Source organism: Pseudovibrio sp. Ad5 (assembly GCF_001623095.1).
Taxonomy (GTDB): Bacteria; Pseudomonadota; Alphaproteobacteria; order Rhizobiales; family Stappiaceae; genus Pseudovibrio.
In genome coordinates, this window is the sequence record NZ_LMCH01000023.1 from 1 (window position 1) to 57671 (window position 57671).

Below are 57671 nucleotides of genomic sequence, written 5' to 3' on the forward strand. Positions count from 1 at the left end.
GAAATCTCATTGGCGCGATTGTCGAGAATGGCGAACAGAGAGTTTCTCAAACTGCTACTACCTGTGCGCACCGCAATTCCTTGCTCTAACAGGAAGGCCCGGATCTGGTTGATGGTGGCGGTACGACGCGAGACCAATCGGGATCGAACTCGATGCAGGGCTTGCAGATCGAGCTGATCCTGGCTCTTTTCCTGCACGTAATTCAAATTGGGCCGCAGCACGGCCTCGGCCACAGCTTCAGCATCGTTGTAATCGTTCTTCTGGCCTTTGACGAAAGGCTTGGTGTATTTGGCGGCGATGATACGGGGATCGAACCCCAGTTTGCGCAATGTTCGGCTAACAAAATGCGCACTCATGCACGCTTCCATGCCCACAATACAGCGCGGCAACTTCTCGAACGTCGCCACGAGGGACAAACGCCTGATCTTTTTCCGAAAAGCGTAGCTACCATCGTCATTGAACCCAACGATGTGCAATGTATCTTTGCCAATGTCGATGCCGACGGAAAGAAGTTCTGTGATCATGGGACTGCTCCGGTTTCATGAGAACAGGATCACTATAGAGCCTGCCCCTTAGGGGAGCAGGCGGTCCATCCCATTACCGGACCTTCGGACGTTTCCATCAAGGGTTGAGTACAGCTTAGGTAAAGTGTTACGCAATCTCTGAAACAAGATTTCTTTAAAGTGAGTCCTCAATATGAGGCAACAACATCTTTACTTTTAAACTCGATCAGTTGGCGGGGGATTGCCACCTGCCTGCCTCACCCAGCAGCATCCTAGAGTGTCATACCTTGAACTACTCAGAAGTTCCTGAGCTATATTGGTATTTATCGGAATCTGAGGTGCCCCCAAGTGCGTTGTACCCCGGCTTCGATGGTTGTGCCACTGAAGCAAGAAGATTTGAAGAAACCAACGCTGTTAGTTCTTGCAACATTTGTGTCTTGCATAGTGTCAAGTTCGGTTATTGGGCAAAATGCTGCGCAGTATGATTATCTATCTGCGCTAGACTTTGCAACAGAGCGGTTATTTACGTGTCAGAAGCATTGCTACAGAGATATTCCGGAATGAATAATCTTCCGGAGTGGCCTTCAAAAGGGTTTCTGCTGTCTTGTAGATCTGGTCTAACAGATTTGCTTTTGATGGTGTATCGGGGAGATTTCCACGCAACACTGCTTGAGTGAATGCGCGGAAAAAGTTGACATAATTGGTAGCATAGCGATCCAGATCTTTGTCTTGCTTGTAAGCTTCAACAAAGGGGACTGGCACTTCATAGCTTTCTGTTCGATCCAGCGTGTAAAGACCGGCCAGATTATACGCTGAGTTCGTTAAAGGGGATGTCAGCTCTTCCAGACTGCGGAAATAGACTGGCTGATAGTATCTCTCATATACTTGCGAGGAAATATTGCCGAGTTTGACATGCGCTAGAAGAGCGTCGTTGAGAAGGTCGAACAGGCCGTCGCAGGTGCGGAGTTCATTTGTACAGCCGAAGACCTGAACCATAAGCTTGCCGCCTGATACAAGTTCGTTCGCCCGGGCGGTTAAAAAGGCTGCCATGTCATCTTCGGCTTGCTTAGCAAATATCTTGCTCTCAGCCTCTGTGACGTGACCGTTTGCCCGCCTTTTGCTGGGACCATTTGGTAATACGTATCCGGGCAATTTATTAAGCGGGCGTTCGGACAAGTAGCCTATTGAGTTGAAAGTAGTGGCGATATGGACGCTGTCTGGTGGCAGTAACTGATCATACATCGAACCGCCAACGGCTGCTGATGAGACCCGTTGTGAGCCGAATGTTGATTGTCCGTCAGGTCTTAAACCAAGAAATAACTTAGAATAATCATTTGTTGGCAAATCAGAATGGATCGTCAAAAACGGACGGTCTGTCTGCTGCATTGTCTTGCCGATGAGGTGACGCATAACCGAAATAGAATTGCGCCCTTCGGAACACCCGAAGTCTGCAAAGGTAACTGGTCCTGAACCTTTCTCAAAGGGTAGACTTGAGAGAGTATCTTCTAACCAAGGCAGGACGGCTGCGATTTGCTCCCATTGAGGAGCTGAGTTGGCATCATAAAAACCGCCGCCAGCCATGCCGGTCATGCCTGTTGGGCGACGTTGAGTACCTACTGTCTCTTGATCAAGATTTGTCATAATTTTCCCCTGAAAACCAATAATATTGCGTCGGATCTATAAATTCGTTTCTAAATGCATCAATCGTTTTTAACTGGCATATGCTTAGAGCATGTCGCGTTCATAAGCTGATGTATTCACCGAGGGTGAGCGAGAGTACGTTTCTTTTATGTCAGCGGAACGCATGTGAGCTGCGAACAGCGGCAGGCCGGTGAGGGCGAGACCTCCGACCAGATTGCCGATCACAACCGGGATCTCGTTCCAGATCAGATAATCGAGAATGGAGAAGTCTCCACCCAGTATCAGTGCCGTTGGAAACAGGTACATGTTGACCACCGAATGCTCGAAGGTCATTGCAAAGAACAGCATGATCGGCATCCACATTGCGATGACTTTTCCGCTGACTGAGGTGGACACCATTGCGCCAACCACACCAAGGGATACCATCCAGTTGCACAGCACACCGCGGATGAAGATAGTCATCATGCCACCCATGCCGTGTTCTTTGTAGCCTATCGTGCGGTTCTTACCGATGCTCGCGATGACCTCACCAACATGATTGACCGGCGCTGAGAAACCGTAGGTGAAAATGACAGAGGTCAGAAAAGCGACCAGCAGGGCACCTAAAAAGTTGCCGATGAAAGTGATCGTGATCGCCTTTGCCACCCCGCTAAGAGTGACGTGGGGCCGCCTGTCAATCCAGGCCAACGGGGCAAGAACGAATATGCCCGTAACAAGGTCGAACCCCATAAGATACAGCATGCAAAAACCAACGGGAAACAGGACAGCCCCTACGATGGGGAAGCCGGTTTGCACGCCGACGGTGATTGCAAAGACCGCAGCAATTGCCAGAATTGCGCCAGCCATGAAGGCCCGGATCATCAGAATTCTCGGGTTTATGAAGATTTTTTCCTCACCCACGTCAATGATCTTTTCGACAAAGATGCGCGGTTCGTTATAAGACATTCCAAATCTCCATGTTCTATAAACCAACTGCTCCCAAACAATGGTGTGGTCAGCACTCTTCCACCTGCTGGATGTTTGGGTGACACGGACGTTGAGCAGGTTTCATCCGCTTCGTGCCATGCTTTCTTCCGGGGTTTGGGTTTCAACCACCTTTGGTGTTTTGTGCCTGGTGACAATCAATATACCCACCACGATCAGGCTGAGATTGAACATGAAATAAGATCCGAAACCTTCATCGAAGAATATCCATGCCAGCAGTACAGTCGTGGGTGGACCTAAGAAAAAATAGCTCTGTGACCGTGAGACATCGCCGCTGCGTATGAGAATGTAAAAGAGAACCCAGCTTCCCAGAGATATGACAATGCCCAGCCAAAGTAATGATCCAAGCAGAGGGACGGACCAGTTGATGACCATTGGCTCGAAGGCAAGCATTAGTCCAAACACGGGGATGAGCGCACTTAAATGCTGGATCAGTGACCCTGTCATCAGGTTCATGTGCGCTATAAATCGCTTTTGGTAGAGCACACCTGCGACCATGCTGAAAAGACACAGGACTGTAAGCAACACCCCGCTATAGGTGTTATTATCTAAATTGGCTTTTTGATTGACGACGAGCAGGACACCTATTGTCCCGAGCAACAAGCCTAGTATCAGTTTGAAGCTGAATCTTTCGCCCAGAAAAGCGATTGCCCCCACAGAGGCGAGTGCTGGATGCAGTGCCATAATCAAACCGACTGTGCCTACATCCATCCCCCATTCATATGCGATCAGCATACCTGTGAAGCAAAATCCGTGTATGAGAATTCCAGTCACGCAGACATGGAATACTTCTATCGGTTTATTGTGCCACTCAGCCTTGATTAAAAAAATAATGCCTAAGAAAAGCGGAACTGGAGCGGCTAATCGCAGGGTTTGAAACGTAAACGGATCTGTAAATGCGATGCCGATTTTCGATGCCACATACCCCGAACTGTAAAGAATGACGAACAACAGCGGTAAAACCTGATTAGCAATTACCGCCGGGTTCGGTCTCTGGCGTTGAGGCATATATTCGTTTCCAGTTCGCTTTCCGTGATTGAATAAGAGGTTAACCAACTGTTATTTCGCCACAATCTGCCGTTGCCAGATATTCACGGAGGTAGTTTTTGAAATCAGGTGGAATTTCGGCAGTTGCAATTTTGCCATGTTCGCCCGACGCTTTGGCGTGAATGACTGTCAGCTGGCCTCTGGAAACATCTTCTTCGCGGCCATCGCTCAGTTTTTTACAGATGAAAAAATTGAGCACCAGTGACTTTGTGCCAATCCGGCCAACATTTATGGCGATGAGTATCTCATCGCCAAAGGTCATTGGTCGCAGAAAATCGCAGTTCACTGAGAGGATCGGCCATTTTTGATCTTTGGCCGGATCACAGATACTCATTCCGCCTTGCTGGAAAAACCTCGTCTCCGCATATTCTACATATCGAAAGATATTTGAAAAATGCGCGATGCCTGCCATGTCCGTTTCGCAAAACTCTACATTTTTAGAAACAGAAAACAGCTTCGCATTTGATGACACTTCAATGTCTTTAAGCATTATGCAATCCAATCAAGCTGTTTCGCGGATGACGCGCTTTAGTTTTTTCCCTGTGACCCCTTCGTTAGACCCGGGAGAAACCTGTTTGATTTCAGTGATATCCGGAAGGTTATTCTGGTTGGAATATACGAATATTCTCTGCGCGATATCTGCGAAAGGCAGGCCTTCTTTGATTTCTGCTTCAACCTTTAAAGTTCCTTCAAGTTCGCCTTGGACCACTGTACAATCGAAGATCTCAGGAATATTTTTCAAAAAGGCCTCTTCGAGCTGGCAGCTATAGTAGGTTTTGCCGCCCAGCAGCATCGAATCGCTTGTTCTATCAACGTGGTAGTAAAGGTCATTCTCGCCTTTGTAGATTAGGTCTCCAGTAAGCCAGTAGCCGTCAAGAATGGCGTCTGCAGTCGCCTCTTGATTCTCCCAATACCCTGAAGTCACACTCGGTGATTTAACTCCAAGCCTGCCGACTACGTCATAATCGGTGATTTTTTTGTCCTGTTCATCAAAGAGCGCGACTTCGATCCAGGAAAATGGTTTACCCACACAGCGGTTGTAGTTGTTGGTCTTAAGCGTGTGGATGTTTCGAAAGATCCCAAAAGCGAATTCCGAAGAGCCCAAGTTATCAATAAACAGAGCACCATTTACGCGTTTTCCATCCTCATAACGATGACCGTATTGAAGCATTTTTCTGACATGAGGCTCATGACATGCATCCGCAGTACTCATCCATATATTGATGGAGGCGAGGCGGTCTGGATCAATGTCAATCCGACACAAATCAACATAAACACTAGGGAATGCGAACATTATTGACGGCTCAAAAGTCTCAATTGCCGCCGCTATCCCTTCAGGAGATTTATCTGAAGTGACAATCAGATGGTTCATACGCATTATGTTGCTCATCAGCATTGTGATGGCAGCCGCATGTGAGATCGGTGCAGCCGATAACATAGCATTGCCGAGCTTCTTACCAAGCTGCTTCTTGACCCCGTAAATTATCGACTTTTGACTAAAAGAAACCGCCTTGGGAAGACCCGTCGTACCGGAAGTATGACTAATGAGAACAGTATCATCATCCAAGTGATCATAGGTTTCACAGGGAAGCGAGAAAGGTTGTTTTTCCACCTCAATGATATCTGTTGTTGGACATTCGAAATTGGCGTTGTAGGTGAGGATCTCACCCAGCCTTTCCCCTTCAGAAACAAGCAACTCAGGCTTGATCTTTGATAGATACTTACTCGCAATTTCCGGCAAAACTCCGCCATTTAAAAATGCAGGGATAGCTCCGATCTTCGTTAAAGCGAGGTAGTGAAGATAATAGGAAATGCTATCATCTAAATATAATGCGACAATGGATTTCGCCCGTATACCCAAATGCCAGTAGCAAGATGCTATATGGTTTGCTTTCGCTACCAGGTCATTTAAGGAAAATGCCCAAGCTTGTCCCTCAATATCAATGTGAGTGACTGCTGTACGTTCATTATCTACTGCTAACTCGTGGACGCGAAAAAGAAAATTTCCAGCCCCTATCGTCGGGTCATTAGCTATTTCACTTATCAGAGAATCCTTGTCCTCAGCGCTGTCGTCGTTTGTATTTTCCGCCTTGCGCAACATGTGCCGTTTTAATTTGCCCGTTTCGGTTTTGGGCAAACTGTCAACAAAGATAATCGATCTTGGATATTTGTATGGTGATATAGTGTTCTTCACATGCTCTTGTAACGCCTCAACTAAGCTCGGTGCTTTGCTATTCTTATCGGCCAGTACGACATGCGCGCGGACGATACTTCCTCTATCTGGATCTGGTATACCTACAACTGCACATTCTCGAACGGATGGATGTGAAAGCAGTGCTTCTTCAACTTCAGCAGCAGCTATATTGTAGCCAGACGAAATAATCATATCGTCTGCTCTAGAAACGAAGTGTAGTTTTCCATCCCGATCTTTGCGGAAGAAGTCGCCGGTAATGTTCCAACCATCTTTGACATATTCGGCCTGTCGGTCATCATCCATATAGCGACAACCTGTTGGTCCACGGAAACCCAACCAGCCCGGCTTCCCAATCCCGACAGGTTTCATACCATCATCAAATACTTCAACCTCGTACCCCTCAATTGGCCAGAGGCCAGCAGAGCCTGACTGAAAGTCTTCCAGGCGGGTTGAGATGAATGTGTGTAGTGCCTCGGTTGACCCCATCGCATTTATGATTGGAACGCCTATACGATCTTGCCAGTGTTCTAACACTGGTTGCGGTAAGTTCTCACCAGCGGATACAGCGCAACGTAAAGTCTTGAGAAGTTTGCAGTTAACTTCTTCAGAAAGCATAACTTTGTATGCTGTTGGTGCGGAGAAGCAGACAGTTGCATCATACTGGCCGATAAATTCTGCCAGATTGAATGGTGACGTCTGCTCCAACAAAACGGCTGCTGCGCCAAAGCGTAACGGGAACACCGCCAAACCGCCCAAACCGAAAGTGAATGCCAACGGAGGTGTACCTATACAGACATCGCCTGGCACAATTTTTAGGACTTGCCTTGCAAATCCATCAGCAATTGCAAGGATATCGCGATGGCGATGCATGGTGATTTTAGGCTTCCCGGTCGTGCCGGATGTACTAGCTAGCAGTGCAATGTCGTTCTGAGAGGTTTTAGCTGCCTCATACTTAGTCGATTTGAAGATTGCCTTAGCATTTACAGTCGCTTTGTCGTCAATGATTGCCGAAAATTCCGCAATTTTAAGATCAGGGCGTGTGTTTCTATCCAACAGGCTTAGCTCTTCATCTAAACCTTTTTGGCAAAGAACCAAATCTACCTTAGCCCTATCGATCAAGATGCTCAGTTCGCCCGCACGCATGAGCGCAATGGTATTGAAAGCAACTGCACCAACCTTCAAGATTGCCAAAAAACACGCCACCATCATTGGGCAGTTTCTCGACCTAATCATGACCCGGTTCCCAGGCATGACGCCGAAATCTTCACTGAGAACTCTAGCAATCTGATTTGAAAGATCTCTAAGCTGCTGATACGTCAATGTACCATTTGAGCCGATTAAAGCCGGATGTTCGCCGAAACCCCGCTCCACTAAGGCATCAACTAGTTCAACTCCTACGTTTAACTTCTTTTGATATGGGTAAAGATCAATTTTAAATTCTGGCTGTAGTTCAGTTACTGGAAGATTATTGTTGACAAATTCGTCAATATGCCCGGTTTCAAGCAACATTTTCATCAGCCTCCTAAATAATAATATTTATAATATTACTCTTATGTAAAATATATATTTTAGATTTGATAAGATCAATTCAATACTATCTATATCGATATAATACTTGTTTTTTTACGATCAAATTTCAAGAACCAAATAAATGAAATGTTTTCATTTTTAAATTCTAATATTCTAATTTAGAAACTCTACGGTAATATGTGGATATAAACCCCGAGGGTGACTGATGAGCCATGCACGAAAAACGACCAATCTAGCGGAAATGAACACCTCAAGTCGGGCTCAACGAATTGTTGTAATTGGTGCAGAAGGACATGTTGGAACGACGATATGTGCTGCGTTACCGGACCATCACGATGTGATTAAAGTTGGACGTAACAGTGGTGACGTAAATGCAGATATCTCAGAGAGATCCTCTATTGATGCCATGTACAAAGAGATCGGAAAAGTAGACGCTGTTGTTCTGGCTGCTGGTGCGGTTCATTTCTGCCCTCTCGAGCAATTTCCTGAAGATAAATTTTTATTTAACCTCACGCACAAGGCAATGGGCCAGATCAACTGCGTACTCGCAGGCCTAAACTATCTCAATGACGGCGGGTCGTTTACCCTATCAAGCGGTATTCTGGATAGAGACCCGATCCGAATGGCAAGCGGTGCAGCTGCTGCCAATGGTGCTATCGGCGGATTTGTGAAGAGTGCGGCGATTGAAATGCCACGTGACACTCGGATTAACGTTGTTAGCACGGGGCTCCAGGACATTTCCGTCGAACGATATGGAAGCGTTTTTCCTGGTCATACTCCAGTCTCATCGGAAAGGGTCGCAAATGCCTATCTTAAGTGCGTTGAGGGAGGCATTAACGGACAACTGGTGACCGTAGACTAAGGTGTTTGTAAGCAATGCTGCATGGGGGGGCAAAGTTTGAAATTTAAACTCGTAAGCTATAATTTATGTCCTTTTGTGCAGCAGGTATTTATAGCCCTGTCGTTGAAAGGCCTCGATTTTGACATCGAATATATCGACCTGTCGAACCCTCCAACATGGTTCACAAAAGTTTCCCCGCTAAAAAAAGTGCCAGTTCTTTTCGCTGGTACAAATCAGGTGCTGTTTGAATCTATAGCAATAATCGAGTTTATTGAGGATTACGCTGAGCAAAAGACATATCCGTCGGACTTGTTTGAACGATCCCGTGACCGTGCGTGGATTCAGTTCATTAACCAGCTGATGTGGAGTCTGTATGATCTTTCCGTAATGGGGAGTGAGGAAGAATACGGTTCAACTGTAGGAACGCTTCATAAAAAGCTCGATGAACTGGAAGCTGCCTCGCACGGTGGGAAGTACCTTTTTGGCGATTCATTCTCGCTCGTAGAAGCCGCAGTAGCGCCATTACTTCTTCGCTTGAGTTATATTGACGAAATAGCCCCCGGTCTTCTTGACGAAGTACGTCATAGCAATATTTGCAGAGTCAACAACCAGTTAATGGCTGACGCAAACGTTCAACGCTCAGCTCACAGTGACCTAAAACAGGTTTATTACAAATTGCTCGGGAAGCGGCAGGCGTACTTGTCCACTTTCCTGCCTGAGAAATTCAAATCAGCTGAAAGCACGCCTTTAAGATATTGATCGGCACCAAATTAAAATTTGCCAGGACAACACATTTTCATCTCAAAACCGCAGTTTTTTCTGAGTCATGCGAGCCATAGAAAATTGGAAAAAGTAATATGACGTCCACTAGAGTATTTGAAAAAACCAAAAGGTCTACAATTAAACGAGCCCCTGAATACGCAGATTACAGCGAGCAAGCAGTCTATGATATATTGGATAGCGGGTATATGTGTACGATTGCGTTTGTACTCGACGGCAAGCCCTTCTTAAATCCCACACTTTACTGGCGCAAAGGTAATTACGTCTATTGGCATGGTCTAGCTGGCAGCAAGATGTTGCTTGAACAGGCCAAAAAAATTGATGTTTGCTTCAATGTAAGTCACCTGGACGGGCTGCTTTTAGGACGCTCAGCTTTTCACCATTCTGTAAATTATCGCTCGGTCACGATCCATGGCAAATCAGAGCTGGTTGAAGACAGTAATGAGAAGATGGATGTCGCATTTGAATTCGTCGAAACATTATTTCCTGGTCGCCGCTCAGAGTTGCGTGAACATAAAGAAGAAGAAATCCAAAAGGTTAAGTTCATGCGTTTGCCAATTGAGGAAGTATCCGTAAAGCATCGCTACGACAACTCTGTCATGGATATTTTGAGAAGGCAGCAGAGCAACGCACTTAAGGAGTATGGTCCTGAAGGTGTAAACCCCCACTGTTGGACAGGAACAATTCCAATTCGCACAATACTTGAAACACCGATTCCAGATACCGCTACTGATCCAAACATTCATTCGCCTGATTATTTGTCTCAATCTAAATTCAAACGCGAGTTCTGAGGCAAGTTGAAGTCTAGATCACTACCAAGGAGGGAATGAGGTGAAAATAGTTGTTATTGGTGCAAGTGGAGATATTGGTCGAACGGTTTGTAAAGAGCTCAGCAAGAGACACGAAGTTATTAGAGTTTGCCGCAGTTCTGGTGACTATCAGACTGATATGACTGACATGACATCTCTTGAAAAGCTATTTAATGCGATTGGAGAAGTGGACGCTATCGTAGTGACAGCAGGCTCTGTTAAATTTGCAAAATTGCAGGAAATTTCTCAAGCTGAATTTATGTATGCACTCTCCGATAAAGTCATGGGCCAAGTGAACGTTGTTCTCGCAGGTATGAGTTATGTCAGAGATGGTGGATCCTTCACCCTAACAAACGGGCTATTGGATCAACATCCTGTTCCAAATGGTGTTGGCGCTGCGACAGCAAATGCTGCACTCTCTGGTTTTGCAACAGCTGCAGCGATTGAAATGCCTCGCAACATTAGACTGAACGTCGTGAGTCCAGGCCTCATGGACATTTCCTATGAGCGCTATGGAAAAACCCTCAAGGGGCACGAACCAGTTTCTTCAAAAATTGTCGCCGCAGCTTATGCGAAAAGTGTTGAGGGATCCGCTTCTGGGCAACGTATTATAGGAGAATAAAATCAAGGAAAGAGATCTCTACTTGCCTCACATTCTTACTTGCAAACCCAATTCTAAAATGTCCTTTTGGAGGCCTTACAACGATGCGGTGTTTATTTGTCCAGATAAAATGCAAACCAGGATCGTGGCGTAGTATCGCAAATGAGATTGCCATCAAAGAACTACATTCCGAGATTTATTCGATCAACGGTGAATATGACATCATGACAAAAACATATTTGGAAGATTTCAACGAAGCACCAAACCTTGTTTCCAAAATGGTGAGCGATATCGAAGGCATTGAAAAGACTTCAACTATGTTCGCATTCGATCCATTCTGAGCGTTAGTTTTATCGCCAGTTGGCAGTCCAGATATAGAGATGATCAACACTGGAGAAATGGAATTGGGATTAAATTATTTTGAGATAAACGCAGATGCCGTAAATTCACTCCTCTCCATCAAAAAGCAGGTCCCTGCAATTGAGGAAACCCTGAAAACTTTGGTGGAGTTGCGTGTTTCACAAATCAATGGCTGCGCATACTGTGTAGATTTGCATTCAAACGAAGCTAGAAAAGCTCATGTTCATCAACAGAAACTGGATTGCTTACCGGTGTGGAAGGAGAGCAACCTTTTCTCACAAAGAGAGTGCGCTGCCCTCAGTTGGGCAGAAAGCGTCACGAGAATCTCTGAGGAACGTGAATCTGAGGGCAATTTGAACCTTCTATTGGAGACCTTCACGGAAAAAGAAGCCGTAGATTTGACATTCATCGTATGCGCAATGAATGGTTTGAACCGCCTTGCTATAAGTTTTGGCGACAAACCCAAAAGTTCAGTTTCTAAATAGATTTCTCATAGGAGCATGATCGTGCTGTCGGTGTCTCGTAAATCAAATTTCAGTTTGCCCAACGTATTGAACTCGGGCGCTATGTCGCCTTAGAACGCAGGATATGCGAGGGACATTCTACTTAAGATATGTAACGTCAACATTTGCCCATCACTTCTGAATTGCAAACTTGCGGGATCTGAGCATTGCCGCGATTACGTGTGTAAAGCATCCGGCTCTGTTGCAAACGTGTCTTAGAGCGCAATTTGTGTGACTTCAGGGCTATCTTATTAGATTTTATCGCTCTGAAGATGGTTTTCGAGCATGGTCATAGCTTCAGATAGAGCACTTGGGCCAATTCCGAAGGCCCGCTCAACGAGGCGGGCTTCACCCAGAACATCCTTCGAGAAGTTGAAGGCACCAGCCTGACCTTTGCGCAGTGCCCGCATTACTTCAAAGCCTTTGATCGTCGCATAGGCGGTCTTCATGGTTTTGAACCCGCGTACAGGTTTGATGAGCTGTTTCAGCTGCCGTGATCAGCTTCGATGATATTGTTCAGATACTCCACTTGGCGATGTTCAGTGTCCGCGGGGCATTTTCCTTCTGCTTTCAACTCGGATATAGCAAGGCCATATGTTGGGGTAATCCCCCCGTTATTTGATCAAGTTAAAAGTAGAGATATTGTTGCCTCATATTGAGGACTGATTTTATGAAGAAATCTCGTTTCAGCGACAGGCAGATCATTGCAATCTTGAAGCAGGGCGACAGCGGCATTCCGGTTGCTCAGCTGTGCCGGGAACACGGTTTGAGCGCGGTGAGTTACTATAAATGGTGCGCCAATGATCTCAACGATGAAGTCTACCGAAGAAGAGCCACGCAGTATCTGTGAAGCTGCGCAGCAAGTGGTCTCCAGAACAGATTGCCGGCTGGCTCAAACGTAGCTTTCCAGGAGACGTAAACAAGCAGGTGTCCCACGAGACGATATATCGAAGCCTTTACATACAGGCCCGCGGCGTATTGAAGAAAGAACTGCTGGACCATCTGCGTGCTAAACGCACGATACGCCGGTCCAGACACGCAAGCCTCAAACGAAATAGTCTAGGCCAAATTAAGGATGCCGTTTCGATCAGCAAAAGGCCCGCTTGCGTCGAAGACCGTGCAATACCGGGGCATTGGGAAGGTGATCTGATCGGAGGATCCAAGAATAGCTATATCGCCACTCTTGTTGAGCGGCAAACACGCTATGTCATGTTGATTAAGGTTGCCAACAAAGACACGAGCAGTGTTATCTCCGGGTTGATCAAACACACCCACAAATTACCGAAAGAGCTTTACAAATCATTGACTTGGGATCGAGGCAAGGAGATGGCAGATCATCTAAGCCTGACATTAGTAACGGATGTTGCTGTATACTTCTGCGACCCACATTCACCGTGGCAACGCGGATCAAACGAAAACACGAACCGCTTGCTGCGGCAGTATTTGCCCCGAGGCACTGAGTTATCTGTACACACGCAGCCTGAACTTGATGCAATCGCAAGACAACTCAACCAACGACCCCGCAAGACCTTGCAATATCAAACCCCAGCTGAGAAGTTCTCACAGTGTGTTGCATCCACCAGTTGAATCCACCTCACTCAGCAACCAGATGACCAAAATCGACCTATGGTTGAAGGCCACACGCTGGCTGGAAACACCTAGATTTGGTCGAATGGCCGCTATTGGTCAGACAGTGACATATCGAGAGTAGTGTAGAAAAGATGATCGAAGCCTCTGCACAGACTGCTCGATTGTGAACTAGAAACGTCAAGTTCATTACTCAAGCAGATAGAACTATATCACGCCTGCATTTCCAATGGCGATCAGACTAAACCGCCATTGGCGCGCACGGTTTGCCCGTTGATCCACGCACCGTCGGAGCATACGAGGAACGCCACAACGGCGGCTATATCTTTCGGTTCGCCGAGACGCTCCAGCGGTGTCATCTGTGACATACGATTGATGACCTCCTGAGGCTTCCCATCTAGGAAAAGCTGGGTTGCGGTCGGACCGGGGGCCACGGCGTTGACGGTGATAGATCGCCCGCGCAGTTCTTTAGCCATGATGGCCGTCATCGTCTCAACTGCGGCCTTGATCGCAGCATAGACGCCGTAAGTTTCGAGTTTCAATCCGACAACACTGGTTGAGAAGTTCACAATGGCACCACCATTTCGGAGACGTTTGGCTGCCTGACGTAGGGGGTTGAACGTGCCCTTGAAGTTGATCGCGACCTGACTATCGAAAAGAGCGTCATCACTTTCTGCAATGGTGGCTAGCTTCATAATGCCTGCATTGTTGACGAGGACGTCCACACCGCCGAAGGTTTTCTCGGCCATCTCGAACATTCGCTTTACTGCTGCCGCATCGGATACATCCGCTTGGACCGCAATAGCATTATTGCCTGTCGCCTTGATCTTTTCGACAACTTGACGCGCAGCATTTTCATTGTCTGCATAGTTTATAACTACATTGAACCCGCCTGCCGCGAGGTGTTCTGCAATCGTAGCGCCGATCCCGCGTGAAGATCCAGTTATGATTGCAGTTCTGTTTTCAGTAGTGCTCATGTCTTTTTCCTTTCCTGGATCAACCAATGCTGGTTGTGATTATGAAATAGGCTTTCTCGTTATGTGGATAATCGCGTACAAATTGTCATCACTATTCTGCTAAGTCGGATAATAAATGGATCGCATTAATGCTATGAACGTCTTCACACGGATCGTGGAAGTTCGAAATTTTACCAAAGTCGCAGCCGATCTTGGCTTGCCTCGATCAACGGTCACGGATGCAGTCAAGGGACTTGAGGCCAGATTAGGTGTCAGCCTGTTACATCGTACTACCCGCGTTGTGCGTCCAACGTTGGATGGTGAAGCTTATTATCGGCGTTGCCTATCTATCCTGTCGGAAATTGAAGACGCCGAAGATGCCTTTGCTGGGACAAAGCCCAAGGGGATGCTACGCGTTGACGTGCACGGGGTCCTCGCACGGCATTTTTTGTTGCCGACATTGCCTGATTTCCTGGAACGCTATCCCGACATTCAGATCCATATCGGTGAAGGCGACCGGCTGGTCGATTTGGTGCGTGAAGGTGTGGATTGCGCTCTGCGGGTCGGTAATCCAATTGATAGTGATATGATCGGACGCAAGCTTGCTGATCTGGACGAGGTGACCTGCGCGTCACCGGATTATCTTGAGCGGTTCGGCACACCCTCAACGATTGACGCACTTGAAGGGCACCAGATGGTCGGTTTTTGGTCCACCGCGACAGGGGCAATATTGCCGCTTGAGTTTGTCCAAAATGGCAAGGTTCAGATCTTTAAGCTTCCTACACCAGTGACGGTCAGCGGAGCAGAAGCCTATGCACAGTGTGCATGTCTCGGCCTTGGTATTATTCAAAAGCCGCGCTACTCTGCGGCTGAAGACCTCAAAGCAGGGCGACTGGTTGAATTACTCAAAGATACACCGCCAACGTCGTCTCGGGTATCGATTTTCTATCCGCGCGACCGATACTTATCGCCAAGGGTGAGAGTGTTTGTAGATTGGGCGGTGAAAGTTTTTATGAAAACTTCCCCAATCTGACCAAAACATCTGCCCCTTGGAGGTTTGCTTTAGCTCGACACAACTATTTACATCCACTTACAATGTAGAGCTGCCTTCTGCTGCAAGAGATATGAGATCGACCTGAAGTTGAAGTCTCGCCTTGGCCAATCATGCCTAGAATTAGGTTGAATGACCGCTTCTCTAATCGGGCGTTGAGGTCAAGCTCTTTTTCCTTTTCATTCGGATCTAATCCATCTCCGGGTCACGCTTCTCTTCGCAGTCTGGGTCGCTCTTTACAGTGAGCGGCTGCATGCATGTGCCGGAATGGTTGTAGAGAGCCACGCTAATGGACGCGCTTTCATGGCGCAGCAGACATTTTCGGCTTCATCTACAAACCTCGTCCAGAGAGGACGACCCTGCCGTGATATTGAGGTCAGGCTATATTATGCAGCAACCTCCAAGCCATCACGACAGAACGATGTATCATTGACCCACATGCGATGCATGACAACCGCGAGCTTTCTGGCCACGGCCACAACAGCACGGCGGCGCCCTTTGGTCCGCATCAGGCGCATCCCCCAAGCTCTTGATGCTGGATCCGCCAGTACAGCGGGTTAGCATTGCATTAGCAGCCGTATAAAGGGCAGAGCGGACCTCCATGTCTCCTGCTTTAGAGATCCGGCCAGGATTATCAGTTTCTCCGGACTGAAAACGCCTCGGCGTTAAGCCGAAGTGGGCAGCAACCGTTCGCGAATTCCTGAACCGCGCCGGGTCATCCACGGCGGCGACAAATGAGAGCGCTGTTATTGGGCCAACGCCGGGGATTTCCATCAGTAGCAAGCAAACTGAGTTAGTGCTTGCAGCGTGTTTAACGCGCTTATCTAGTTCCTGATACGTTTGCAGTAAAGCAAGCCGCGCATCCAGCTGCGGAACCAGTGCCAAGCTCAAATCTGGGTGGACTTCGATAAACGGTCGCACTGTTGCATCAAAGCGTGTGTGTTTAATCCGTTCCGGCAGACGCAGGCCGTAAACCTTCAAGAGCCCGCGTACCTCGTTTGTCAAGTCTATGCATTTACGCAAGCATGCCTTGCGACTGCTCAGGAGCGTACGCATTGCATGCGAGCGACGGCTTTTCATATGCACTGGGCTATACCAGCCGGAACGCAGGACTTGCGCTATGCCGCGTGCATCATTCTTATCGGTCTTGTTACGCATGGCCGACAGAGCCGCATGCACTTGCCTTGCCTCCATGCAGACAACGTCAAAGCCATGTTGTTCTTTCAAACCGTAAAACAGAGGCTGGCTCATTGTTCCAGCTTCAAAGCCAAGACGGGTGATAGGCAACGACGTCTGAGCTAAGGTATTGGCGATAACATCAACTTCGCAGGCAACCAAGCGTTCAAATATAATCTTGCCTTCGCCGTCAATCACACAGATCGAAACAGACCGTAAAGAAACATCCAAACCAGCATAGTATTCCATGGTGCTCTCCCATCCTCGCAGCAATATGCTGCGATCTTAACAGGAGCTGACCTCTCGTGAAGGACGAGCCCGATTACGCATGCTATTGGTCATGAGTAATTGCAGATCGCCAATAAGAGCTATTGTAGAAGCCTACAGGTGAGCGCGATTCAGCTCATAATGGGAACGTCCGATGGTCGAATTTTAGCTCATTCTGAATTGCAGGGCTCATAACTTCTTTACTTCATGAAGCTGTTAGGCCTTTTCAGTAAAAACAGGCATTGACTTTAGCTATCCTAAAGAGCGGCAAATGCTCGTTAGGCTGGATATGATCCAATCTCTTCTTCTTCAAGATTTCACGGGTCCTTCCCAGGCCTTTGCTTGCCTGCGGGTAGTTCGGGACCACGGCGCAAGCGGCTATGTGGTTTTCGCAAGGGCTTGATGTTTATGTTCATGTTGTTGTTCTCAGTTTTTAGCCCCGCTAATCCTATAGGTTTGTGGAGGAATTCAGTTTCCTTGCATTGACACCTTGCGCCAATCATCGCATGGTCAACTTGAGGCGTCGAAACCTCGGTAACGCGGCACCGCAGCCGCTTTCTGCGGTCTTTTTGTGTCTGGAGTTAGCTCTCCAAACGCAACTCTTGCTTATGGGCGGGAGGGCGGTGAATACAATACCCTTCACGGGGGAATAAACCCGCCTGTCGTTACCAGGTTTCGAACCTCCCGCTCGCCAGTGGGTTGTCGAAAGCTCTCTGTTGAGTGGTTTGTTCAACAAGCCTGTAACGAGGGTATTTTGATGACTGATACTGGTAAAGAGAAATGCGCCCATACGTCCCTTCGCAATGAAGTGGACCAGCTTCACCTCACAGCCAACCACCTCAAAAATCTAGTCTATTCCATGAGCGTGGTTTTGAGTGAACGCATGGAGCACACACAGGAATATGAAGCGTTGCTGACGCTGTTTGATACTGTGCGCAATCACATTGAAGATGTGCAGGGAAGTAGCGAGAAGATTTCCGAGCTGCTCGAACCTTGCGCGCTAAGACGAATAATACGGAATGAAGAGGGGCATTGCCCCTCACGGAATATTCTGGCTTGGGAAGCGTGAAGCTTCTCAGGCCCTTTTTGTTGGTCGCTTGAAGCGGGCATGCCCTTTATCAAGAAGCATTAAAGTTGCCCCCTGACGGACGTTGACGACCCTCCGACAACTCTCAAGAGTTAAAACCTCAATGAAAGCCTGTGTCCTGACGACTAATGACGACATTAACAGCTTTTTCAGAATTAATTTGAAAGGGTATTTGCAGGAACTAAGAGAGGTAAAATCGCGCTTTCAAACGCTCTCATTTGCTTGCATAGTGCTGACACAGGGCACAAAAGCAAAAAGCTCCCGGGAGGGAGCTTTGCTAAGCCTCTTTATATACCATGAGGTTAAATGGTGAGCCCGCACGGGTTCGAACCGTGGACCTACTGATTAAAAGTCAGTTGCTCTACCAGCTGAGCTACGGGCTCTCGACAGGACCGTTAGGTCGCTGCCTGTGAGGGGGCTTCTAAGGATTGCAGGGGCTTAGCGCAAGCGCTTTTTTTTATTTTCCACACAGTGCATTGAATTTGAATCAAGTATGCATCTTACGCCTCTCACAATCATGAGGAGAAGGCGGCTACACTTAAGTGCCTTCAGCAAAGAATGCGCCTCACGCGTACGAGCGCTCAAAGTTAAGAGTGGGAGTTATCATCAGACTTTCCCTCATAGGGCAAATTGTCTCGCTTTCTCCGTAAAACTACAACCTAAAGCTCATTAGACTACGTATTTCCACGCCAATTCATGAGTTTCAAGTGTCCACCACCGATGCTGACTATTCAATTAAATGCAAACAAAAGCAATAAGTTACGATAATAAAAAACCCCACAGCCCAGAGCGTCATCGTGCAAAATCAATCAAAAGTTGTGAAATATCTAAATACTGTGGAGATGCGTGTTTTGATCGATTAGCGGAGTTTGCTTTTTGATCTGCCGCAAAGAACTCACCTCCGAATAAGCGCACCTACTTAATGTATATTTTTCATGCGAGATAAGGTTTCTCGGAAATGCGAGCTCTCAGGTTGCGCACTGTCTTCCTTCTAATATTTACGTTCTTTCTCAGTGCGTCGAACTACGCGATAGCTGCGTCGGACTCTTCAAACCGTGTTCTCGACTTTGCCAAAAAAGTTGAGGTCACAAAGTTCTTTCCTAAGGCCGACAGGTATGGCGCGCTGCACGAGGACATCGCAGTGTTACCAGCAATGGCCGGAGATGACGTTTTAGGTTGGGTCTTCCTAACCACCGATCTCGTTTCCACAACAGGATATTCTGGCAAGCCTATTGATACGTTGGTTGGTATCAATCCTGAAGGCATGCTCACGAGCGTTCAGCTGGTAAAGCACGCAGAACCAATCGTTCTGATCGGTATCCCTGATAGCGAGATCAAAAAGATCACCGAGAATTATGCTGGTCTCGATATCAAGAAAGAAGCAGAGCAGGGCGGGTCTGCTCACGAGCTGGATATCATCTCCGGCGCGACCGTCACCATTATGGTGATTGATGATTCCGTCGTGAGAGCAAGCCTGAAAGTGGCGCGCACCCTCGGACTTGGTGGCCTGAAAGGCGCTGCTGCTGACACTGGTCCAAAATTTGTCATAGATCCAGACAAAGCAGAGGTTTCTGACTGGATGTCAATGACTGGTGATGGTTCTATCCGTCGTCTGACGCTCGATGTGGGCCAGGTCAACGCCGCATTTGTAGAGCAAGGCAATCCCAAAGCCATCAAACGTCCAGAGAAGGGGCCAGAAACCGACTCTTACGTTGATATGTTTATGGCGCTTGCTGACGTCCCAACTGTAGGTCGTACGATCCTGGGAGACGCAGAGTATGCCAATCTGAAAAATCGTCTGAAAGAAGGTGAGCACGCAATCGTGGTCCTCGGTCGTGGTCGTTATTCTTTCAAAGGCACAGGCTACGTACGTGGTGGCATCTTTGATCGTATTCAGCTGATCCAGGATGACATTTCAGTCCGCTTCAGAGACCGTCAACACAAACGTCTCGGCGTTGTGGCTGCAGATGATGCGCCAACGTTTAAAGAACTGGACATGTTCACCATTCCTGCAGACTCCGGTTTCGATCCAAGTAAACCATTCCGGCTGCAGCTTCTCGTACACCGTACAATTGGTGCGATTGAGAAAACCTTCCTGACATTTGATCTGGGCTATCAGTTGCCGCAGCAATACCTGAAGAAGGTAGAGGATGCACCAGTTGCCGCAGCAGATGCAGGAAAGGGAGAAGGCGCAGTTGCCGCTCCTGCAGAAGAAGGCCGCGTAGAGCTTTGGCAGCGCATTTGGAATGATCGTCAGGTTGATATCGCAATACTAGGCATTGCTCTTACAATCCTGACAGGCGTTTTCTTCTTCCAGATGCAGGTTGCCAAATCAGAGAAGTTTACCTTCTGGTTCCGTATTGGCTTCCTAACCTTCGTCTTGGTCTGGTTGGGCTGGATGGAAAACGCGCAGCTCTCTGTTGTAAACGTTCTGGCGCTCTTCTCAGCGCTGACGACAGAATTCAGCTGGACCGCGTTCCTGATGGATCCACTAGTGTTCCTGCTGTGGTTTGCTGTTGCAGCAGCACTCATCTTCTGGGGTCGTGGCGCATATTGCGGCTGGCTCTGCCCGTTTGGTGCACTTCAGGAGCTAACCAATCGGATCGCGAAGTTCTTCAAAGTTCCTCAAATCTCATTGCCTTGGGGTTTGCATGAACGCCTCTGGGCCGTGAAGTACATGATCTTCCTCGCTCTGTTTGGCTTGTCACTCTACTCCTTGGCAGTTGCTGAGCATTATGCAGAGGTTGAACCATTCAAGACCGCAATCATTTTGAAGTTCCAGCGCGGATGGCCGTTTGTCCTGTTCGCCGTGGCACTCTTGACCGCAGGTTTGTTTATCGAGCGGTTCTACTGCCGTTACCTCTGTCCACTTGGTGCAGCGCTCGCCATTCCAGCACGCCTACGCATGTTCGACTGGCTGAAGCGCTACAAAGAGTGCGGCAATCCATGCGCACGTTGCGAGAAGGACTGCATGGTTGGAGCGATCCACCCAGAGGGCAACATCAATCCAAACGAATGCCTGAACTGCCTGCACTGTCAGGTTCTGTATCAGAGCGACGACAAATGTCCGGTCTGCATTAAGAAGCTTGCCAAGCGCAAGAAATTCGAAGCGCAGACGGGTATTTCAAAGACGGAAAAGGGCACTTCCGTCAAACAACCGGCTTAGGCCAAATCTACTAGAAAGTATCAAGGGAGACTTTCATGACTGATAGAAAAGAGACAGGTCTGTCACGCCGCGCATTGCTCGGTGGTACTGCTAAAACAGCCGCTGTTGCGGGTCTGGGCGCAGTGGCAGTTGCTGGCGCTACTGGTGGCATCACTGCTGCACAGGCAGCTGAAGGTAACGACTTCCACGTTGCTCCGGGCGACCTGGACGAATACTACGGCTTCTGGTCTTCTGGACAGGCAGGCGAGCTGCGCATTCTGGGCATCCCATCCATGCGTGAACTGATGCGCGTTCCTGTGTTTAACCGTTGTTCCGCAACCGGTTGGGGCCAGACCAACGAATCCAAAAAAATTCTGACAGAAAACCTGCTGCCAGAAACCAAAGAGTTCCTTGCAGCTCATAATATGGACACATATGACAACGGTGACCTTCACCACCCACATATGTCCTTCACTGACGGCAAATATGACGGCCGCTACCTGTTCATGAACGATAAAGCAAATACTCGTGTTGCACGTATTCGTCTTGACGTGATGAAAGCAGACAAGATCATCGAAGTGCCAAACGCGCACGACATCCATGGTCTACGCCCTCAAAAATGGCCTCGTACAGGTTATGTTTTCGCAAACGGTGAGCACGAAGCTCCACTCGTAAACGATGGTAAAATCCTTGATAAGCCGGAAGAATATACCTGCATCTTTACCGCGATTGACGGCGATACCATGGAAGTGGCATGGCAGGTGATTGTATCCGGTAACCTTGATAACTGCGATGCGGACTATCAGGGTAAATATGCATTCTCAACCAGCTACAACTCAGAAATGGGTACCAATCTGGCCGAGATGACTGCGTCCGAAATGGACCACTGCGTTGTCTTCAACATCAAGCGCATTGAAGAAGGCGTCAAAAACGGCGACTACGAAATGCTGAATGGTGTGCCTGTTCTTGATGGCCGTAAAGGCTCCAAGTACACCGCATACGTTCCAGTGCCGAACAGCCCACACGGCTGTAACACTTGCCCAGACAAAAAACACGTTATGATCGCTGGTAAACTGTCTCCAACAGTTTCCGTTATCGACGTGGACAAGCTGGATGCAGTGTTTGACGGTGCAGATCCACGTTCCGCAGTTGTTGCAGAACCTGAGCTGGGTCTTGGCCCTCTCCACACAGCATTCGATAACCGCGGTTTCGCATACACCACACTGTTCCTCGACAGCCAGATGGTGAAGTGGGACATCGACAAAGCGATCCGTCAGTACGCTGGTGAAGATATCGACCCAATCCATTCCAAGATTGATGTCGCTTATCAACCAGGCCACAACCACACTTCCATGGGTGAAACTCTGGACGCGGACGGTAAGTGGCTTGTTTCCCTGAACAAGTTCTCCAAAGACCGCTTCTTGAACGTTGGTCCTTTGAAGCCTGAAAACGAGCAGCTGATCGATATTTCTGGCGACGAAATGAAGATCGTTCATGACGGCCCAACATTCGCTGAACCACATGACGTCATCATCGTTCACCGTTCTCTCGTGAATCCAGCTTCTGTTTGGGATCGTAACGACCCAACATTCGCTGATGCAGTTGCACAGGCAAAAGCAGACGGTGTTGATCTGGAAGAAGCAGAACACGTAATTCGCGATGGCAACAAAGTTCGCGTTTACATGCACTCTGCAGCTCCAACCTTCTCTCTTGAGAAGTTTACCGTGAAGCAGGGCGATGAAGTCACTGTTTACGTCACCAACATTGATGACATTGACGATCTGACACATGGCTTCTGTATTTCCAACTACGGTGTAGCAATGGAAGTTGCTCCTCAGGCAACAGCTTCTGTGACCTTCATTGCTGAGCGTCCAGGTGTTCACTGGTTCTACTGCCAGTGGTTCTGTCATGCACTGCACATGGAAATGCGCGGCCGTATGTTCGTTGAGCCTCGCGACGCATAAGGGAGCAGCGGGCATGACAAGGTTGTTCTGGCAAACATTGCTGGGAGCGACGGCTTTGGTTGGCGTGAGCGTTTCTGCTCACGCCGCTGAAATCCCTGTTCCTGCACAGCCTGATGCCTTAGCCCGCGCCTTAGAAAAGGCGCAGGACGGAGACGTTTTGCGCCTTTCTGCTGGAATTCATCAGGGACCGATCATCATCGATCGGTCTTTGGTGCTTAAAGGAGAGCCAGGCGCAGAGCTTAAAGGCAATGGCAAAGGCTCAGTAATAACTGTCGAAGCACCAGATGTGGTCGTCGATGGACTGGTCATTACCGGTTCAGGTCTTTCCAATCAAACAATCGATTCAGGCGTGAAGCTGACAAAAAAAGCAGATCGTGCCCGAATTACAGGCAATAAGTTCCTCAACAATCTGGTGGGTGTGGATGCGCACGGCCCAGATGATGCTTACGTTGCCGATAACCTGATTGAAGGACGTCGCGATCTGCGCCCCAACGAGCGCGGAAACGGCATATATGTCTGGAACTCACCACGACTTGTCGTGGAGTTCAACACCATCAAATATGGCCGTGACGGTATTTTCGTAAACACCAGTCCAAACGATACTCTGAGAAATAATTATTTCGAAAACACACGCTTTGCTGTGCATTATATGTATGGCAACAAAGGGACTATCTCCAACAACGTCTCAGTAGACAATCACATTGGCTACGCTCTTATGTTTTCCGACAAGCTCACCATCACAAACAACATCTCTGATGGGGACCGCGACCACGGCTTGATGCTGAACTATGCAAACAATGCCGTAATCACCGGAAATCATGTGAAAGCATCGCCTGAGAAATGTTTGTTTATGTACAACGCCAATAAAAACAAAGTCGACGGCAACACGTTCGAGCGTTGTGAGATTGGAGTTCATTTCACGGCAGGTTCCGCTAAAAACAAGTTTTCCAACAATGCTTTCATCGGAAATAAAACTCAGGTCAAATATGTGGGCACACGTCATCTTGAGTGGACCTATGAAGGTCGTGGAAACTTCTGGAGCGATCATTCAGCCTTTGACATGAACGGAGACGGAGTAGCCGACACCGCCTACCGGCCAAACGACATGGTCGATCAAATTCTCTGGACGCAACCCGCGGCAAAACTGCTTACCGGAAGTCCTGCGGTTCAACTCCTCAGTTGGACGCAGTCTCAGTTCCCGGCGCTTTTGCCAGGTGGAATCGTGGACACAAAACCATTGATGCATGCACCAGAGTTAGCAAAGCCGAAGGTAGGAGCAAGAAGATGAATAATACAGTTCTTCGAGCTGAAAACGTCCGCATGACCTTCGATGGACGGGATGCTGTAAAAGATCTTTCCTTTGAACTGGGAAGCGCAGAGAGGGTTGCGCTCCTCGGACACAATGGGGCAGGAAAAACGACATTCTTTAAGATGTCACTTGGTTTTCTAACCCCAACGGATGGACGGATTGAAGTTTTGGGTGCAGAGCCCGGCAGTGACAAAGCACGCGCATCCACTGCGTTCCTGCCTGAATCTGTTGCCTTTCAAAGAACATTGACAGGTGTCGAAGTTCTCAAATACTACGCACGACTAAAAGGCGAAGATGCAAAGAAAGCCATTGGTTTGCTCGAACGGGTCGGCCTTGCAGAAGCAGGACGCCGCCGCGTTGGGACATACTCAAAAGGCATGCGTCAACGTCTGGGTCTGGCACAAGCATTGATCGGAACACCGAAGCTTGTCCTACTGGATGAGCCAACAAGTGGCCTTGACCCCATTTCTCGGCAGAACTTCTACGATCTGGTGACTGAGATTTCAGGAAACGGAGCAACAGTATTGCTGTCGTCTCATGCCTTGACGGAAATGGAAGCACGTACTGATCGCATCTTGATCATGTCCAAAGGTAAATTGGTGGCAAACGATACGCTCGACCATTTGCGGACTGCAGCAAGATTACCGATCCGACTCAAGGTGAAGTCGAAAGAAGAGCCGGCAGAGCAACTGGCAAACCGCTTGGGTGGTACTCCGGTCAATTGTCGCTCGGTAGAAATCATGTGTGCGCACGAAGACAAAATCGCAAGAATTGCTGCGGTCACCAGCCTTGGCGCGATGATTGAAGACATCGATGTCCATCTGCCAACTCTGGATGATGTGTATAAGCACTTCTCTGAAAAAGCAGATCTCGAAGATAGTGCAGGGGAGGCATAAAGGTATGTTCCAACGTATCCTCACTGTAGCTCACCAAGAATTCCGGATCGGCTTACGAAATCGCTGGATCCTACTTTCTGTTGTGATCCTGAGCGCGTTCTCCATGGCACTGGCCTTGCTCGGTTCAGCTCCTGCGGGCACGCTTGATGTAAGCCGCATGACAATCACTGTAGCTTCTCTATCCAGCCTGTCAGTCTATCTGGTTCCGCTGATCGCACTGCTGCTCGCTTTTGATGCTGTTGCAGGTGAAATCGAACGCGGGACCTTGCTGCTGATCTTCTCTTCACCAATGACGCGAAGCGAGTTCCTCATTGGCAAGGCTGTCGGACATATCTGCGTTCTAATGCTGGCTCTCACACTCGGCTACGGATCAACCGCATTGATGCTGGCAGCAACCGGCGGCGGCGACACCAGTGGTTTCATCGACTTTGCACGGCTGATCGCAACCTCAGCCATCCTCGGCTTTGCATTCTTGTCCCTTGGATACATCGTTAGTGCACTCGTGCGCCAGGTGACGACAGCAGCAGCAATGGCGATCGGAATTTGGTTGGTACTGATTGTGCTTTACGATTTGGCACTGTTAGGAGCATTGGTCGCTGATAGCGAAGGCTTCTTTGCTTCCAGTGTGTTCCCATTTGCTCTGCTGGCAAATCCAGCGGATGCCTTCCGCTTGTTCAACCTTTCAGCACTTGATGCCAACGCCATGGTCGGCGGTATGGCAGGTGTCGCTGAAAGCCTTCCATTCCCGCCAGTCGTTGCTCTTGCATCCATCTTTATGTTTGCAGGTGCTGCAATGTCTGGTGCAATCCTTCTGCTTAAGAGGGTTTCCCCATGATGAAGAAACTATTCGCAGTCGTTGGTGTCACGTTGCTTCTGGCAGCGTGTCAGGAGAAAGAAGAAGTCGTCAAGCCGGTCGCCATGGAACTTAGTGTCGAAGCTGCTGGTTTCTACTGCCAGATGACTGTTTTGGATCACGAAGGACCAAAAGCTCAGATTCACTTGGCAGGTAGCCCGTTTCCACTGTGGTTCTCGCAGGTACGTGATGCAGTCGCCTTCACACGATTACCTGAAGAATCAAAAGATTACGTCGCGATCTATGTGAACGATATGGACAACGCAGTTAGCTGGGAGCAACCAGGCAACAACAACTGGGTTGATGCCGATGCAGCATATTTCGTTATCGAAAGCACACAGAACGGCGGCATGGGAGCACCAGAAGCAATTCCATTCGGCACACAAGCGGGTGCTGAGAAGTTTTCCTCTGAAAACGGTGGTAAGGTTGTGAAACTGACAGAAATTCCTGATGAGTACGTGCTCAAACCAGTTGAATTCGAACTCAGTGATGCGTCAAGCAACTAGCCCAGACTATAAAATCTGAAAAATACAAAACGCTCCAGAAATGGAGCGTTTTTTGCGTCTAAACCAGTTTCACAGAATGGCAAGTTGTTTCAGTACTTGCAACGCTGCGGATAGCCAACCCTCAGATCCGGATCTCCAACCACAATCAGCTCATCAGGATCACACGTCACACTTTCCGTTGGGGAGCTGTCAAAAGGTCTGAATTTGAGTGCACGATGCCCGCAAATGAGTGTGGTTTCACCGCAAATAAACCCAACTTCTTCAGTGCTTCTATGCTTAACGATTGAACCAAGTTCAGGTTCACCAAAAGACATATCCGCAGTCAGCAAGTTCAAAAAATCAACTTCAGGAGTCGCATCCGCAGCATGCATACTCGCCGTTTTCAAGAGATCCTCAAAAATATCATGCCGCGCAGTCGAATGTTGACTATCTACTTCGTTTGAATGTTCAGCGCGATTTAAGTCGATGGGCATAAGAGTTCTTTCAACTAGAGAACTAAAAGCAAATGTAAAAATACCAATTCAGACGAACAATCTGATTATGTCCAATCCTTATGCGCCTTTCACATAATCAGGAAAGGAGCACAAATTAGAGTTGAATTGGATAATAAATCCATATCGTAGATTTCAACAGCTGGAAAGGTAAATAAACTCAAGTTTTAAATAACCTGAGCAATGCACATTAAAAGTCGAAAAACAGAGGCACGACAAAAAAGCAATTTAACCTTTAAGATACAACACCTTAATTAAATAATATATGGGATCGAAAAGACACATTCATGACGTATGCACAATTATTAAGTCAAATTCACTAGGTCAAAAATTGGAGAGAATAACTTCATATCGGCAGATGGAAATTAGGTAATTTCCCCCAACAATAACTGTGAAGCACTCACATTCACTGAGAAGATTAAACTGAAGGAAGTGAATTCGAAACGACATTGTCGAAAAAAGATTGACACGATATTCAAATTAGAGCGTGATATAACAAGTTGTTTGGAAAAAGACTTTGAATTTCTAACAACAGCGCCAAAGTGTCGGCAAGGCCGCAAGTAAATGCGTCTTATTGCTCATTTCGTTTCAGCATCTCGTGATAAATACGAGCAAACATCATGGAAACGAAATTCATAGGTCCTTTGCTACCCGAGCCATACACCTGTGCTTCGATTTCTAATGCCTGGGTCCACGCCTGATCGATTAAATCCAGATCAGTCTGTTTCACATGCCCTTCCATCTCACTTAGAATCTCAGTGTCTTCTATAAAGTCGATATCATTAACACCGTGAATTCCGAAACGAAGAAACTGTTCGTTGACACCGAGTGCTAGTGCCAACTTTCCCAGAGTATCACCACGCGGATTATCTATTAAACCTTTTTCGATCTTATAAAGATTGTCATAACCAACGTTTGCACGTCGAGCTAAATCTTTGACCGTCAGATCATTCTGTTTTCTTAGTTTTTGAAGCCGCTGTTGCCAAGTCATGGTTGCTCTGCAGTCGCTAAAAACATAGTCCCGTGAAGAAGTATTACAGTTAGTGCAATTAATCTATGACTAGATTGGTCGCAAATAAATAAGCAAATGAGATATCCGCAAGAAATAGGGGAGCTGCCTACTGCATTGTCTTTACCCAATCTCCCTCCTCTTTAAAATTGCTGAAACAGCACTCCCACCAAAATTTTAGATTGTAGTTTTAGTTTCAGCAAAAAGTGACTTGTGCACCTGTTCTCCCACCTCTGATGTTTAGAACACCAATATTGGGCTTGTCAGATGGGTAGACCATGAGTAAATGGGGCGAAATTAATTCTGGAAGGGGATAAATGGTTGCCAAATAATCAAGGTACTGCCCATGCCGTCTATGGTATGGGACGCTGGGGTAAAGATCTTCTCTCTGTGCTGCCAAACGGCGATATAGCACTTAGTAATCCTTTGATGCCGGACGCTCCCAAGGTGAGTCTGCCGGAGATCGTTCACGACCTTGAACAACGTGGTATCCATTCTCCACTTTTGCTGCGCGTCAGTTCGTTCCTGCAAAACGAAATCGCTCACATCAACAACTCCATGGCAGATGCGATCAATCGCGTCGGCTATAAAGGCAAATATCGCGGTGTTTTCCCGATCAAGGTAAACCAGCAGGCGCAGGTTATCGATCGTATCGTTGAGTTTGGCCGTCCATACTCCTACGGTCTTGAAGCTGGCTCAAAGCCTGAGCTTGTTATTGCCCTTGCGCACCGCTTGCCCAAAGAAGCTCTCATTGTCTGTAACGGTGTAAAAGACGAAGAGTTCATTCGTCTTGCAATTCTTTCGCGCAAACTGGGTTTTAACACCATCATCGTGCTGGAAAGCCCGAAAGAACTCGACACCGTTATTAATGTGGTTGAGGAGCTGGGCGAGGAGCCTTTGCTCGGTGTGCGCGTTAAACTGACGAACCAGATTGGCGGCAAGTGGGAAGAAAGCTCTGGTGATCGCTCCACATTTGGCATGAACACTGATCAGCTGGTCTCAGTGATTGACAAACTGCACGATGCGAAACTCTTGCACTGCCTGAAGTTGCAGCACTCTCATCTTGGTTCGCAGGTTCCTGATGTCAATGACGTGCGCCGTGCCGTTGGTGAAGCCTGTCGTTACTTTGTCGAGCTGACAAGGGAAGGGGCGGAGCTAACCCATCTTGATCTTGGTGGTGGCCTTGGGGTTGATTACACCGGTGAGAAGAAGGCGATTGAAAACTCCACCAACTATTCGGTTGAGGAATACTGCGCCAACGTGGTGGAGACCGTTGCTTATGCAATGGATGAGGCAGAACTTACGCATCCCACATTGATCACTGAAAGTGGCCGTGCCGTTGTGGCAACCTCTTCAATGCTGCTCTTCAATGTCCTTGAAGCAACGCTGTTTGATGCGCCAACCGCCCCTGAGCCTGAAAAAGACGATCACCACATGGTTGCAGATCTTGCCGCCGTTGAGGGGTACCTTAGCGCAGAACGGCTTCAGGAATGTTTGAACGACGCCTCATTCTACCGCAATGAGCTGCGTGCGCTCTTCCGCCGTGGGTATATCGACCTGCGCCAGATGGGTCGTTCTGAGCGCATTTATCTGCATTTGATGTCCAAAATTAAAGAGCTGGCGCCGCCGACAGGTGTTGCTCCCGAGATTGACGAGCAGCTGGAGAAGGTGGCAGATATCTACCACTGTAACTTCTCTTTATTCCAGTCCCTGCCAGATGTCTGGGCCATCGATCAGCTTCATCCGATTGTGCCGTTACAACGCCTGAATGAAGCACCGGATCGCCGCGCCGTTCTTTCTGACATCACCTGTGACAGTGATGGTAAAGTAGACAAATTCATTTTGGCGGACGGCATCTCACCATCTTTGCCGGTCCATACGCTCGAAGAAGGCAAGCCATATTATCTTGGCGTTTTCTTTGTTGGTGCCTATCAGGAAACGCTGGGTGATCTGCACAACCTGTTTGGCGATACCAATGTGGCAACCATTGACCTGCGCGCTGATGGCGGATTTGATCTGCTTCAGGAAGTTGAAGGTGATACAATCTCGCAGGTTCTTTCCTATGTGGAGTATGATCCACGCGATTGCGTAGACGCTTTCCGCAAGCTTATCGATGAGGCGGTCTCCGCTGGCACACTGAAGAACGCTGATCGACGCACGTTGGTTGCCGCTTACCGCGACAGCATCAACGGCTACACTTACTACGAATAATCCAAGGACCGGGGAATAGGCATGAGTAAGACTCTGGTAATCGGCGCAGGTGGTGTTTCCTCCGCAGCCGTACACAAAATGGCAATGAATTCGGATATCTTTTCTGAGGTCACGCTGGCATCTCGCCGCAAGTTTAAATGCGATGATATTGCAACAAGCGTGAAGGCAAAGACCGACGTTACCATCAAGACAGCTGAAGTTGACGCGATGGACGTTGCCGCAGTTGTTGCCCTCATCAAAGAGAGCGGCGCAGAGCTGCTGGTAAATCTGGCACTGCCGTATCAGGACCTGAAGCTGATGGATGCCTGTCTGGAAGCTGGCATCAACTATCTGGACACCGCAAACTACGAGCCGGAAGACGAAGCCAAGTTCGAATACCACTGGCAGTGGGCCTATCAGGAGCGCTTCAAAGAGGCTGGCCTTACCGCGATCCTCGGCTCTGGTTTCGATCCGGGGGTTACTTCCGTCTTCGCAACATGGCTGAAAAAGCACAAGCTCGACACCATCCGCCAGATTGACGTTCTTGATTGTAACGGCGGCGACAATGGCAAGGCGTTTGCAACCAACTTCAACCCGGAAATCAACATCCGTGAAGTAACAGCAGATGCACGCCATTGGGAAAAAGGCGACTGGGTCAGCTCACCTGCGATGACCCACAAGGTTGCTTTCGACTTCCCGGGCGTTGGCGAGAAAAACATGTACCTCATGTATCATGAGGAACTGGAAAGCATGAAAACGCATTTTCCCGAGATTGAACGTGCGCGTTTCTGGATGACGTTCGGCGATGCTTACATCAACCACGTCCGCGTGCTTGAAGGCATTGGCATGACCTCAATTGAGCCTGTCATGCATGAAGGCAAGGAAATCATCCCGCTGCAATTCCTGAAGTCCGTTCTGCCGGACCCAAGTGATCTGGGCGAGCTGACAAAAGGCAAGACCTGCATTGGCGACATTGCAACCGGTCAGGCCAAAGACGGCTCCGGCGAGAAAACCTATTACATCTACAACATCTGTGACCACGAAGAGTGTTATGCAGAGGTTGGCTCGCAGGCTGTTTCCTACACCACTGGTGTTCCGGCAATGATTGGTGCAGCACAGATCCTGAAAGGGAACTGGAACGAGCCGGGTGTTTGGAACATGGAGCAGCTGGACCCGGATAACTTCATGGACATGCTGAACGAGCACGGCCTGCCCTGGCAGGTGCATGAGCTCGACGGCCCGGTTCAGTTCTAAGCTGATGGCTGACATGATGCAGACGCAGGCTGGCGATGCGGGAGCGTTCAGGACATTTGATCTCTCCCGGGTCCCAAGTCCTTGTTTCGTCGTTGATGAGGTTGCGGTCCGCCGCAACCTTTCTTTGCTTAAGGACGTGGCTGATCGCTCTGGCGCGCACGTCCTTTCCGCGCTGAAAGCCTTTTCCATGTTTGCACTGGCCCCTGTGGTGCGCGAATATCTGGAAGGCACCTGCGCCTCAGGTCTTTATGAGGCACGCCTTGCGCGACAGGAATACGGCGGAGAAGTCGCAACTTTCTGCGCTGGTTATAAAGCAAGCGAGATTGATGAGATCATTGGCTACACCGACCATATGATCTTCAACTCTCCTGCTCAAAAAGACCGATTCCTGCCAAACGTCCGCGCTGCCAGACACAAAGTCGATGTGGGCCTGCGCATCAATCCTGAGCACTCTGAAGGCGAGGTTGCGAAATACGACCCGTGCGCTCCATGCTCTCGCCTGGGCTTTCCAATCTCGCAATTAAATGCAGAGGTATTGGAGGGCGTCGATGGCATCCATATGCACACGCTGTGCGAACAGGAGTTTGAGCCACTCCAGCGCACATGGGAGGCGGTGAAAGATAAGCTTGCGCCGTATTTCAGTCAGCTGAAATGGATCAACTTCGGCGGTGGTCACCATATCACGCGTGAAGACTACAGCCGCGAAGCGCTGATTGCCTTCATCAAGGATGTGCGTGCAACAACCGGGCTGGAAGTTTATCTGGAACCGGGCGAAGCAGTTGCTCTGGATGCGGGCATTCTGGTAGGTGAAGTGCTGGATCTGCCCCAAAACACCATGAATCTGGCAATTGTAGACATTTCCGCAACCTGCCACATGCCAGATGTGATTGAAGCCCCGTATCGCCCGGCCATGCTGGATGAAGTGGAGGAGGGGCACACATACCGCCTTGGCGGCCCATCCTGCCTCGCAGGTGACGTGATCGGCGATTACACACGGGCAGAGCCGCTGAATATTGGTGATCGCTTTGCATTCCTCGATCAGGCTCACTATTCCATGGTGAAAACCAACACCTTCAACGGTGTTCCCCTGCCAGCAATCGCGCTCTGGAGCTCTGAAAGTGATGATCTTAAAATCATTCGCGAGTTCTCCTACAACGACTTCCTGACCCGTCTTTCCTAAAGGTACGAAATGTCTGTTTTTCTTGACAGTGAGCTGACTGAAGCAGAACGCAAAGCAGAAGACGCCCTCTTCACAATTATCCCGGTCCCACTGGAACGCACCGTCTCTTACGGCTCAGGTACTATCAAAGGCCCCGAAGCTATCATTGAGGCAAGTAATGAATTGGAACGTGGCTGCAATGGCGTTGAGCCATGCGCCTCCGGCATTGCAACGCAAGCACCAGTCGACTGCGATGGACCTCTGCCAGACGTCATGGAGCGCCTCGCTCAGCGTACGGAAGACGCCGTCAAAGCCGGTAAAATTCCAGTCACACTGGGCGGCGAACACTCGCTGTCTTACGGCGCGGTCTCAGGCGTTGCCCGTGCGCTCGGCAAACCGGTTGGCATTGTGCAGGTGGACGCTCACGCAGACCTGCGCATCGCCTATCAAGGCGAAAAACACTCCCACGCTTCTGTCATGAACCTCCTGGTAGAAGAGGGGAATTCCCTCGCACAATTCGGCGTACGCGCACTCTGCCAGCAAGAAATAGACAGCCGGAAAGACAACAAAGTTTTCTTTGTTGATGCGGAAGAGTTGGTCACCAAAGGATTGCATGCCGTCGATCTACCTGAGGATTTTCCAGAGCACATCTACATCTCCTTCGATGTGGACGGTCTCGACCCCTCCCAGATGCCAGCAACAGGCACGCCCGTGCCCGGAGGTCTTGGATATTACCAATCCCTGCATCTGGTAGAGCATGCACTAAAGGGCCGAAAATGCGTTGGCCTTGACGTGGTTGAGCTGGCACCAGATGGAAATGCTGCATGGGACTTCACAGCAGCTCAGATCACCTATCGCTTGATGGCTGCAGCCTTGATCCACCAGGGCTAAAAATACAGCTTACTCAAAATACACAAAGAGCTGCGATTACAAAATTGCAGCTCTTTTTTTATGAAATTATACATGGGGGTTCCAGATCACTTGGCCACCAGGCCCAGCTCTTTTGCTCGCTCACTCAGTTGGATACATACAACCCCGTTCGCATCTTCCTCTGCATCTTCCAGAGTGTGCTGCACTTCTCCAGCAAGTCGAATACTTTCCTGAACCAGCACAATATAATACGGTGTCGCTTTGAGCTTATTGTCTCGAATGTAATCCAGTGTCCGCTGGTGATTGATGCCGATATCACAAAAATTATCCATAGTATCGACGAGAAAAATTTCTTTGATCCTCTCCTCAGCCGTCTGCGCAGCAACAGGCAACACAAACAAGCAGGTGAAGGCACCAGCTAAAATCAATCGCTTCATGTAAAAATCCCCATAGAGAAAATAACAGTCTGGCGTCGCTGTATTCAGCTGTCCATTCAGCAGATCTCGCGGAGGTGTTCTTTAGCCATTCAGAATGTAAGCGCAACCTGCAACAGGCCGTATGGAGCGTGAAATCAGGCAGGTTTTATGGGAAACAGTCTAATCTGGAAGTTAATTTTCAGATTCCGGACAACAAAAAACCCACCATAAAGGTGGGCTCTTTTTGCTTATCTATCATAAAGATAGATGGCGGAGAGGGTGGGATTCGAACCCACGAGACGCTTCCACGCCCGCTGGTTTTCAAGACCAGTGCATTCAACCACTCTGCCACCTCTCCGGCTGTGTGGTGTGGGCTCTATTTGGTTCATGCGGCCTCCAAAGTCAAGCCGGCGAAAAACTTGTTCCACAGCCTGAATTTACTTTTTTCACAGCGGAATCAAACAGTCCCACCAAAACCGCTATTTCCCCTAAGGAAGTTAGCCTTGGTAAGAATCTCTCTTTCTTGTGGAGACATTTTGATCGGATTCAGTTAAGGTTTATCGGCTATCTTTTTAATATTGGTTCAGTTTGTAGTGAGCTCGGGTGTTTTTGCTCAACCAGACTGAAATCCGTCAGTGCCGAACATGTAGTGAGTAACAACGGTATGACTTCTTTACTGAATTGGGGCTATTCGGTGAAAGCACCAGCTCCCGAAACGATCAAACGTGTAGCGACTAGCATATCTGTAGTTGCCTTGTGCGCAGGTATTGCAGCCTGTGGCGGCGGCACAGACAAAGTGAAGTTCAGTGAAAAGAAGTACGGCGTGGCTGCAAGTCCTCGTGTGGTGAAAGGCACTAAGCCAGTTCCTAAAGGAGGCGGGCGCGCTGTTGTCGGCAAACCGTATAAAGTGGCTGGCAAGTGGTATTATCCCAAAAGGGACGATAACTACAAGAAAACCGGTAAGGCATCATGGTATGGTCCAACCTTCCATGGTCGCAAAACAGCAAACGGCGAAATCTTTGATCGTAATGCACTGACAGCAGCGCATCCAACAATGCCTCTACCAAGCTATGCTAAGGTGACAAACCTGCAAAATGGTCGCTCCATGATTGTGCGCGTGAATGACCGTGGACCATTCCACGATAATCGCGTGATTGATCTGTCTGAGCGCGTTGCTGGAATGTTGGGCACCAAATCCAGCGGCGTTGCAAAGGTTCGTGTTGAATACGTTAGCCGCGCACCTCTTCACGGACAGGATGAGAAGAAGCTACTGGCATCTTATTCTGGCAATGGCGGAAACTGGAACGGCGGGAACTCTGCACCTCGGACCATGTTTGCCTTTGCAAATCCTGTGAAACGCATTTCCGGCCCGGCTCCAATGCCAAAAAGCAGGCCATACGACACTCCAATTTATGCGGCGCAAAATGTGTTGGCGTTCAATTCCAACCAGCTCGATCCTGCAGTGGTCTACGAACGTAACTTGAGCACGACACAAGTCGCATCCATATCCAGTTTCAAGAACCGCATCAACAGCGCCCTTGCGACAAACGCAAACCCGAATGCGCCCAAACCTGCGATTGCCGCACAGCCAGTTTCTACATCCTTTGGCAGCTCACTCCTTCCACCACCAAGTTCAGGTGTTTACAAAACACCAACAAGTGGCAGTGCACCAACGTTTCAGAGCGGAAATGCAGTTTCCTCCTATACGTCACAGCAAAGGCTCAACAATGCGCATGAGGCATTTAAATCATTTTCAGGTGGAACTGGTTTGAAGAACTTACTGCAATCTCGTACTGGCCAAAAACACTAAGTCATTTAGTTTTAAACGGCTTTACCCAGTCTGCTGACCTGCGTTAGTGTTTGTTTTAGGGGATGGGGCGTAGCATAGCCTCTCTAAAAACATTCAGGGAGACGCAGGCGTGCAGGTTGGGTGGCAGAAGTGCAAACAGCATAAATCTCGAAGCAACTTTAAGCGCTGGCTCTCTCCTGATTGCTGGAAATTCTCAGCGGCTACGGCAATCGTATTCTGCGCACTACTCGCATCTCCAGCAGCTCATGCTGTTGAGATAAAAGCCAAAGCCGCAACGCTTTACGATTTCTCCAACAAGTCATTGATCTTCTCTAAAAACTCTCAGGTTCTGCTTGCGCCAGCTAACCTGACCAAGCTCATGACCGCCGTAACAGTGCAGCAGGCACTGCATGCCGGTGACATCACGCCGCAAACCACATTCAAGGTCAGTGAACATGCATGGCGAACTGGCGGCGCACCCGCACGCGTTACCACCATGTTCGCACGCCTGAACTCCTCGGTTCCCGTGAATGACCTGATGTATGGGCTTATCGTTCAAAGCGCGAACGATGCTGCCATCATTCTGGCAGAGGGACTGACGGGCAGTGAAGCCAACTTTGCGCGGGAAATGAACAAGCTTGCCAAGTCCATTGGTATGGAAAACTCCAATTTCACCAACCCGACGGGTTTCCCTGACGAGAACCATAAAACGACACTGGAAGACCTGACAATCTTGGCGGCGTATGTCTTGGAACATGAGCCTGAATTGCATTCTGTGTTTTCCATGGACCGCTTTACGTGGAACAAGATCACACAGCGCAATAAAAACCCGCTCATTCGGGATATTGAAGGACTGGACGGGTTCGGAGCTGGCTTCTCTGAGAGAGAAGGTTTTGCAGCACTTGGAACACTCGACAGCAACGGTCGTCGCTATGTAGCCGCTATTGCAGCATCCCCGACGATGCAAGACCGTGTTCAGGACATGAAAACTTTATTGCTGCCATCCTTTTCCGGTCTTAAGCTCGAACAGTTTTACCGCAAAGGTGATCTTGTCAGCGATGCACAAGTGTATGGCGGCAAAAGAACAACAGTCTCCTTGAAGACAAATGATGCCGTAGCAACGCTTATCAATCCCAACGAAAAAGACAAATATCAACTGCGCGTTGTTTACAAAGGCCCCATACCCGCACCGATTAAAGAGGGAATGGAAGTTGGAGAACTGCAGGTTCTTTCCAAAAATGACGTGATTTATCGGGCAACACTGGTTACAGGAGAGGATGTAGCCATGGGAGACCTGCAAGGCCGTGCTTGGGACGCGCTAGGCGAGTTCTTCTACCAGTTGTTCTAGCACCGGATTTCAGAACTATTGAATTCCGTAGGTCTTGGAGGCCTGTTCGACGTTGTCGGGTATTTTTATCAGTTTTGAGGGCGGCGAGGGCGCCGGTAAGTCTACTCAAATTCAGCGCTTACGCGACAAACTCGCGGCCAGAGGCATTGAAGCAATCACCACACGTGAACCGGGCGGCTCTCAAGGCGCTGAACTCGTTCGCGAAGTCCTGCTGTCCGGCGCTGCAAAAGATTATGGTGTAACGGCTGAGGCAGTCCTTTTTGCAGCTGCCCGAGCAGACCATATCGACACACTGATCAAACCGGCATTAGATGACGATAAATGGGTCCTGTGCGACCGGTTTGCCGATTCCTCACGCGTCTATCAGGGTGAATCCGGTGTTCCTCCGCAAATTGTAGAAGCCTTGCAACAGGTCGCAATCGCGGGTCATAATCCAGACATGACCTTACTGATCAACGTGACACCTGAAGTCGGCTTAGCCCGCGTCTCTAAGCGTACCGCTCCTGTCGAATTTGATGGCCCGGATCGCTTTGAAACAGATACGTTGGAAACGCACCGTCGCAGACAAGAAATGTTTCTGGAGATGGCCCGAAAAGAGCCGGACCGCATCACTGTGATTGACGGTGACCAGTCTCAGGACAAAGTGACTGAGGATATCTGGCAAGCTGTCCAAAGCCGTTTTGAAGAGCAGATCAAACAAGATACGGCCCGTCCGTAAGCAATCAGGGAAAAGTGAGTATGGCGAAAGCTCCCATAATCGAAGAAGTCCCTGAGTTCGACGAGCTCGAAGGCCTTCCGCTTCCACGCGAGCAATCCAACCTATACGGCCACGAACTTGCAGAAACCGAACTGCTTGATGCCTACAGATCGCAGCGGTTTCATCATGCATGGATCCTCGGCGGCCCCAAAGGCATCGGCAAAGCCACACTGGCATTTCGTTTCGCACGCTTCATACTGGAGCACCCGGACCGCTTTTCTACGCCGGTGATGGCTGCAAACAGCCTATACGTTCCACCAGAAAGCCATAGTTCTCAAATGATTGCCGCAGGTTCTCATGCAGACCTTCTGCATCTGCGACGTCCATGGGACTTGAAAGGAAAGCGTTTCAAGCGTGACCTTCCTGTTGATGAAGTTCGTAAGACCACAGGCTTCTTTGGGTCAACGGCAGCAGGCGGAAACTGGCGCATCTGCCTTGTTGATTCTGCTGACGACATGAACCAGTCCGCAGCCAACGCTCTGCTTAAGATTCTCGAAGAACCACCAAAGCAGTCGCTCTTTATCCTGCTTTCACACAATCCCGGGCGTCTTTTGTCAACAATCCGTTCCAGATGCCGCAAACTGACTATGCGCAAGCTGGAAGAGCAGACGATTGAGCAAGCGCTAACTGACATGGGCTGCGCTCCATCCGGCAACACACAGGCTCTGCACACGCTCGCTGATGGTAGCCTGCGTCAGGCCGCATTGGCAGCAAACGGCGGAGCGTTGCAAATCGCTCAGGAGTTTACCGGCTTGGTTGAGACAATCGCCAATCTGGACATGATCCGTGCGCACAGCTTTGCAGATAAAGTTTCGGGACGTGGTGCAGAAGACGCGTGGAACACATTTTTGGAGCTGACCCGCACGTTCTTGAGCAATCAACTGCGTAAAGATGCAAGCACAAAGCCGGATGCGCTTGTCAGGTGGGCTGACTTGTGGGAAAAGGTGGGCCGCGCTGCCTCAACAGCAGAAGCTTTAAACCTCGATCGCAAGCAAGTTGTGTTGTCTTTCCTCGTTGACCTGCGGAAAGCAAGCACGAGCTGACCTACGTCTTTTTGGGCCACAAACCCAAAGAACTTTCCAGATTTAGATCCCGGATCAAAAGATCGCTTTAGGATATGACAGAAAAATCGCCTTTCTATATTACAACAGCAATTTCCTACCCAAATGGTGAGCCACATATTGGCCACGCCTACGAGGCAATTGCAACTGACGTGCTGGCCCGCTTCCAGAAACTGGATGGCCGAGAAGTACACTTCCTGACGGGTACCGACGTACACGGTCAGAAGATGCTTCAGACCGCCGTCAAGGAAGGCATGTCACCTTCAGATCTTGCAGATAAGAACTCCAAGCTTTTCCGCGAAATGGTGGAAATGCTGGGCTGCTCTAATGACGATTTCATTCAGACCAACGAAGAGCGTCACTATAAATCCTGTCAGGCAATCTGGCAGAAAATGGCAGATGCTGGCGATATCTACAAAGACAGCTACGCCGGTTGGTACTCTGTACGCGACGAAGCCTACTATCAGGAAGGCGAGACCGAAGTTCGCGAAGACGGTGTTCGTTATGGTCCGCAAGGCACTCCTGTCGAGTGGGTCGAAGAAGAAAGCTACTTCTTCCGTCTCTCAGCTTATGAAGACAAGCTGATCGAGCTGTATGAGAAGAACCCGGACTTTATTGGTCCAAATGCACGCCGCAACGAAGTCATGAGCTTCGTAAAAGGTGGCCTGAAAGACTTGTCCATCTCCCGCACCACCTTTGACTGGGGCATCCCGGTGCCGGGTGATGAAAAGCACGTTATGTACGTTTGGGTCGACGCGCTGACCAACTACATCACTGCGCTTGGTTATCCTGATATGGACGGCGACATGGCCAAGTTCTGGCCTGCCAACGCACATATCATCGGCAAAGACATTATCCGCTTCCACGCGGTGTACTGGCCTGCGTTCCTCATGTCCGCTGGTGTTCCACTGCCAGAGCGCGTGTTTGCCCATGGTTTCCTGTTCAACTCTGGTGAGAAGATGTCCAAGTCTCTGGGCAACGTCATCGCACCGCGTGATCTGGTAGAAACCTACGGCCTCGACCAAATTCGCTACTTCTTCCTGCGTGAAGTGCCATTCGGTCAGGATGGCAACTACAACCACGAAGCAATGGTAAACCGCATCAACGCTGACCTTGCCAATGACATCGGCAACCTGGCTCAGCGCTCGCTCTCCATGATCTTCAAGAACTGCGAAGGCAAACTGCCGGTTCCAGGCGAATTCTCTGCTGACGACAAGGCGATTTTGCAGCAAGCTGATGAGATGCTGGAAAAATGCCGTGGCTTCATGGCAAAGCAGGAAATCCACCATGCACTGGCGTGCATCTGGTCAACCGTTGGTGAAGCAAACCGCTACTTTGCCTCTCAGGAGCCTTGGGCGCTGAAGAAGACTGACCCTGAGCGCATGAGCACAGTTCTCTATACCACTGCCGAGATCATCCGTCAGGTTGGCATTCTCGCACAACCAGTGATGCCAGGCTCTGCATCTAAACTGCTGGATCTGCTGGTGCTGAATGAAGACGAGCGCTCCTTTGCACTGCTGGGTGAAGCTGGTCGCTTGCAAGGTGGTCGTGATCTGCCGAAGCCACAAGGCGTGTTCCCACGCTATGTTGAGCCGGAAACTGCAGAATAAAGCGCAAGATTATGTAGCTTAAAGGGGAGGCGCGTATGCCTCCCTTTTTTATGAGGGAAATGCGCTCGCATTTTCCGCTGAGATAAAACAAGAGGTCTACCGGACCTATTGACAGAATCGCGCTGGAGGCGCTTTTGCTGTGACCATGTTAGTTGATAGTCATTGTCATCTGGATTTTCCGGATTTCGCAGAAGAACGCGATCAGATCATCGAGCGCGCCCACGAGGCTGGCGTCAAGCTGATGGTCACCATCTGTACTCGCGTCCGCAAGTTCGAGCAGATTAAAGAAATCGCTGAGGCCTATGACAGCGTATACTGCTCCGTCGGAACCCATCCGCACCAAGCGGGTGAGGAAACCGACGTCACCACGGAAGAACTGGTGGAGATTGCTAAGCATCCCAAAGTGGTGGCAATCGGAGAAGCCGGACTAGATTATTTTTACGACAACGCATCTCCAGAAGATCAGGAAAAAGTCCTGCGCACGCATATTGCAGCAGCACGCGAAACCCAGCTGCCGCTGGTTATACATAGCCGAGATGCCGATGAAGACATGATGCGCATTTTGGAAGAAGAGATGAAGGCTGGCAGCTTCCCAGCACTTCTTCATTGCTTTTCCTCTGGCAAAGAGTTGGCAATGAAGGGTCTGGAGCTCGGCCTTTATGTCTCCTTCTCCGGCATTTTGACTTTTAAGCGCTCCACCGAACTGCGCGAGATCGCAGCAGAACTTCCAATGGATCGCCTTCTTGTTGAAACAGATGCCCCGTATCTTGCGCCGCAGCCATGGCGTGGCAAGCGCAACGAGCCTGCCTATGTAGCGCACACCAACAAAGTTCTGGCTGAAGCACTGGGCGTCTCAGAAGATGTAATGGCCAAGGCAACCACACAGAATTTCCTGCGCCTGTTTTCCAAGGTGCCACAGCCAGCTTGATTGACTAAACTGACGCGGATCGTGTTGCCATTGTATTTTGAGAGGACCGATGACCAGCAATTTTAAGGTCACTATTCTGGGCTGCGGCTCATCTACCGGCGTACCAAGGATTGGTGGAGATTGGGGCGAATGTGATCCCAATGAACCGAAAAACCGCCGCCGTAGATGTGCTCTGCTGGTTCAGCGGTTCTCTGAAAATGGCACGACGACCATAATTGTGGATACCGGCCCGGACTTGCGTGAGCAGATGCTGGCAGCCGGTGTCACACACGTGGACGCAGTACTTTATACCCATGCCCACGCAGATCACTTGCATGGTATAGACGACTTGCGCTTCTTTGCGCTCATGCAGCGTGCCAAAGTGCCCGTTTTTATGGATGAGTTCACCTCAAAGCGTGTCCGGTCTGCCTTCGACTACTGCTTTGTCACGCCGCCAGGTTCCGGTTATCCGCCAATCCTGAGCGAAAACCGCCTGACGAATGGCACTCCGGTCACCATCGATGGTGCAGGGGGACCGATCACTGCGCTACCATTTCTTGTCCATCATGGCGACATTGATGCACTGGGCTTCCGCTTTCAGGATCTGGCATACACGCCAGACGTCAACGATATCCCGGAAAGCAGCTTTCATGCATTGAAGGGACTGGATACATGGATTGTGGACGCACTGCGTCAGAAGCCACATCAAAGCCACTTCTGCGTAAATGATGCATTGGCGTGGATTGAGAAGATGAAACCTGCCAAGAGCATCCTCACCAATTTGCATTGCGATCTGGATTATCAGCACTTGCGGACAGACCTTCCAGAAGGTGTTTCACCTGCCTTTGATGGTCAGGAAATCAAATTTCCAGCACATGCGACGGTCTGAAGCCGTCGCATATTTTATGATACCTAAACAGAATCAATGCTTGCCAGACCTCCACGTTTCATGCTGATATAGATATATCAGTGACGCGTGCGAGATAAATATATTTCTCTGCCGAGATAAGGCAGCTCGCTACAAACCAAAAATAAGCATATAAAATACAGCACGTTAGACTGACAATTGGCCACTCTTTGTATATTTTATACTTAGATATTTTATGTTTGAAATAATTTAAAAAACCTGTCACGCTTATCTCAAGTTGGAATTAGGCACTTGCAGCCTAAGGGGGAGAGAGCAATGAAAGTCGCATGTCTTGGAGGCGGCCCGGCAGGTCTTTATTTCGCAATCAGCATGAAGCTGCGAGATCCTCAGCATGAGGTCACAGTCATTGAGCGAAATAAGTTTGACGACACCTTCGGTTGGGGTGTTGTTCTTTCAGATGAGACACTGGACAACTTCAAGGTCAACGACGAGAAAAGCGCTGAAGCCATCCGCGCGCATTTTGCTTACTGGGATGACATCGCGGTTCATTACCGAGATACATGCCACGTCTCCAGCGGTCACGGCTTCTGCGGCATTGGCCGCAAGCAGTTGCTTCTGCTGCTACAAGACCGGGCTAAAGAGCTTGGCGTAAACATGGAATTCGAGCGCAACTACACAAGCGCAAAAGAGCTCATGGGAGATTACGACCTCGTTGTTGCTGCAGATGGTCTGAACTCCACCAGCCGCACAGAGTTTGCTGAGTATTTCAAGCCAGACATCGACACCCGCAAATGCAAGTTTGTCTGGCTCGGCACCCACCAGAAATTCGATGATGCCTTCACCTTCATTTTTGAAGAAACAGAGCACGGCTGGATCTGGGCACATGCCTACCAATTCGATGATGACACTGCGACTTTTATTGTAGAGTGTACAGAAGAGACCTATGAGGCGTTCAGCTTTGCAGATATGAGCCAGGCTGAATCGTGCCGGACTTGTGAGAGGATCTTCGAAAAGCATCTTGGTGGCAATCAGTTGATGACCAACGCAAACCACGTCCGTGGTTCTGCATGGATCAACTTCCCACGCGTGCTCTGTGAGAAATGGTCCCACGAAAACCTCGTTCTCATGGGCGATGCCTCTGCAACCGCACACTTTTCTATCGGATCAGGCTCAAAGCTTGCCATGGAAAGCGCCATTGCACTGGCAGATTATCTGCACAGCGAAAACTCCATTCAAAGTGCATTCCAGAAGTACGAGGACGAGCGCCGCTTGGAAGTTCTTAAGCTCCAGTCCGCTGCTCGTAACTCACTGGAATGGTTTGAAAACGTCGAACGCTACTTGCACCTGGATCCAGTTCAGTTCAATTACTCACTCCTGACACGCTCCCAGCGCATCTCCCATGAGAATCTGCGAGAGCGCGATGCTGAGTGGCTGGGAACAGCAGAAGGCTGGTTCCAAAATCAAGCCGGAGTGTCGGATACTGACAATGCTCCACGCCCGCCAATGTTCGCACCGTTCAAACTTCGCGAGATGGAACTGAACAACCGCGTGGTTGTCTCGCCTATGGCCCAGTACAAAGCAGAAGATGGAACAGTCTCCGACTGGCATCTGGCCCACTATGGCGAACGCGCCAAAGGTGGAGCAGGAATGGTTGTTGTTGAGATGACCTGTGTCAGCGCAAATGGCCGCATCACACCAGGCTGCCCGGGTCTTTACGCACCAGAACATCAAACGGCATGGAAGCGCATCACTAATTTTGTACATGAATACAGCAACGCAAAGATCTGCTGCCAGCTTGGCCATGCCGGTCCAAAAGGCTCAACGCAGCTTGGCTGGGAAGAGATGGACGCGCCGTTGAACGACGGCAATTGGCCGCTTCTTGCCGCTTCTCCAATCGCTTGGTCTGAACGCAACCAGACGCCAAAGCAAATGGACCGGGCAGACATGGACCGCGTCAAGGCAGAGTTCGTGAATGCAGCCAAGATGGCAGACGCATCTGGTTTTCATATGGTCGAGGTCCACTGCGCCCACGGTTATCTTCTGTCCTCCTTCATCTCACCACTCACCAACAAGCGTGAAGACGAGTATGGCGGATCGCTTGAAAACCGCATGAGATACCCACTGGAGGTCATCAAAGCAGTACGCGAAGCATGGCCTCAGGACAAACCAATGTCCGTGCGTATCTCAGCAACGGACTGGGTGGAAGACGAGGGCCTCACACCAGAAGAAGCTGTTGAGATCGCTCGCATGCTGGACGCAGCTGACGTTGATATCTGCGATGTCTCCGCAGGTCAGACCAGCACTCGCGCACAACCGGTTTATGGCCGTATGTTCCAGGTGCCGTTCTCAGACCGTATCCGCAACGAAGCCGGTATGAAAACCATGGCTGTCGGCAACATCTACGAGCCAGATCATGTGAACTCAATCCTGATGGCTGGTCGCGCAGATCTTGTATGTCTTGCTCGTCCGCATCTGTCCGATCCGTACTGGACACTGCACGCAGCTGCTGAACTGGGTGACAAAGGTGTGTACTGGCCAGAACCATATCATGCTGGCCGTGACCAGCTGTACCGTCTGGCAGAGCGCGCCGAGACCATGAAAGTTCGCGTGTGAGGAAGATCGGTTTGGAAAAGCATGCACTCATAACAGGTGGCGGGACAGGCGTTGGGGCTGAAATAGCCCGCCACCTCGCGGGGGCTGGCATCAACGTCACCATTGCAGGGCGCAGACGCGAGCCGCTTGATCTGGTCGCAAGTGCCAACAGCCGCATCAGCGCTGTTACAGCAGACATTACCGATGAAGTATCCGTTGGGCAGATGTTTGAAAAGGCGGCTGAAGCAAACGGACCAGTCAACATCGTGATTGCCAATGCAGGTGCAGCAGAATCTGCACTTTTTGGAAAGATCGAACGGGAAGACTTCCAGCGCATGCTCGACATCAACCTGACAGGTACATTCCTGACCTTCCAAAAAGGACTGGAATGCCTGAAAGGGCAGGAGTATGGGCGTTTGATCGCCATTGCCTCAACAGCGGGGTTGCGCGGTTATTCCTATGTGTCTCACTACGCCGCAGCCAAACATGGTGTCATCGGTATGGTCAGATCACTGGCACTCGAACTTGCCAGCAAGCCATTTACGGTCAATGCTGTGTGTCCAGGATTCACAGAGACCCCAATGCTGCAACGCTCGATCGAAAACATCATGCAAAAAACCGGAATGAACGAAGAGCAGGCACGGGCCGCTCTTTACAAGGACAACCCACAGCAACGCTTCATCCAGCCAGACGAAGTCGCCGCCACAGTGGCATGGCTCATCGGAGATGGCGCCCGCTCTGTGACAGGGCAAGCTATTTCAGTATCAGGAGGCGAGACCCAATGACAGCCTCACAGGAAATGCTCAAAGCTGACAGAGCAACCGACGACAAGTCCCGCGTTCGCCTCTGGTTGAGATTGCTCCGTGCCTCTCGTGCGATTGAAGGCGAACTGAGAGAGCGGCTGCGGACAACATACAATGTGACCCTGCCACGCTTTGACGTGATGGCAGCACTTTACCGGGAGCCAGAGGGCATGCTCATGTCACAGCTCTCCAAATACCTGATGGTATCCAACGGCAACGTCACCGGCCTCATTGATCGCCTGACCACGGACGGACTGGTTCAGCGCACCTTGAGAGACGGAGACCGGAGAACCTCTGTGGTTCTGCTCACAAAAGAAGGTCGTAAGAATTTTGAGCAAATGGCAGCAAGTCACCGCGAGTGGATCAATGAGTTGCTCTCTCACTTTTCTCCCGATGAAGCAGAAACCCTTGCTGAAACACTGAAGGTATTTGCAAGCGATTGGGAGGGGGAGGCCCGATAATGCTGACAACCTACAAAATGGCGAATTTGCAGCCAAAGCACTTCATTTGGCGCATGGAAGGCGATGTCGCAGTCATCCAACTGGACCGCCCGGACCGTAAAAATCCACTGACCTTTGAAAGCTATGCCGAGCTGCGCGATACATTCCGCGATCTCGTCTATGCGGATGACGTTAATGCCGTTGTGATCGCCTCCAACGAAGGCAACTACTGCTCAGGTGGAGACGTCCACGACATCATCGGTCCGCTTGTTGCAATGGACATGAAAGACCTGCTGAAGTTCACGCGTATGACGGGTGATCTGGTCAAAGCCATGATCAACTGCACCAAGCCAATCATTTCAGCTGTAGACGGTATCAGCGTTGGTGCTGGGGCAATCATGGCTATGGCATCAGACCTGCGCATTGGTACACCAGACGCCAAAACAGCCTTCCTGTTCACCCGCGTCGGCCTTGCAGGCTGTGACATGGGCGCGTGTGCCATTCTTCCGCGCATTATCGGTCAGGGACGTGCTGCAGAGCTGCTCTACACAGGTCGGTCCATGAGCGCTGAAGAGGGCTACACTTGGGGCTACTTCAACTCTATGTCCACCACAGAAGCACTCGAGGCCGATGCGATCCGCATGGCGCAGCGTATCACGGCAGGGCCAAATTTCGCTCACGGTATCACCAAGACCCAGCTCAATCAGGAATGGAATATGGGTCTGGATCAAGCGATTGAAGCTGAAGCACAGGCGCAGGCCATCTGTATGCAGACCAAAGACTTCGAAACCGCCTACAAAGCTTTTGTTGCAAAAGAAAAACCGGTCTTTGAGGGGGCGTAAATGGCTGACACCACCTTCCTCACATGGCCGTTCTTTGAAGAAAAACACCGAGAGCTGGCCGAAGCCATAGAAAACTGGTGCTGCGAAAACCTTCCAGCTGACCACTCTGACACGGATGCTGCCTGTATCAAGCTCGTTAATGATCTTGGTTCTGCTGGTTTCCTGAAGCTCACTGCTGTTGATCCGGCTGATCCCAAACCGCTGGATGTCCGAAGCCTGTGCATCATGCGCGAAACACTGGCCCGTCACGACGGTCTGGGGGACTTCGCCTTCGCCATGCAGGGTCTGGGAACAGGCGCCATCAGCCTGTTTGGCACGCCAGAACAACAGCTGTGGCTCAATAAAACCAGAGCAGGCCAGACACTCTCTGCGTTTGCGCTAACAGAACCAGACTCCGGTTCAGATGTCGCAAATATAGAACTTTCCGCTATCCGCGACGGCGATGACTATGTGCTCAATGGCGAAAAGACCTGGATCTCCAACGGCGGCATTGCAGGCCTTTACGTTGTCTTCGCAAGGACGGGCGAAGCACCGGGTGCCAAAGGCATCAGCGCCTTCATAGTACCGGCGGATACACCGGGCTTAACCGTTGAAGAACGGCTGGATGTGATGGCACCTCATCCTCTGGCACGGTTGGGTTTTAAACAACTGCGCATTCCAGCAGCAAATCGCATTGGGGGAGCCGGAGAAGGCTTCAAGATCTCAATGTCGGTTCTGGATGTCTTCCGCTGCACCGTCGGTGCTGCTGCTTTAGGCTTTGCCCGCCGTGCATTGGAAGAAGCCGTAGTACGCGCAACAACCCGCAAACTGGGGGATGGCGTGCTGGCCGATATGCAGATGGTGCAGGGCCATCTGGCGGAAATGGCAATCGACATTGATGCCTCTGCACTCCTGATCTACCGCGCTGCATGGACGAAAGACATGGGGGCAGCACGAGTATCTCGCGAGGCTGCCATGGCAAAGCAATTCGCAACCGATCAGGCCCAACAAATCATTGATAAGGCGGTACAAATCCACGGGGGTGAGGGCGTCCGTTCAGGCAATACTGTCGAAAAACTTTACCGTGAAATCAGAGCTCTTCGCATCTACGAAGGCGCATCCGATGTTCAGAAAATAATAGTAGCAAGGCAATTGCTTTCTCAGGAGGGGAGAAATGCTGGGACCAAGCGCGCACAAGGACACCTTCACAAGGGACAGGCTGCCACCAATTGATCAGCAGCCAGTTTTCCAGCTGGAGGGGTTTGAGTACCCAGATTACATCAACGCCGCAGTAGAGTTGACCGACAAGATGGTTGAACGCGGTTTTGGTGACAACATTGCTCTCATCGGCAATGGCAGAAAACGCACTTACAAGGAGCTTGCGGACTGGACGAACCGCATCGCTCGAGCTCTGCAGGAGGATTACGGAGTAGAACCGGGCGACCGCATTCTTATCCGCTCAGCAAACAACCCGGCTATGGTCGCCTGCTGGCTGGCTGCTACAAAAGCAGGTGCTGTGGTGGTCAACACCATGCCAATGCTGCGGGCTGGCGAGTTAAGCCAGATTGTCGACAAGGCCGAAATCAAACTGGCCATGTGCGATCTTCGCCTCATGGAAGAGATGGAGCGTTGCCTTGAGCAGAACGATCATCTGAGCAAAATCGTGAGCTTCGATGGCACGGCCAACTTTGCCGGTGAGATGGATAAGGTCGCACTGTCAAAGCCCGTCCAGTTTGAAGCCGTTCAAACGGGCAGAGATGATGTCTGCCTGCTGGGTTTCACATCTGGCACCACCGGACAGCCGAAGGCAACCATGCACTTCCACCGCGATCTGCTGATCATCGCAGATGCCTATGCAAAGGAAGTGCTCAACATCCAGCCATCGGACGTGTTTGTTGGCAGTCCGCCACTGGCCTTTACATTTGGCCTCGGCGGCTTGGCAATTTTCCCGCTTCGTTTCGGCGCAACCGCTACTCTGCTGGAAACGGCAGGACCCAAGCAGCTTATTGAGATCATTGAGACTTACAAGGCAACGATCTCATTCACAGCACCAACGGCTTACCGTGCCATGATGGCGGCAATGGAAGAGGGGGCAGACCTGTCCTCACTGCGCATTGCAGTCTCAGCGGGAGAAACATTGCCAGCACCAGTGTTTGAGCAATGGAAAGCAAAAACCGGGATTCCGATGCTGGATGGGATTGGCGCAACGGAAATGTTGCACATCTTTATTTCCAACCATTTGGAAGATGCCATGCCAGCAACCACTGGCCGGGAGATCAAAGGATACTCCGCAAAAGTGGTTGATGAAAACATGCAGGAGGTTCCACGCGGCACAGTTGGCAAACTTGCCGTAAGAGGACCAACCGGTTGTCGGTATATGCAAGATGACCGGCAGCAGAAATATGTTCGTGACGGCTGGAATTTGACAGGTGATGCCTTTTATCAGGATGAAAAAGGGTATTTCCACTTCGCAGCCCGTGCAGACGATATGATCATCACGTCCGGCTACAACGTCGCCGGGCCTGAAGTTGAGGCTGCTCTGCTAAGCAGTCCGGAAGTGTCCGAGTGTGCGGTTATAGGCGTGCCAGATGAGGACCGGGGACAGATTGTTGAAGCTCATGTGGTGCTGGTGGAGGACCACCCACAAGATGCAGATGTAATCAAACGTCTTCAGGACTATGTAAAATCTACTATAGCGCCTTATAAATACCCTCGTTCACTTAAACTGGTAGATTCTCTACCAAAAACCGCGACCGGTAAAATTCAAAGATTCCGCCTGAAGGAACAGCTGGTCGAGGATAAATCAGGGGAACTTATATGAAAAAACTCGTTTCAGCCGGAGTAGCCGCGCTTCTGTGTTGTACAGCTGGCGTGGCGCAAGCCGAAGTTAAAATTGGCATGATCACCACCCTGTCAGGCGGTGGCTCCACCCTCGGCATCGACGTCCGCGATGGTTTTGAGCTCGCACTCAAACAGGCAGGCGCATCCGATGTAAAACTGCTGGTAGAAGACGACGCCCGCAAGCCGGACGTTGCCAAAAAACTGGCAGACAAATTCATTCAAAAAGACAAGGTTGATATCCTCACAGGTATCATCTGGTCCAACCTGGCAATGGCTGTGGTTCCTGCGGCAACCCGCAAAGGCACGCTCTACATCAGCCCAAATGCAGGCCCATCTGCGCTGGCTGGTAAAGCCTGTCACGAAAATTACTTCAACGTGGCCTGGCAGAACGACAACTTGCATGAGGCAATGGGATCTCACGCCAACAAAGCAGGCTACAAGAAGACCTTCATTCTGGCGCCAAACTACCCAGCTGGTACCGACGCTCTGAAAGGCTTCAAGCGGATGTACCAAGGCGAGCTGACAGGTGAACTCTTCACCAAGCTCGGTCAGGATGACTACGCTGCAGAAATCTCACAAATCCGTGCTTCTGGCGCTGACAGCGTGTTCTTCTTCCTGCCAGGTGGCATGGGCATTGCATTCATGAAGCAGTACGCGCAGTCCGGCGTTGATGTGCCTGTCATGGGCCCGGCTTTCTCCTTCTCACAGGACATTCTGCCTGCGATTGGTGACGCTGCACTCGGCGTGGCAAACTCTTCCCAGTGGGGTAAGGACATTGAGAGCGAGGTGAACGCAAAGTTCGTCAAAGGCTTCAAAGAAGCTTATGGCCGTCTGCCTTCCCTGTACGCATCTCAGGGCTATGACGCTGCAAATCTGATCCTTTCTGCAATGGAAAAGGCAGATGTCAGCGACAAGGACGATTTCCGCGCAGCACTGAAAGAAGCAGATTTTGCTTCTGTGCGCGGCGACTTCAAATTCGGCAACAACAACCACCCAATTCAGGATATTTATGTTCGCGAAGTGGTGAAAGAAGACGGCCAGATCACCAACAAAATTGTCGGTGTCGCAATCAAAGGCCATCAGGATGCATACGCATCCAAATGCCGGATGAAATAAGCCAACGCATTGAAGTAAAAAGTTAATCAGCGGGGAAACCCTAATCCTTCTCCGCTGATCCCCTATACTGATGTCACAATGAAAAAGAAGCCTCGGGAATATCATAAATGACGGCAGCTTTGATTTTTGAGCAGGTATTGAACGGGCTGCAATTCGGTCTCACTTTGTTTCTGATGGCAGCTGGCCTCACGCTGGTCTTCGGCGTTATGGGTCTGATCAACCTCGCTCATGGCTCGCTTTACATGGTCGGTGCCTTTTGTTGCGCTTGGATCACTCAGCAGACCGGCTCTTTCTGGCTTGGTCTTGGTGGTGGTGTCCTTGGAGCGGCGGCAGCTGGTGCACTCATCGAAATGCTTGTCATTCGCAGGCTTTATGACCGCGATCACCTTGATCAGGTACTGGCAACCTTTGCTCTTATTCTGATCTTTTCTGAAGGCACCCGCATGGTCTTCGGCTCCATGCCACTTTACCTCAACATTCCGGCAGCTCTGGGGGGCACCATGGCGTTGCCCGGCGTAGAAGCTTATCCGGTCTATCGCCTGTTTATCATTCTGGCAGCGCTGGCTGTTGCCCTGCTTCTCTACCTGCTTATTTCCAAAACGCGCCTTGGCATGCGGATCCGCGCCGGTGAAAGTGACCGCGAGATGATCGCTGCCTTAGGTGTTGATATCAAAACGCTTTACACCATTGTTTTCGCATTGGGCGCCGCGATCGCAGGTCTGTCAGGTGCTCTGGTCGGCGCATTGCGCTCCGTGCAGGTCGGCATGGGAGAACCTGTTCTCATTCTGGCCTTCGTGGTCATTGTGATTGGCGGCATTGGCTCCATCAAAGGCGCTCTCATCGGCTCCATCCTGATTGGCCTCGTGGATACTCTGGGACGTATTTTCCTGCCCGTCATCCTGAAGTTCTTCATGGAAAATGCCAGTGCAAACAGCATCGGGGCAGCTCTGTCATCCATGCTTATCTATCTGATGATGGCAGGCATTCTGGCAGTCAAACCAAAGGGGCTTTTCAATGCAACGAACTGATACAGCTCCAAAATCCATCAACATTCCAAAGCTGAGCCGCGAGACCGTCGTTAACATCGCAGTTATGGCAATCCTGCTGGCTCTGCCGCTCTGGGCGTCTTCTATCGGAGAAGACTACTACGTCAATCTGGCAAGCCTGATCACCATCTTCGCCATTGCTGGCGTTGGCCTCAACTTTGCCATCGGGCAAGGCGGAATGGTCAGCTTCGGCCATGCAGCTTTCTTCGGCATTGGTGGCTACACCACTGGCATTGCAGCCTTTCACAGCTTTGAAGAAACCCTCTTCATGGCCATGCCTTTTGCGATCTCCGGCACCAACCAGATGCTTATTATCTGGATTGTCGCAATGGTCATTTGCGGCATCGCAGCCTTAGCAATTGGCGCAATCTCGCTGAGAACCGAAGGCGTCTACTTCATCATGATCACACTGGCATTTGCCCAGATGATCTACTACTTCGCCATTTCCTGGCCGACATACGGCGGTGAAGATGGGCTTTCAATTTACCTACGCAACGAACTTCCAATGGTAGACGCAGAAAGCGCTCTGACGTTCTTCCTTGTCTGTTTTGTCCTGCTGCTCGGTGCAATCTTCGTCTCAGCACGCTTGTCTGGCTCCCGTTTCGGTGCAGCGCTTGGCACCGCTCGTATGAATGAGACACGGCTGGCAACCTCGGGTATTGACCCGTTGCCGATCAAGCTCACAGGCTTTGTCATCTCCGCGATGATCACCGGCCTTGCAGGAGCTCTGTTTGCCGAGCTGAACGGCTTTGTAGGCCCCTCAATGCTCTCCTGGCACCGTTCCGGAGAGATTATGGTGTTCGTCATCCTTGGCGGCGTCGGGCGTCTCTATGGCCCTGTTATCGGCGCCGCCCTGTTCGTACTGCTCGAAACCTATATCGGCGAATGGACAGAGCACTGGCAACTGCTGCTTGGTCTGGCCTTGCTCGGGGTCGTTCTGTTCGCCCGAGGTGGCGTCATGGGCATGATTGCAGGGAGAGCACGCCATGACTAAACCGGTTCTTGAAGTCAAAAGCTTGCACAAATCCTTTGGTGCTTTGCAGGCGACAAAAAACGTATCTCTGGATCTGAAACCTAATGAGATTCATGCTCTTATCGGACCAAACGGGGCTGGCAAATCAACGCTCATCGGTCAAATTGCGGGCTGGATCACACCCGACAGCGGCAGCATCTATCTGGATGGCGAAGACGTGACCTCAGAGACGGTTGCCAGTCGCTCCCGCAAAGGCCTTGGACGAAGCTTTCAGGTCTCTTCACTGGCCATGGAAGTCAGCGCACGTCGCAATGTGATGCTCTCTGTACAAGCAAGTCAGGGCTCCAGCTTCCGCTTCTGGAAGCAAACAAAGTCCGACGAAGAACTGCGCGAAACCGCTGGAAACTGGCTCAGAAAAGTCGGCCTCGGTGGCCGCGAAGATATCGCGGTCTCGGAACTCTCTCACGGTGAGCGCCGTCAGGTGGAAGTCGCCTGCGCTTTGGCTCTCAAACCTAAAGCACTGCTACTGGACGAACCCATGGCAGGCCTTGGCCCGACAGGCTCTGTTCAGCTCACTGAATTCCTTGAGGAAATTCGCCCGGAGATACCAATTCTGCTCATTGAGCACGACATGGATGCCGTGTTCCGTCTGGCAGATCGCATCACGGTTCTGGTGGGCGGCGCAGCCATTTTGTCAGGCTCGGTCGATGAGATCCGCGCCAGTGCGCTTGTCAGAGAAGCCTATCTCGGGGAGGAAGCCTGATGCTGTTGGAAGTCAAAGGCTTAGAAGCCCATTACGGCGCGGCACAAGCGCTGTTCGGCGTAAACCTCTCCATCAATGAAGGCGAGATGGTAGCGATGCTTGGCCGCAACGGAATGGGCAAATCTACCACAATCAGCTCTATTTGTCAGATGGTTACGCCAACCAAAGGCACCATCGAATTCTGCGGCCAAAGCCTGAACCGCATGTCCAGTCACAAAGCTGCCCGCTTGGGTCTGGGATTGGTGCCAGAAGGTCGCCGCTGTTTCCCAAACCTATCTGTTCTGGAAAATCTCAGTGCAGCCGCCCGTAAAGGCGCGTGGACACTGGACCGCGTCTACAACTTGTTTCCACGCCTCAAAGAGAGGAAAAGCCAGAGCGCCAACACTCTGTCTGGCGGAGAGCAGCAGATGCTCGCCATCTCCAGAGCCTTGATGACAAACCCGAAATTGCTGATCCTTGACGAAGCAACAGAAGGCTTGGCACCGGTTGTGCGCGGGGAAATCTGGCAGGCAATCGCCAAGCTGAAGAAGGAAGGGCTGTCCATTCTCATCGTCGACAAGACGCTGAAGGAGCTCCTTCCTCTGGCTGATCAGGCCGTCATTCTGGAAAAAGGCGAGTCAGTCTGGGCAGGCCGCCCGGATACACTCACCGAGGAAATGAAGGACAGATACCTTGGTCTTTAAACGCACGATCAAAGTGATCTTCCAGCACTGCGATCCCGCTGGAATTGTCTTTTATCCCCGCTACTTCGAGATGATCAATCAGGTCACAGAAGAGTGGTTCGAGCAATCGCTTGGCACGTCGTTCGTAGACATTCATATAAATCAAGGGGATGCAATCCCCACAGCCAAGATCGAAACAGAGTTCAAAAAGCCGAGCAAGCTTGGTGACAAACTCTTATTCACGCTCCAGGTCACAAAGCTGGGACGCTCCAGCGTCCATCTGGAGTTTACGGTGACATGCGAGGACGAGCTTCGTCTCACAAGCCGCTCGGTCATTGTCTACGTCAAAGGCGAGGACAAGAAGCCAGCGAGTTGGCCGCAAGCCATTAAGAAACAAATGGAATTTTTCCTGAAGGAAGAGGGACCTTCATGACAACACAACAAGCACTGTTCAAATTTCTCCAGCCGGAAGGTTGGAAGCCTGCTTCTGGATACGCCAATGGCATTATGGCAGAAGGCACACCCATCTTTCTGGGAGGTCAAATCGGCTGGAACGGCCAGCAGGTCTTCGAGAGCGATGATCTCATTGACCAGATCAAGCAAACGCTTGAGAACATTCGCGAAATTCTAGCCACAGCTGGCGCTAAGCCAGAGCATGTGGTGCGCCTGACGTGGTATGTGGTCGACAAGAAAGACTACACCGCTCGCCTGCGCGAAGTTGGCGAGGCGTATCGCTCTGTGTTTGGCCGTCATTTTCCATCCATGACCATGATCCAGGTGGCTGATTTGGTGGAAGATCAGGCCAAAGTGGAAATTGAAGCAACGGCAGTACTGCCAAGAGCGGAATAACGTGATGCGGGATTGGGACGCGGCCTATCATAACTCCGGTGCAGTACCAAACGCACAAGAGCTGTTTAATCAATGGGTTGAGCGCTCCAAAGCGTTTCGCGAGACCTCAAAAAACCAACTGGACGTAGCCTACGGAAGCGGAGAGAGAGAGAAGCTCGACCTGTTCTTCCCACAAGGCACTGAGGCGTCCAAAGGGCTCGTCATGATTGTTCATGGCGGGTACTGGAAGGCCTTCGATAAATCCGCCTTCAGCCACTTGGCGAAGGGGGCCGTCGAGATGGGGTACACCGTTGCCGTGCCTTCTTACGACCTCTGCCCTGAAGCGAAAATAACCAGTATCGCCAATCAGATGCAGCGATCTCTTGAAGTTGCAGCTGAACAAGTTAAAGGACCGATTCACCTGACCGGTCATTCTGCTGGTGGACACTTGGTAGCGAGGTTGGGCTGCAAAAACCGGATGATACCAGATAGTATCACTAGGCGGATCAAGCACATCCTCGGCATCAGCGGGGTTTACGATCTGCGGCCAATCCGCAGGACGGCAATGAACGACACCCTGCATATCGACGAAGCGGAGGCGCTGGCAGAAAGTCCGGTGCTGCACGAACCTCTTGATAATCTTCGCTTTACAGGCTGGGTTGGCGCTGAGGAGCTGGCAGAGTTTCGGCGGCAAAATGCAACCCACTGCGCAATGTGGGGTGGTTTTGAAACTCAGGTCACTGCCTATGAGGACCCCGGCAAAAACCATTTTACCGTGGTAGAGGCGCTGGAACAGCCAGACAGCTTACTCCTCACAACTATGTTGAATACATAATCACAACCTGCTGAAATATATAGATATTATATAAACCGCGCGACTTTGCGTTCTTATGTGTAATTTTGCGTGGTTTAAGTGATTCATGCGTTACTTTAAGTTGCTATGTAACTGCGTTGATGAATTCATTTCATCAGAAAGCACCTATCACAGCAAACGACACAGCCCAGCGCATCAGATTGAAAATCTCCTCGCACTCTCCATCCATCTTAACCTATTGGATAGGCTATTCACCAAATGGAGAGTTGTGGAACCACCATCAGCCGCTCTAAGGTTGACCCAACAACGCAGACCGGAGTTATCCGCCCAGCGCGGCTTTCAGGTAATCTAATCTGACGAGCCAGCTCTGCAAGGCATCAACTCTGGAAACGGGCACTTTCTAAAATGTCCGCATGCGCAGGACTTGGCTGACTGGGGAGGCATATGTGACAGCAGCAAAAGCGGGACCACTTTCAGGACTTCAGGTAGTGGAGATGGCAGGCCTTGGCCCAGCGCCCATGGCCGGACAATTGCTTGCAGATCTGGGAGCCGATGTCATCGTCGTTGATCGCCGCACCAGCGAGCGGATCGACAAGGACGTCAACCGCAGAGGCAAGAAGTCCATCGCACTCAACATGAAGAGCGAAGAGGCAGTCAAAGTCTTCTTCTCCCTCGTTGAAAAAGCCGACATCCTGATCGAAGGCTTCCGCCCCGGCGTAATGGAGCGCCTTGGCCTTGGGCCGGACGAATGCCTCGCCAAGAACCCGGGCCTGATCTATGGCCGTATGACAGGCTGGGGGCAGGACGGGCCACTGGCCCATGCCGCCGGGCATGACCTCAATTACCTCGCCATGACCGGCATGCTCCACGCCATCGGCGAGGAAGGTCGCCCACCAGTCCCACCACTCAACATGGCGGCAGACTACGGCGGCGGGTCCATGTTCCTGCTGCTGGGTGTCTTGTCAGCGCTGTTTGAGCGCACCAGAAGCGGCAAAGGGCAGGTGATCGATGCAGCCATGGTCGACGGCGTGCCAGCCATGATGGGGCTGATCTACTCCCTGCTGGGTCGCGGGCTTTGGCAGGACAAACGCCAAACGAACCTGCTGGACGGTGGCGCTCCGTTCTATCGCTGCTATGAAACCTCAGATGGCCGCTATCTGTCCGTCGGTTCTCTGGAGCCTCAGTTCTTCGCTCTGCTGCTAAAAGGGCTGGACCTCCCGCAAGAGCTTTCCAAGATCCAGATGAACATGAAAGAATGGCCTCAACTGGAAGAGCAAATCGGCAATGCCATCAAGGCGAACACGCTGGACCACTGGACCGGCGTCTTTGCGGGAACCGACGCTTGCGTTGCCCCTGTGCTCTCCATTGAGGAGGCAAACGCAGCCTCTCTCAACACCGAGCGCGGCAACCGCATCCGCCTCAACGGCGTCACCCAGGCAGCACCCGCACCGCGCTTCAGCCGCACAGTTCCGCAAACACCTGAACCAGCAGGAAGAACCGGAGACGATACTGCACAGGTTTTACAGCAGCTTGGTTTCTCTGAAGCTGATATCGTTGATATGCAAAAGAGCAAAACTTTGGCCTGAATCTGCGACAATTAACGATGCGAAACAAACTGTAAACGGAGGGGGCCTCAGCACTCCCTCCCACGTC

General features: G+C 50.3%; 51 protein-coding genes, 2 tRNA genes and 3 pseudogenes. 42 read left to right on the forward strand and 14 right to left on the reverse strand.

From position 1 onward, the window contains the following. The 6 genes from PsAD5_RS11860 to PsAD5_RS28760 form a co-directional block, all read right to left on the reverse strand. On the reverse strand, positions 1 to 524 hold a 524-nt coding region (locus PsAD5_RS11860), incomplete at its 3' end, for an IS110 family transposase (protein ID WP_153041345.1). 498 nt (positions 525 to 1022) lie between these two features. Beyond that, entirely contained in the window at positions 1023 to 2144 is a 1122-nt protein-coding gene (locus tag PsAD5_RS11865) for a hypothetical protein (protein WP_063292262.1), read from the reverse strand. Between the two features lie 84 nt (positions 2145 to 2228). After that, positions 2229 to 3089, reverse strand: a complete 861-nt coding sequence (locus tag PsAD5_RS11870; RefSeq protein WP_057462480.1) for a formate/nitrite transporter family protein — start codon at positions 3087 to 3089, stop codon at positions 2229 to 2231. A gap of 102 nt (positions 3090 to 3191) precedes the next feature. Then, complete coding sequence (locus PsAD5_RS11875; RefSeq protein WP_063292263.1) at positions 3192 to 4136, reverse strand: DMT family transporter; 945 nt, start codon at positions 4134 to 4136, stop codon at positions 3192 to 3194. Between the two features lie 40 nt (positions 4137 to 4176). Next, on the reverse strand, positions 4177 to 4665 hold the full coding sequence (locus PsAD5_RS11880) for an acyl-CoA thioesterase (protein WP_063292264.1): 489 nt from the start codon (positions 4663 to 4665) through the stop codon (positions 4177 to 4179). A gap of 12 nt (positions 4666 to 4677) precedes the next feature. Beyond that, positions 4678 to 7878: an AMP-binding protein gene (locus tag PsAD5_RS28760; RefSeq protein WP_082596703.1), complete on the reverse strand. Its 3201-nt coding sequence runs from the start codon at positions 7876 to 7878 to the stop codon at positions 4678 to 4680. Positions 7879 to 8104: 226 nt separating this feature from the next. Here PsAD5_RS28760 and PsAD5_RS11890 point away from each other — a divergent pair, with 226 nt between their 5' ends. The 6 genes from PsAD5_RS11890 to PsAD5_RS11915 all read left to right on the forward strand — a co-directional run bounded on the left by PsAD5_RS11890 (position 8105) and on the right by PsAD5_RS11915 (position 11775). Beyond that, positions 8105 to 8761 (forward strand): short chain dehydrogenase, encoded by a 657-nt coding sequence (locus tag PsAD5_RS11890; RefSeq protein WP_208980642.1) that lies wholly within the window; start codon positions 8105 to 8107, stop codon positions 8759 to 8761. A 36-nt stretch (positions 8762 to 8797) separates the two neighbouring features. Continuing rightward, positions 8798 to 9499, forward strand: a complete 702-nt coding sequence (locus tag PsAD5_RS11895) for a glutathione S-transferase family protein (protein WP_063306418.1) — start codon at positions 8798 to 8800, stop codon at positions 9497 to 9499. A gap of 98 nt (positions 9500 to 9597) precedes the next feature. After that, positions 9598 to 10311, forward strand: coding sequence for a pyridoxamine 5'-phosphate oxidase family protein (locus tag PsAD5_RS11900; protein ID WP_082596704.1), 714 nt, complete (start codon positions 9598 to 9600; stop codon positions 10309 to 10311). Positions 10312 to 10351: 40 nt separating this feature from the next. Next, positions 10352 to 10951: a short chain dehydrogenase gene (locus PsAD5_RS11905; RefSeq protein WP_063287378.1), complete on the forward strand. Its 600-nt coding sequence runs from the start codon at positions 10352 to 10354 to the stop codon at positions 10949 to 10951. An 83-nt stretch (positions 10952 to 11034) separates the two neighbouring features. Continuing rightward, entirely contained in the window at positions 11035 to 11271 is a 237-nt protein-coding gene (locus PsAD5_RS11910) for an Lrp/AsnC ligand binding domain-containing protein (RefSeq protein WP_057462486.1), read from the forward strand. Between the two features lie 39 nt (positions 11272 to 11310). Further along, a complete protein-coding gene (locus PsAD5_RS11915) occupies positions 11311 to 11775 on the forward strand; it encodes a carboxymuconolactone decarboxylase family protein (RefSeq protein ID WP_208980643.1) in 465 nt (154 codons plus the stop codon). Positions 11776 to 12044: 269 nt separating this feature from the next. On the opposite strand, the pseudogene PsAD5_RS11920 reads toward PsAD5_RS11915, so the two are convergent. Further along, positions 12045 to 12394: pseudogene (locus PsAD5_RS11920) on the reverse strand (DDE-type integrase/transposase/recombinase); the annotation flags it as partial. Positions 12395 to 12463: 69 nt separating this feature from the next. On the opposite strand from PsAD5_RS11920, the pseudogene PsAD5_RS11925 reads away from it, so the two are divergent. Then, positions 12464 to 12586: pseudogene (locus PsAD5_RS11925) on the forward strand (transposase); the annotation flags it as partial. Between the two features lie 44 nt (positions 12587 to 12630). Then, a pseudogene (locus PsAD5_RS11930) lies at positions 12631 to 13380 on the forward strand (IS30 family transposase); the annotation flags it as partial. Positions 13381 to 13616: 236 nt separating this feature from the next. Here PsAD5_RS11930 and PsAD5_RS11935 read toward each other — a convergent pair. Further along, complete coding sequence (locus PsAD5_RS11935) at positions 13617 to 14357, reverse strand: SDR family oxidoreductase (protein ID WP_063292267.1); 741 nt, start codon at positions 14355 to 14357, stop codon at positions 13617 to 13619. A gap of 115 nt (positions 14358 to 14472) precedes the next feature. On the opposite strand from PsAD5_RS11935, the gene PsAD5_RS11940 reads away from it, so the two are divergent. Then, positions 14473 to 15369 (forward strand): LysR family transcriptional regulator, encoded by an 897-nt coding sequence (locus PsAD5_RS11940; RefSeq protein WP_063292268.1) that lies wholly within the window; start codon positions 14473 to 14475, stop codon positions 15367 to 15369. 444 nt (positions 15370 to 15813) lie between these two features. Here PsAD5_RS11940 and PsAD5_RS11945 read toward each other — a convergent pair whose 3' ends face one another. Then, positions 15814 to 16812, reverse strand: coding sequence for an IS110 family transposase (locus PsAD5_RS11945; protein ID WP_208988582.1), 999 nt, complete (start codon positions 16810 to 16812; stop codon positions 15814 to 15816). Positions 16813 to 17587: 775 nt separating this feature from the next. Here PsAD5_RS11945 and PsAD5_RS11950 point away from each other — a divergent pair. Then, a complete protein-coding gene (locus tag PsAD5_RS11950; RefSeq protein WP_063292269.1) occupies positions 17588 to 17899 on the forward strand; it encodes a hypothetical protein in 312 nt (103 codons plus the stop codon). A gap of 325 nt (positions 17900 to 18224) precedes the next feature. Here the strand turns inward: PsAD5_RS11950 and PsAD5_RS11960 are convergent. Beyond that, positions 18225 to 18300 (reverse strand) — tRNA-Lys (locus PsAD5_RS11960). A gap of 575 nt (positions 18301 to 18875) precedes the next feature. On the opposite strand from PsAD5_RS11960, the gene PsAD5_RS11965 reads away from it, so the two are divergent. Genes PsAD5_RS11965 through PsAD5_RS11990 form a run of 6 tightly spaced genes read left to right on the forward strand, consistent with a single transcriptional unit; the run spans position 18876 to position 26590 of the window. Beyond that, entirely contained in the window at positions 18876 to 21083 is a 2208-nt protein-coding gene (locus PsAD5_RS11965; protein ID WP_063292270.1) for a NosR/NirI family protein, read from the forward strand. 35 nt (positions 21084 to 21118) lie between these two features. Continuing rightward, the gene (gene nosZ / locus PsAD5_RS11970; RefSeq protein WP_057463908.1) at positions 21119 to 23026 is read left to right on the forward strand and encodes a TAT-dependent nitrous-oxide reductase; all 1908 of its coding nucleotides are present in this window, start codon (positions 21119 to 21121) and stop codon (positions 23024 to 23026) included. 13 nt (positions 23027 to 23039) lie between these two features. Continuing rightward, entirely contained in the window at positions 23040 to 24314 is a 1275-nt protein-coding gene (locus PsAD5_RS11975) for a nitrous oxide reductase family maturation protein NosD (RefSeq protein ID WP_063292271.1), read from the forward strand. Continuing rightward, entirely contained in the window at positions 24311 to 25231 is a 921-nt protein-coding gene (locus PsAD5_RS11980) for an ABC transporter ATP-binding protein (RefSeq protein ID WP_063288739.1), read from the forward strand. The genes PsAD5_RS11975 and PsAD5_RS11980 overlap by 4 nt, the downstream gene beginning before the upstream one ends. 4 nt (positions 25232 to 25235) lie before the next feature. Beyond that, positions 25236 to 26066 (forward strand): ABC transporter permease, encoded by an 831-nt coding sequence (locus tag PsAD5_RS11985; protein ID WP_057463905.1) that lies wholly within the window; start codon positions 25236 to 25238, stop codon positions 26064 to 26066. Next, positions 26063 to 26590 (forward strand): nitrous oxide reductase accessory protein NosL, encoded by a 528-nt coding sequence (locus tag PsAD5_RS11990; RefSeq protein WP_063292272.1) that lies wholly within the window; start codon positions 26063 to 26065, stop codon positions 26588 to 26590. The genes PsAD5_RS11985 and PsAD5_RS11990 overlap by 4 nt, the downstream gene beginning before the upstream one ends. An 89-nt stretch (positions 26591 to 26679) precedes the next feature. On the opposite strand, the gene PsAD5_RS11995 is transcribed toward PsAD5_RS11990, so the two are convergent. Further along, a complete protein-coding gene (locus PsAD5_RS11995; protein WP_153040777.1) occupies positions 26680 to 26976 on the reverse strand; it encodes a hypothetical protein in 297 nt (98 codons plus the stop codon). Positions 26977 to 27652: 676 nt separating this feature from the next. Continuing rightward, positions 27653 to 28072, reverse strand: a complete 420-nt coding sequence (locus PsAD5_RS12000; RefSeq protein ID WP_063292274.1) for a helix-turn-helix domain-containing protein — start codon at positions 28070 to 28072, stop codon at positions 27653 to 27655. Between the two features lie 339 nt (positions 28073 to 28411). On the opposite strand from PsAD5_RS12000, the gene speA reads away from it, so the two are divergent. From speA to speB, 4 genes are read left to right on the forward strand one after another with little or no spacing between them, the layout of a single operon-like run. Next, positions 28412 to 30301: a biosynthetic arginine decarboxylase gene (gene speA, locus PsAD5_RS12005; protein WP_084404451.1), complete on the forward strand. Its 1890-nt coding sequence runs from the start codon at positions 28412 to 28414 to the stop codon at positions 30299 to 30301. A 21-nt stretch (positions 30302 to 30322) separates the two neighbouring features. Further along, positions 30323 to 31534, forward strand: a complete 1212-nt coding sequence (locus PsAD5_RS12010; RefSeq protein ID WP_063292276.1) for a saccharopine dehydrogenase family protein — start codon at positions 30323 to 30325, stop codon at positions 31532 to 31534. After that, complete coding sequence (gene nspC / locus PsAD5_RS12015; RefSeq protein WP_208988584.1) at positions 31506 to 32714, forward strand: carboxynorspermidine decarboxylase; 1209 nt, start codon at positions 31506 to 31508, stop codon at positions 32712 to 32714. Before PsAD5_RS12010 ends, nspC begins: the two co-directional genes overlap by 29 nt. A gap of 9 nt (positions 32715 to 32723) precedes the next feature. Next, the gene (gene speB, locus PsAD5_RS12020) at positions 32724 to 33584 is read left to right on the forward strand and encodes an agmatinase (protein ID WP_063292278.1); all 861 of its coding nucleotides are present in this window, start codon (positions 32724 to 32726) and stop codon (positions 33582 to 33584) included. An 86-nt stretch (positions 33585 to 33670) separates the two neighbouring features. Here speB and PsAD5_RS12025 read toward each other — a convergent pair whose 3' ends face one another. Together PsAD5_RS12025 and PsAD5_RS12030 are read right to left on the reverse strand one after the other, a co-directional pair. After that, positions 33671 to 34000, reverse strand: coding sequence for a hypothetical protein (locus PsAD5_RS12025; RefSeq protein WP_063292279.1), 330 nt, complete (start codon positions 33998 to 34000; stop codon positions 33671 to 33673). Between the two features lie 247 nt (positions 34001 to 34247). Next, positions 34248 to 34337: transfer RNA gene (locus PsAD5_RS12030), tRNA-Ser, on the reverse strand. 306 nt (positions 34338 to 34643) lie between these two features. Here PsAD5_RS12030 and PsAD5_RS12035 point away from each other — a divergent pair. From PsAD5_RS12035 to PsAD5_RS12140, 22 genes are all read left to right on the forward strand, one after another. Further along, positions 34644 to 35789, forward strand: coding sequence for a septal ring lytic transglycosylase RlpA family protein (locus tag PsAD5_RS12035; RefSeq protein ID WP_063292280.1), 1146 nt, complete (start codon positions 34644 to 34646; stop codon positions 35787 to 35789). 109 nt (positions 35790 to 35898) lie between these two features. Beyond that, positions 35899 to 37116, forward strand: a complete 1218-nt coding sequence (locus PsAD5_RS12040) for a D-alanyl-D-alanine carboxypeptidase family protein (RefSeq protein WP_208981898.1) — start codon at positions 35899 to 35901, stop codon at positions 37114 to 37116. A 52-nt stretch (positions 37117 to 37168) separates the two neighbouring features. Continuing rightward, entirely contained in the window at positions 37169 to 37834 is a 666-nt protein-coding gene (gene tmk, locus PsAD5_RS12045; RefSeq protein ID WP_063292281.1) for a dTMP kinase, read from the forward strand. A 20-nt stretch (positions 37835 to 37854) separates the two neighbouring features. After that, positions 37855 to 38916 (forward strand): DNA polymerase III subunit delta', encoded by a 1062-nt coding sequence (locus tag PsAD5_RS12050; RefSeq protein ID WP_063292282.1) that lies wholly within the window; start codon positions 37855 to 37857, stop codon positions 38914 to 38916. Positions 38917 to 38990: 74 nt separating this feature from the next. Beyond that, positions 38991 to 40544 (forward strand): methionine--tRNA ligase, encoded by a 1554-nt coding sequence (gene metG / locus PsAD5_RS12055; RefSeq protein WP_063292283.1) that lies wholly within the window; start codon positions 38991 to 38993, stop codon positions 40542 to 40544. A 145-nt stretch (positions 40545 to 40689) separates the two neighbouring features. After that, positions 40690 to 41472, forward strand: a complete 783-nt coding sequence (locus PsAD5_RS12060; RefSeq protein WP_063292284.1) for a TatD family hydrolase — start codon at positions 40690 to 40692, stop codon at positions 41470 to 41472. A 49-nt stretch (positions 41473 to 41521) separates the two neighbouring features. After that, a complete protein-coding gene (locus PsAD5_RS12065; protein ID WP_063292285.1) occupies positions 41522 to 42340 on the forward strand; it encodes an MBL fold metallo-hydrolase in 819 nt (272 codons plus the stop codon). A 294-nt stretch (positions 42341 to 42634) separates the two neighbouring features. Beyond that, a complete protein-coding gene (locus PsAD5_RS12070; protein ID WP_063292286.1) occupies positions 42635 to 44932 on the forward strand; it encodes a bifunctional salicylyl-CoA 5-hydroxylase/oxidoreductase in 2298 nt (765 codons plus the stop codon). Positions 44933 to 44943: 11 nt separating this feature from the next. After that, complete coding sequence (locus PsAD5_RS12075) at positions 44944 to 45696, forward strand: SDR family NAD(P)-dependent oxidoreductase (protein WP_063288884.1); 753 nt, start codon at positions 44944 to 44946, stop codon at positions 45694 to 45696. Further along, on the forward strand, positions 45693 to 46175 hold the full coding sequence (locus PsAD5_RS12080; RefSeq protein WP_063292287.1) for a MarR family winged helix-turn-helix transcriptional regulator: 483 nt from the start codon (positions 45693 to 45695) through the stop codon (positions 46173 to 46175). Before PsAD5_RS12075 ends, PsAD5_RS12080 begins: the two co-directional genes overlap by 4 nt. Beyond that, complete coding sequence (locus PsAD5_RS12085; RefSeq protein ID WP_082830577.1) at positions 46175 to 46996, forward strand: enoyl-CoA hydratase family protein; 822 nt, start codon at positions 46175 to 46177, stop codon at positions 46994 to 46996. Before PsAD5_RS12080 ends, PsAD5_RS12085 begins: the two co-directional genes overlap by 1 nt. Beyond that, a complete protein-coding gene (locus PsAD5_RS12090; RefSeq protein ID WP_063292288.1) occupies positions 46997 to 48208 on the forward strand; it encodes an acyl-CoA dehydrogenase family protein in 1212 nt (403 codons plus the stop codon). After that, positions 48150 to 49796, forward strand: a complete 1647-nt coding sequence (locus tag PsAD5_RS12095; RefSeq protein WP_193757806.1) for an AMP-binding protein — start codon at positions 48150 to 48152, stop codon at positions 49794 to 49796. Before PsAD5_RS12090 ends, PsAD5_RS12095 begins: the two co-directional genes overlap by 59 nt. Continuing rightward, entirely contained in the window at positions 49793 to 50932 is a 1140-nt protein-coding gene (locus PsAD5_RS12100) for an ABC transporter substrate-binding protein (RefSeq protein ID WP_063292289.1), read from the forward strand. The genes PsAD5_RS12095 and PsAD5_RS12100 overlap by 4 nt, the downstream gene beginning before the upstream one ends. 107 nt (positions 50933 to 51039) lie before the next feature. Continuing rightward, on the forward strand, positions 51040 to 51960 hold the full coding sequence (locus PsAD5_RS12105) for a branched-chain amino acid ABC transporter permease (RefSeq protein WP_057463887.1): 921 nt from the start codon (positions 51040 to 51042) through the stop codon (positions 51958 to 51960). Further along, a complete protein-coding gene (locus tag PsAD5_RS12110) occupies positions 51947 to 52972 on the forward strand; it encodes a branched-chain amino acid ABC transporter permease (protein ID WP_063292290.1) in 1026 nt (341 codons plus the stop codon). Before PsAD5_RS12105 ends, PsAD5_RS12110 begins: the two co-directional genes overlap by 14 nt. Next, positions 52965 to 53714, forward strand: coding sequence for an ABC transporter ATP-binding protein (locus tag PsAD5_RS12115; RefSeq protein ID WP_063292291.1), 750 nt, complete (start codon positions 52965 to 52967; stop codon positions 53712 to 53714). The genes PsAD5_RS12110 and PsAD5_RS12115 overlap by 8 nt, the downstream gene beginning before the upstream one ends. After that, on the forward strand, positions 53714 to 54397 hold the full coding sequence (locus PsAD5_RS12120; RefSeq protein WP_063292292.1) for an ABC transporter ATP-binding protein: 684 nt from the start codon (positions 53714 to 53716) through the stop codon (positions 54395 to 54397). The genes PsAD5_RS12115 and PsAD5_RS12120 overlap by 1 nt, the downstream gene beginning before the upstream one ends. Next, positions 54387 to 54809 (forward strand): acyl-CoA thioesterase, encoded by a 423-nt coding sequence (locus tag PsAD5_RS12125; RefSeq protein WP_084405951.1) that lies wholly within the window; start codon positions 54387 to 54389, stop codon positions 54807 to 54809. The genes PsAD5_RS12120 and PsAD5_RS12125 overlap by 11 nt, the downstream gene beginning before the upstream one ends. Next, on the forward strand, positions 54806 to 55225 hold the full coding sequence (locus PsAD5_RS12130) for a RidA family protein (RefSeq protein WP_057463883.1): 420 nt from the start codon (positions 54806 to 54808) through the stop codon (positions 55223 to 55225). Before PsAD5_RS12125 ends, PsAD5_RS12130 begins: the two co-directional genes overlap by 4 nt. Positions 55226 to 55229: 4 nt before the next feature. Further along, positions 55230 to 56039 carry an alpha/beta hydrolase gene (locus PsAD5_RS12135; protein WP_063292293.1) on the forward strand — a complete coding sequence of 270 codons (810 nt, stop codon included), beginning with the start codon at positions 55230 to 55232 and terminating at the stop codon, positions 56037 to 56039. A gap of 425 nt (positions 56040 to 56464) precedes the next feature. After that, positions 56465 to 57604: a CaiB/BaiF CoA transferase family protein gene (locus PsAD5_RS12140; protein WP_063292299.1), complete on the forward strand. Its 1140-nt coding sequence runs from the start codon at positions 56465 to 56467 to the stop codon at positions 57602 to 57604. Positions 57605 to 57671: the final 67 nt, after the last annotated feature.

Coding starts and splice junctions, on each gene's coding strand:
- PsAD5_RS12070 (WP_063292286.1), top strand. CDS start 42,635: ATGAAAGTCGCATGTCTTGGAGGCGGCCCGGCAGGTCTTTATTTCGCA.
- PsAD5_RS12115 (WP_063292291.1), top strand. CDS start 52,965: ATGACTAAACCGGTTCTTGAAGTCAAAAGCTTGCACAAATCCTTTGGT.
- PsAD5_RS11865 (WP_063292262.1), bottom strand. CDS start 2,144: ATGACAAATCTTGATCAAGAGACAGTAGGTACTCAACGTCGCCCAACA.
- nspC (WP_208988584.1), top strand. CDS start 31,506: ATGAGCTCGACGGCCCGGTTCAGTTCTAAGCTGATGGCTGACATGATG.
- PsAD5_RS11980 (WP_063288739.1), top strand. CDS start 24,311: ATGAATAATACAGTTCTTCGAGCTGAAAACGTCCGCATGACCTTCGAT.
- PsAD5_RS12050 (WP_063292282.1), top strand. CDS start 37,855: ATGGCGAAAGCTCCCATAATCGAAGAAGTCCCTGAGTTCGACGAGCTC.
- PsAD5_RS12095 (WP_193757806.1), top strand. CDS start 48,150: ATGCTGGGACCAAGCGCGCACAAGGACACCTTCACAAGGGACAGGCTG.
- PsAD5_RS12130 (WP_057463883.1), top strand. CDS start 54,806: ATGACAACACAACAAGCACTGTTCAAATTTCTCCAGCCGGAAGGTTGG.
- PsAD5_RS12025 (WP_063292279.1), bottom strand. CDS start 34,000: ATGAAGCGATTGATTTTAGCTGGTGCCTTCACCTGCTTGTTTGTGTTG.
- PsAD5_RS12110 (WP_063292290.1), top strand. CDS start 51,947: ATGCAACGAACTGATACAGCTCCAAAATCCATCAACATTCCAAAGCTG.
- PsAD5_RS12100 (WP_063292289.1), top strand. CDS start 49,793: ATGAAAAAACTCGTTTCAGCCGGAGTAGCCGCGCTTCTGTGTTGTACA.
- PsAD5_RS12010 (WP_063292276.1), top strand. CDS start 30,323: ATGAGTAAGACTCTGGTAATCGGCGCAGGTGGTGTTTCCTCCGCAGCC.
- nosZ (WP_057463908.1), top strand. CDS start 21,119: ATGACTGATAGAAAAGAGACAGGTCTGTCACGCCGCGCATTGCTCGGT.
- metG (WP_063292283.1), top strand. CDS start 38,991: ATGACAGAAAAATCGCCTTTCTATATTACAACAGCAATTTCCTACCCA.
- PsAD5_RS12120 (WP_063292292.1), top strand. CDS start 53,714: ATGCTGTTGGAAGTCAAAGGCTTAGAAGCCCATTACGGCGCGGCACAA.
- PsAD5_RS12135 (WP_063292293.1), top strand. CDS start 55,230: ATGCGGGATTGGGACGCGGCCTATCATAACTCCGGTGCAGTACCAAAC.
- PsAD5_RS12080 (WP_063292287.1), top strand. CDS start 45,693: ATGACAGCCTCACAGGAAATGCTCAAAGCTGACAGAGCAACCGACGAC.
- PsAD5_RS11945 (WP_208988582.1), bottom strand. CDS start 16,812: ATGGAATACTATGCTGGTTTGGATGTTTCTTTACGGTCTGTTTCGATC.
- PsAD5_RS11935 (WP_063292267.1), bottom strand. CDS start 14,357: ATGAGCACTACTGAAAACAGAACTGCAATCATAACTGGATCTTCACGC.
- PsAD5_RS11985 (WP_057463905.1), top strand. CDS start 25,236: ATGTTCCAACGTATCCTCACTGTAGCTCACCAAGAATTCCGGATCGGC.
- PsAD5_RS11890 (WP_208980642.1), top strand. CDS start 8,105: ATGAGCCATGCACGAAAAACGACCAATCTAGCGGAAATGAACACCTCA.
- PsAD5_RS12105 (WP_057463887.1), top strand. CDS start 51,040: ATGACGGCAGCTTTGATTTTTGAGCAGGTATTGAACGGGCTGCAATTC.
- speB (WP_063292278.1), top strand. CDS start 32,724: ATGTCTGTTTTTCTTGACAGTGAGCTGACTGAAGCAGAACGCAAAGCA.
- PsAD5_RS11940 (WP_063292268.1), top strand. CDS start 14,473: ATGGATCGCATTAATGCTATGAACGTCTTCACACGGATCGTGGAAGTT.
- PsAD5_RS11975 (WP_063292271.1), top strand. CDS start 23,040: ATGACAAGGTTGTTCTGGCAAACATTGCTGGGAGCGACGGCTTTGGTT.
- PsAD5_RS11880 (WP_063292264.1), bottom strand. CDS start 4,665: ATGCTTAAAGACATTGAAGTGTCATCAAATGCGAAGCTGTTTTCTGTT.
- PsAD5_RS11990 (WP_063292272.1), top strand. CDS start 26,063: ATGATGAAGAAACTATTCGCAGTCGTTGGTGTCACGTTGCTTCTGGCA.
- PsAD5_RS11915 (WP_208980643.1), top strand. CDS start 11,311: ATGATCAACACTGGAGAAATGGAATTGGGATTAAATTATTTTGAGATA.
- PsAD5_RS28760 (WP_082596703.1), bottom strand. CDS start 7,878: ATGTTGCTTGAAACCGGGCATATTGACGAATTTGTCAACAATAATCTT.
- PsAD5_RS12060 (WP_063292284.1), top strand. CDS start 40,690: ATGTTAGTTGATAGTCATTGTCATCTGGATTTTCCGGATTTCGCAGAA.
- PsAD5_RS11910 (WP_057462486.1), top strand. CDS start 11,035: ATGCGGTGTTTATTTGTCCAGATAAAATGCAAACCAGGATCGTGGCGT.
- PsAD5_RS12000 (WP_063292274.1), bottom strand. CDS start 28,072: ATGACTTGGCAACAGCGGCTTCAAAAACTAAGAAAACAGAATGATCTG.
- PsAD5_RS11950 (WP_063292269.1), top strand. CDS start 17,588: ATGACTGATACTGGTAAAGAGAAATGCGCCCATACGTCCCTTCGCAAT.
- PsAD5_RS12035 (WP_063292280.1), top strand. CDS start 34,644: ATGACTTCTTTACTGAATTGGGGCTATTCGGTGAAAGCACCAGCTCCC.
- PsAD5_RS11875 (WP_063292263.1), bottom strand. CDS start 4,136: ATGCCTCAACGCCAGAGACCGAACCCGGCGGTAATTGCTAATCAGGTT.
- PsAD5_RS11965 (WP_063292270.1), top strand. CDS start 18,876: ATGCGAGCTCTCAGGTTGCGCACTGTCTTCCTTCTAATATTTACGTTC.
- PsAD5_RS12090 (WP_063292288.1), top strand. CDS start 46,997: ATGGCTGACACCACCTTCCTCACATGGCCGTTCTTTGAAGAAAAACAC.
- PsAD5_RS12065 (WP_063292285.1), top strand. CDS start 41,522: ATGACCAGCAATTTTAAGGTCACTATTCTGGGCTGCGGCTCATCTACC.
- PsAD5_RS11900 (WP_082596704.1), top strand. CDS start 9,598: ATGACGTCCACTAGAGTATTTGAAAAAACCAAAAGGTCTACAATTAAA.
- PsAD5_RS11870 (WP_057462480.1), bottom strand. CDS start 3,089: ATGTCTTATAACGAACCGCGCATCTTTGTCGAAAAGATCATTGACGTG.
- PsAD5_RS12085 (WP_082830577.1), top strand. CDS start 46,175: ATGCTGACAACCTACAAAATGGCGAATTTGCAGCCAAAGCACTTCATT.